This window comes from Micromonospora sp. NPDC023966, assembly GCF_040639095.1.
Taxonomy (GTDB): domain Bacteria; phylum Actinomycetota; class Actinomycetes; order Mycobacteriales; family Micromonosporaceae; genus Micromonospora.
Genome location: NZ_JBEZZJ010000001.1, coordinates 568162 through 623235, shown reverse-complemented (window position 1 = coordinate 623235; position 55074 = coordinate 568162). Strand labels below are relative to the sequence as shown.

At 72.5% G+C, this 55074-nt stretch carries 55 protein-coding genes, 2 pseudogenes and 1 riboswitch (2 of these 58 cut by a window edge); of the genes and pseudogenes, 14 read left to right on the top strand and 43 right to left on the bottom strand.

What is annotated here, in order from left to right:
* The 4 genes from eccE to rarD all read left to right on the top strand — a co-directional run.
* Window positions 1–1549, top strand: partial view of a type VII secretion protein EccE gene (gene eccE, locus AB0F68_RS03035; RefSeq protein WP_357332534.1) — the 3' portion only. The gene continues 263 nt to the left of window position 1, outside the view; only the last 1549 of its 1812 coding nucleotides appear in the window; the start codon falls outside the window, past its left edge; it ends in the stop codon at window positions 1547–1549.
* Between the two features lie 47 nt (window positions 1550–1596).
* Window positions 1597–1983, top strand: coding sequence for a phage holin family protein (locus AB0F68_RS03030; protein ID WP_357332532.1), 387 nt, complete (start codon window positions 1597–1599; stop codon window positions 1981–1983).
* Between the two features lie 94 nt (window positions 1984–2077).
* Window positions 2078–2566, top strand: coding sequence for a GNAT family N-acetyltransferase (locus AB0F68_RS03025; protein ID WP_357332530.1), 489 nt, complete (start codon window positions 2078–2080; stop codon window positions 2564–2566).
* Window positions 2563–3483, top strand: coding sequence for an EamA family transporter RarD (gene rarD / locus AB0F68_RS03020; RefSeq protein ID WP_357332528.1), 921 nt, complete (start codon window positions 2563–2565; stop codon window positions 3481–3483). Before AB0F68_RS03025 ends, rarD begins: the two co-directional genes overlap by 4 nt.
* Window positions 3484–3490: 7 nt before the next feature.
* Here rarD and AB0F68_RS03015 read toward each other — a convergent pair whose 3' ends face one another.
* The 3 genes from AB0F68_RS03015 to AB0F68_RS03005 all read right to left on the bottom strand — a co-directional run bounded on the left by AB0F68_RS03015 (window position 3491) and on the right by AB0F68_RS03005 (window position 5769).
* Window positions 3491–4216: a zf-HC2 domain-containing protein gene (locus AB0F68_RS03015; protein ID WP_357332526.1), complete on the bottom strand. Its 726-nt coding sequence runs from the start codon at window positions 4214–4216 to the stop codon at window positions 3491–3493.
* Window positions 4213–4782, bottom strand: coding sequence for a sigma-70 family RNA polymerase sigma factor (locus AB0F68_RS03010; protein ID WP_357332524.1), 570 nt, complete (start codon window positions 4780–4782; stop codon window positions 4213–4215). Before AB0F68_RS03010 ends, AB0F68_RS03015 begins: the two co-directional genes overlap by 4 nt.
* A gap of 204 nt (window positions 4783–4986) precedes the next feature.
* Entirely contained in the window at window positions 4987–5769 is a 783-nt protein-coding gene (locus AB0F68_RS03005; protein WP_357332522.1) for an IclR family transcriptional regulator C-terminal domain-containing protein, read from the bottom strand.
* A gap of 154 nt (window positions 5770–5923) precedes the next feature.
* Between AB0F68_RS03005 and AB0F68_RS03000 the strand changes: the two genes are divergently transcribed.
* The gene (locus tag AB0F68_RS03000; protein ID WP_357332520.1) at window positions 5924–7135 is read left to right on the top strand and encodes an MFS transporter; all 1212 of its coding nucleotides are present in this window, start codon (window positions 5924–5926) and stop codon (window positions 7133–7135) included.
* Here AB0F68_RS03000 and AB0F68_RS02995 read toward each other — a convergent pair.
* The 20 genes and pseudogenes from AB0F68_RS02995 to mqnC form a co-directional block, all read right to left on the bottom strand.
* Window positions 7111–8190 carry a polyprenyl synthetase family protein gene (locus tag AB0F68_RS02995; RefSeq protein WP_357332518.1) on the bottom strand — a complete coding sequence of 360 codons (1080 nt, stop codon included), beginning with the start codon at window positions 8188–8190 and terminating at the stop codon, window positions 7111–7113. The genes AB0F68_RS03000 and AB0F68_RS02995 overlap by 25 nt on opposite strands.
* 87 nt (window positions 8191–8277) lie before the next feature.
* Window positions 8278–9831: an NADH-quinone oxidoreductase subunit NuoN gene (nuoN, locus tag AB0F68_RS02990; RefSeq protein ID WP_357332516.1), complete on the bottom strand. Its 1554-nt coding sequence runs from the start codon at window positions 9829–9831 to the stop codon at window positions 8278–8280.
* The gene (locus tag AB0F68_RS02985) at window positions 9828–11360 is read right to left on the bottom strand and encodes an NADH-quinone oxidoreductase subunit M (protein ID WP_357332514.1); all 1533 of its coding nucleotides are present in this window, start codon (window positions 11358–11360) and stop codon (window positions 9828–9830) included. Before AB0F68_RS02985 ends, nuoN begins: the two co-directional genes overlap by 4 nt.
* A gap of 64 nt (window positions 11361–11424) precedes the next feature.
* Window positions 11425–13350, bottom strand: a complete 1926-nt coding sequence (nuoL, locus tag AB0F68_RS02980; RefSeq protein WP_357332512.1) for an NADH-quinone oxidoreductase subunit L — start codon at window positions 13348–13350, stop codon at window positions 11425–11427.
* A 10-nt stretch (window positions 13351–13360) separates the two neighbouring features.
* Window positions 13361–13660: an NADH-quinone oxidoreductase subunit NuoK gene (gene nuoK / locus AB0F68_RS02975; RefSeq protein WP_073834091.1), complete on the bottom strand. Its 300-nt coding sequence runs from the start codon at window positions 13658–13660 to the stop codon at window positions 13361–13363.
* A gap of 58 nt (window positions 13661–13718) precedes the next feature.
* Window positions 13719–14489 carry an NADH-quinone oxidoreductase subunit J gene (locus tag AB0F68_RS02970; RefSeq protein ID WP_357332509.1) on the bottom strand — a complete coding sequence of 257 codons (771 nt, stop codon included), beginning with the start codon at window positions 14487–14489 and terminating at the stop codon, window positions 13719–13721.
* A complete protein-coding gene (gene nuoI, locus AB0F68_RS02965; protein ID WP_091261226.1) occupies window positions 14486–15127 on the bottom strand; it encodes an NADH-quinone oxidoreductase subunit NuoI in 642 nt (213 codons plus the stop codon). The genes AB0F68_RS02970 and nuoI overlap by 4 nt, the downstream gene beginning before the upstream one ends.
* 1 nt (window position 15128) lies before the next feature.
* The gene (gene nuoH / locus AB0F68_RS02960) at window positions 15129–16484 is read right to left on the bottom strand and encodes an NADH-quinone oxidoreductase subunit NuoH (RefSeq protein ID WP_357332507.1); all 1356 of its coding nucleotides are present in this window, start codon (window positions 16482–16484) and stop codon (window positions 15129–15131) included.
* Window positions 16481–18961: an NADH-quinone oxidoreductase subunit G gene (locus tag AB0F68_RS02955; protein WP_357332505.1), complete on the bottom strand. Its 2481-nt coding sequence runs from the start codon at window positions 18959–18961 to the stop codon at window positions 16481–16483. The genes nuoH and AB0F68_RS02955 overlap by 4 nt, the downstream gene beginning before the upstream one ends.
* Window positions 18961–20277 carry an NADH-quinone oxidoreductase subunit NuoF gene (gene nuoF, locus AB0F68_RS02950; protein WP_357332503.1) on the bottom strand — a complete coding sequence of 439 codons (1317 nt, stop codon included), beginning with the start codon at window positions 20275–20277 and terminating at the stop codon, window positions 18961–18963. The genes AB0F68_RS02955 and nuoF overlap by 1 nt, the downstream gene beginning before the upstream one ends.
* On the bottom strand, window positions 20274–21431 hold the full coding sequence (gene nuoE, locus AB0F68_RS02945; RefSeq protein ID WP_357332501.1) for an NADH-quinone oxidoreductase subunit NuoE: 1158 nt from the start codon (window positions 21429–21431) through the stop codon (window positions 20274–20276). Before nuoE ends, nuoF begins: the two co-directional genes overlap by 4 nt.
* Complete coding sequence (locus AB0F68_RS02940) at window positions 21428–22753, bottom strand: NADH-quinone oxidoreductase subunit D (protein WP_091261235.1); 1326 nt, start codon at window positions 22751–22753, stop codon at window positions 21428–21430. The genes nuoE and AB0F68_RS02940 overlap by 4 nt, the downstream gene beginning before the upstream one ends.
* Window positions 22750–23487 (bottom strand): NADH-quinone oxidoreductase subunit C, encoded by a 738-nt coding sequence (locus AB0F68_RS02935; RefSeq protein WP_357332499.1) that lies wholly within the window; start codon window positions 23485–23487, stop codon window positions 22750–22752. The genes AB0F68_RS02940 and AB0F68_RS02935 overlap by 4 nt, the downstream gene beginning before the upstream one ends.
* A gap of 55 nt (window positions 23488–23542) precedes the next feature.
* Window positions 23543–24220, bottom strand: coding sequence for an NADH-quinone oxidoreductase subunit B family protein (locus AB0F68_RS02930; RefSeq protein WP_357332497.1), 678 nt, complete (start codon window positions 24218–24220; stop codon window positions 23543–23545).
* A gap of 14 nt (window positions 24221–24234) precedes the next feature.
* Entirely contained in the window at window positions 24235–24600 is a 366-nt protein-coding gene (locus AB0F68_RS02925) for an NADH-quinone oxidoreductase subunit A (protein WP_355638086.1), read from the bottom strand.
* A gap of 132 nt (window positions 24601–24732) precedes the next feature.
* Window positions 24733–26007 carry a geranylgeranyl reductase family protein gene (locus AB0F68_RS02920; RefSeq protein ID WP_357332494.1) on the bottom strand — a complete coding sequence of 425 codons (1275 nt, stop codon included), beginning with the start codon at window positions 26005–26007 and terminating at the stop codon, window positions 24733–24735.
* Window positions 26008–26132: 125 nt separating this feature from the next.
* The gene (locus AB0F68_RS02915) at window positions 26133–26351 is read right to left on the bottom strand and encodes a hypothetical protein (protein WP_357332492.1); all 219 of its coding nucleotides are present in this window, start codon (window positions 26349–26351) and stop codon (window positions 26133–26135) included.
* 73 nt (window positions 26352–26424) lie between these two features.
* A complete protein-coding gene (locus AB0F68_RS02910; protein WP_357332490.1) occupies window positions 26425–27135 on the bottom strand; it encodes a demethylmenaquinone methyltransferase in 711 nt (236 codons plus the stop codon).
* A gap of 95 nt (window positions 27136–27230) precedes the next feature.
* Window positions 27231–27380, bottom strand: a pseudogene (locus AB0F68_RS02905) (cell wall anchor protein); the annotation flags it as partial.
* A gap of 265 nt (window positions 27381–27645) precedes the next feature.
* The gene (gene mqnC / locus AB0F68_RS02900) at window positions 27646–28836 is read right to left on the bottom strand and encodes a cyclic dehypoxanthinyl futalosine synthase (protein ID WP_357332488.1); all 1191 of its coding nucleotides are present in this window, start codon (window positions 28834–28836) and stop codon (window positions 27646–27648) included.
* A gap of 192 nt (window positions 28837–29028) precedes the next feature.
* On the opposite strand from mqnC, the gene AB0F68_RS02895 reads away from it, so the two are divergent.
* Complete coding sequence (locus AB0F68_RS02895; protein ID WP_357332486.1) at window positions 29029–29706, top strand: hypothetical protein; 678 nt, start codon at window positions 29029–29031, stop codon at window positions 29704–29706.
* A 63-nt stretch (window positions 29707–29769) separates the two neighbouring features.
* Here AB0F68_RS02895 and paaE read toward each other — a convergent pair whose 3' ends face one another.
* The 5 genes from paaE to paaA are packed head-to-tail and all read right to left on the bottom strand — an operon-like array spanning window position 29770 to window position 33416.
* A complete protein-coding gene (gene paaE, locus AB0F68_RS02890; protein ID WP_357332484.1) occupies window positions 29770–30879 on the bottom strand; it encodes a 1,2-phenylacetyl-CoA epoxidase subunit PaaE in 1110 nt (369 codons plus the stop codon).
* Entirely contained in the window at window positions 30876–31349 is a 474-nt protein-coding gene (gene paaD / locus AB0F68_RS02885) for a 1,2-phenylacetyl-CoA epoxidase subunit PaaD (protein WP_357332482.1), read from the bottom strand. The genes paaE and paaD overlap by 4 nt, the downstream gene beginning before the upstream one ends.
* Window positions 31349–32074 (bottom strand): 1,2-phenylacetyl-CoA epoxidase subunit PaaC, encoded by a 726-nt coding sequence (paaC, locus tag AB0F68_RS02880; RefSeq protein WP_357332480.1) that lies wholly within the window; start codon window positions 32072–32074, stop codon window positions 31349–31351. Before paaC ends, paaD begins: the two co-directional genes overlap by 1 nt.
* Window positions 32071–32355 carry a 1,2-phenylacetyl-CoA epoxidase subunit PaaB gene (gene paaB / locus AB0F68_RS02875; RefSeq protein ID WP_357332478.1) on the bottom strand — a complete coding sequence of 95 codons (285 nt, stop codon included), beginning with the start codon at window positions 32353–32355 and terminating at the stop codon, window positions 32071–32073. The genes paaC and paaB overlap by 4 nt, the downstream gene beginning before the upstream one ends.
* A complete protein-coding gene (gene paaA, locus AB0F68_RS02870; protein ID WP_357332476.1) occupies window positions 32352–33416 on the bottom strand; it encodes a 1,2-phenylacetyl-CoA epoxidase subunit PaaA in 1065 nt (354 codons plus the stop codon). The genes paaB and paaA overlap by 4 nt, the downstream gene beginning before the upstream one ends.
* A gap of 372 nt (window positions 33417–33788) precedes the next feature.
* On the opposite strand from paaA, the gene AB0F68_RS02865 reads away from it, so the two are divergent.
* Both AB0F68_RS02865 and AB0F68_RS02860 read left to right on the top strand, forming a co-directional pair.
* Window positions 33789–34754, top strand: coding sequence for a hypothetical protein (locus tag AB0F68_RS02865; RefSeq protein ID WP_357332474.1), 966 nt, complete (start codon window positions 33789–33791; stop codon window positions 34752–34754).
* On the top strand, window positions 34754–35689 hold the full coding sequence (locus tag AB0F68_RS02860) for a hypothetical protein (protein WP_357332472.1): 936 nt from the start codon (window positions 34754–34756) through the stop codon (window positions 35687–35689). The genes AB0F68_RS02865 and AB0F68_RS02860 overlap by 1 nt, the downstream gene beginning before the upstream one ends.
* Window positions 35690–35760: 71 nt before the next feature.
* On the opposite strand, the gene AB0F68_RS02855 is transcribed toward AB0F68_RS02860, so the two are convergent.
* Genes AB0F68_RS02855 through AB0F68_RS02845 form a run of 3 tightly spaced genes read right to left on the bottom strand, consistent with a single transcriptional unit; the run spans window position 35761 to window position 38549 of the window.
* Window positions 35761–36612 carry a menaquinone biosynthesis protein gene (locus tag AB0F68_RS02855; protein WP_357332470.1) on the bottom strand — a complete coding sequence of 284 codons (852 nt, stop codon included), beginning with the start codon at window positions 36610–36612 and terminating at the stop codon, window positions 35761–35763.
* A 33-nt stretch (window positions 36613–36645) separates the two neighbouring features.
* Window positions 36646–37923, bottom strand: coding sequence for an MFS transporter (locus AB0F68_RS02850; protein WP_357332468.1), 1278 nt, complete (start codon window positions 37921–37923; stop codon window positions 36646–36648).
* Window positions 37924–37967: 44 nt separating this feature from the next.
* Window positions 37968–38549, bottom strand: a complete 582-nt coding sequence (locus tag AB0F68_RS02845) for a winged helix-turn-helix domain-containing protein (RefSeq protein WP_357332466.1) — start codon at window positions 38547–38549, stop codon at window positions 37968–37970.
* Window positions 38550–38774: 225 nt separating this feature from the next.
* On the opposite strand from AB0F68_RS02845, the gene AB0F68_RS02840 reads away from it, so the two are divergent.
* Window positions 38775–40814, top strand: coding sequence for an AAA family ATPase (locus AB0F68_RS02840; protein WP_357332464.1), 2040 nt, complete (start codon window positions 38775–38777; stop codon window positions 40812–40814).
* A 1-nt stretch (window position 40815) separates the two neighbouring features.
* On the opposite strand, the gene AB0F68_RS02835 is transcribed toward AB0F68_RS02840, so the two are convergent.
* From AB0F68_RS02835 to AB0F68_RS02820, 4 genes are read right to left on the bottom strand one after another with little or no spacing between them, the layout of a single operon-like run.
* On the bottom strand, window positions 40816–41418 hold the full coding sequence (locus tag AB0F68_RS02835) for a hypothetical protein (RefSeq protein ID WP_357332462.1): 603 nt from the start codon (window positions 41416–41418) through the stop codon (window positions 40816–40818).
* 4 nt (window positions 41419–41422) lie between these two features.
* Window positions 41423–41776 carry a YbaB/EbfC family nucleoid-associated protein gene (locus AB0F68_RS02830; protein WP_357332460.1) on the bottom strand — a complete coding sequence of 118 codons (354 nt, stop codon included), beginning with the start codon at window positions 41774–41776 and terminating at the stop codon, window positions 41423–41425.
* 9 nt (window positions 41777–41785) lie between these two features.
* Window positions 41786–42712: a WXG100 family type VII secretion target gene (locus AB0F68_RS02825; protein WP_357332458.1), complete on the bottom strand. Its 927-nt coding sequence runs from the start codon at window positions 42710–42712 to the stop codon at window positions 41786–41788.
* Window positions 42713–42722: 10 nt separating this feature from the next.
* A complete protein-coding gene (locus AB0F68_RS02820) occupies window positions 42723–43043 on the bottom strand; it encodes a type VII secretion target (protein ID WP_357332456.1) in 321 nt (106 codons plus the stop codon).
* Between the two features lie 170 nt (window positions 43044–43213).
* Between AB0F68_RS02820 and AB0F68_RS02815 the strand changes: the two genes are divergently transcribed.
* The 3 genes from AB0F68_RS02815 (at window position 43214) to AB0F68_RS02805 (ending at window position 45701) form a co-directional block, all read left to right on the top strand.
* Window positions 43214–44101: an ABC transporter ATP-binding protein gene (locus AB0F68_RS02815; protein ID WP_357332454.1), complete on the top strand. Its 888-nt coding sequence runs from the start codon at window positions 43214–43216 to the stop codon at window positions 44099–44101.
* A 9-nt stretch (window positions 44102–44110) separates the two neighbouring features.
* Complete coding sequence (locus AB0F68_RS02810) at window positions 44111–44848, top strand: ABC transporter permease (RefSeq protein WP_357332452.1); 738 nt, start codon at window positions 44111–44113, stop codon at window positions 44846–44848.
* Between the two features lie 94 nt (window positions 44849–44942).
* Window positions 44943–45701 carry a VOC family protein gene (locus tag AB0F68_RS02805; RefSeq protein ID WP_357332450.1) on the top strand — a complete coding sequence of 253 codons (759 nt, stop codon included), beginning with the start codon at window positions 44943–44945 and terminating at the stop codon, window positions 45699–45701.
* 126 nt (window positions 45702–45827) lie between these two features.
* Here the strand turns inward: AB0F68_RS02805 and AB0F68_RS02800 are convergent, their stop codons facing one another.
* From AB0F68_RS02800 to AB0F68_RS02785, 4 genes and pseudogenes are all read right to left on the bottom strand, one after another.
* A complete protein-coding gene (locus AB0F68_RS02800) occupies window positions 45828–46607 on the bottom strand; it encodes an ABC transporter ATP-binding protein (protein WP_357332448.1) in 780 nt (259 codons plus the stop codon).
* The gene (locus AB0F68_RS02795; protein ID WP_357332879.1) at window positions 46604–47689 is read right to left on the bottom strand and encodes an iron ABC transporter permease; all 1086 of its coding nucleotides are present in this window, start codon (window positions 47687–47689) and stop codon (window positions 46604–46606) included. Before AB0F68_RS02795 ends, AB0F68_RS02800 begins: the two co-directional genes overlap by 4 nt.
* Before the next feature lie 95 nt (window positions 47690–47784).
* Window positions 47785–48723: an ABC transporter substrate-binding protein gene (locus AB0F68_RS02790; protein WP_357332446.1), complete on the bottom strand. Its 939-nt coding sequence runs from the start codon at window positions 48721–48723 to the stop codon at window positions 47785–47787.
* A 112-nt stretch (window positions 48724–48835) separates the two neighbouring features.
* Window positions 48836–48927: riboswitch (cobalamin riboswitch) on the bottom strand.
* 119 nt (window positions 48928–49046) lie between these two features.
* A pseudogene (locus AB0F68_RS02785) lies at window positions 49047–50339 on the bottom strand (M14 family metallopeptidase); the annotation flags it as partial.
* Between the two features lie 206 nt (window positions 50340–50545).
* Between AB0F68_RS02785 and AB0F68_RS02780 the strand changes: the two are divergent.
* Both AB0F68_RS02780 and AB0F68_RS02775 read left to right on the top strand, forming a co-directional pair.
* Window positions 50546–51865 carry a C39 family peptidase gene (locus AB0F68_RS02780; RefSeq protein WP_357332444.1) on the top strand — a complete coding sequence of 440 codons (1320 nt, stop codon included), beginning with the start codon at window positions 50546–50548 and terminating at the stop codon, window positions 51863–51865.
* A 29-nt stretch (window positions 51866–51894) separates the two neighbouring features.
* On the top strand, window positions 51895–53235 hold the full coding sequence (locus AB0F68_RS02775) for a C39 family peptidase (RefSeq protein WP_357332442.1): 1341 nt from the start codon (window positions 51895–51897) through the stop codon (window positions 53233–53235).
* A gap of 71 nt (window positions 53236–53306) precedes the next feature.
* Here the strand turns inward: AB0F68_RS02775 and AB0F68_RS02770 are convergent, their stop codons facing one another.
* The 4 genes in view from AB0F68_RS02770 to mqnE are tightly spaced (at most 53 nt apart) and all read right to left on the bottom strand, a layout consistent with a single transcriptional unit that may run on beyond the window.
* On the bottom strand, window positions 53307–53792 hold the full coding sequence (locus AB0F68_RS02770) for a hypothetical protein (protein ID WP_357332440.1): 486 nt from the start codon (window positions 53790–53792) through the stop codon (window positions 53307–53309).
* A 53-nt stretch (window positions 53793–53845) separates the two neighbouring features.
* A complete protein-coding gene (locus AB0F68_RS02765) occupies window positions 53846–54124 on the bottom strand; it encodes a DUF4229 domain-containing protein (protein ID WP_357332438.1) in 279 nt (92 codons plus the stop codon).
* A gap of 24 nt (window positions 54125–54148) precedes the next feature.
* Window positions 54149–54577 carry a hypothetical protein gene (locus tag AB0F68_RS02760; protein WP_357332436.1) on the bottom strand — a complete coding sequence of 143 codons (429 nt, stop codon included), beginning with the start codon at window positions 54575–54577 and terminating at the stop codon, window positions 54149–54151.
* Window positions 54578–54587: 10 nt separating this feature from the next.
* Window positions 54588–55074, bottom strand: partial view of an aminofutalosine synthase MqnE gene (gene mqnE, locus AB0F68_RS02755; RefSeq protein ID WP_357332434.1) — the 3' end only. Its footprint extends 683 nt past the window's final position; only the last 487 of its 1170 coding nucleotides appear in the window; its start codon lies off the right edge, out of view — the gene reads right to left on this strand; the stop codon is at window positions 54588–54590.

The window sequence follows — 55074 nt, the reverse complement described above, 5'->3', positions numbered from 1 at the left end:
GCGCCACCGTGCCCTCCCGGCGGCCGCCGGGCCGGCGGCCCTGTTGGAGCTGGCCTGCCCCGGGGCGGCGGTGCGCGCCGCCGAGCTGGCCGGCGGCCCGGCGGCGGTGCTGGAGGACGCCGCCGGGATGACCGCGCTGCTGGAGATCGGCGACCCGGACGACCTGCTCGGCGACGGCCCGCGGGAGCTGCCGCAACCGATCGCCCTGCTGCCCCCGGCGGGACCCGATAGCCCACCGGTCCGGATCCAGCTGCTGTTCTCCGCGTCGCCCGCGCCGTCGCCCGCAGCCGGGGCGGGCACGGCCGGCACGTCGTACCGCCAGCTCACCGACGGGCGGCTGGCGGCCCGCGCCCGGGCGGTGCTGGCCGTCCGGGCGCTCCGGGCCGACGGTTGGTCGGACGAGGAACTGCGCCGGGCGCTGTCCGGCACGGTCCGGCGGATCGTTCGCCGGCTCGGCCCGCTCACCGGCCGCCCGCTCGGCGGTCCCGCGGCGCTGCGCATGGTGGCCGAACTGGCCCACCACGACGCCGGGGCTCCGGTCCGGGAGAGCTGGGCGGCGGTGACCCTGGGCGGGCTGCCGCAGACCACCTGGCGGCTGCGCCGTTGGCCCGATCCGCGCACCGACGCCGCGCGGCGGCTGGTGCCCCGGCTGCTGGCGCTGCCGGCCACCGCCACCACCGTGTCGCTCTGCGTCGGTCCGCGCGCCGGCGCGGACTCCGCTCCCCTGCCGGCCGAGCTGACCGTACGCCTGGCCGCCCGCACCGCGGCGGAGCTGTCGGTGGCCGAGCGGGCGCTGCACCGCCTCGCCGGGGATCTCGGCGCGGAGCTGCGCCGACTGGACGGCGAGCACCTGGCCGGGCTGGCCGCCACCCTGCCGCTGGCGGTCGCCCGGGCGGCCGCGCCCCCGGCGGGGCCCGAGCTGACCGCCCTGGAGTTCGCCCTCGGCGAGTCCGGCTTGATGGTGGGCGCCAACCGGCACGGCGGCGCGCTGACCGTACGCCTGTTCCGCCCCACGACGACCCGCCTGCTGCTGGTCGGCGGGGTACGCGCCGCCCAGCTGCTGACCCTGCGGGCACTGGCGCTCGGCGCGCGGGTGGCGGTGCAGACCACCCGGCCCCGGGTCTGGGAGCCGTTCGTCCGCGGGGTCGGCGCGCCGGGCGGCGCGGTGCCGCTGGTGCCGCCGGGGCGACCGGTCGGCGGTGCGCCCGGGTCCCCGCTGCACCCCCTGCTGCTGGTGGTCGACGCCGGCCCGGTGCCGCCCGAGGTCGGCCCGGCGGCGGCCTGGCAGTCCGTCCTGGTGGTCCGCGACGAGCTGACCCCGGCCGACACGGCCGCGCTGGCCCGCGCCGACCTGGCGATCCTGCAACCGCTCGACCCCGGCGAGGCGGCGCTGGCCGACGCCGCGCTCGGCCTCGGCGGCTCGGCGGACTGGCTGACCCGGATCCGGGACGACATGGTGGCCGTGGTGAACCGGCGGGCGCTGCGCTGGGCGCTGCTCTCGCCGACGCCGATCGAGTCGCAACTGGTCGGTCGCCCGGCCCGCCACTGAGCCGGCACGGGTTCCGCGAGTCGACGCGGCATGGCACGATCCCGGCCATGGATTTTCTGAAGGGTCTTCTGATCCGGCTGGGCTCGACGGCCGTGGCCTTCTGGTTGGCCACGCTGCTCATCCCGGGCATCACCCTGGACTCGGATTCGGCCACCGAGACGGTGACCACGCTGGTGCTCGTCGCGGTGATCTTCGGAGTGGTCAACGCGGTGCTCCAGCCGATCATCAAGACCGTCGGCTGTGGCTTCTACCTGTTGACCCTCGGCCTGATCGCCCTGGTGGTCAATGGCCTGCTCTTCCTGCTCACCAGCTGGATCGCCGGTGAGGCGGGGCTGCCGTTCCACGTGGACGGCTTCTGGCCGGCCGGTGTGCTGGGCGCGCTCTTCGTCGGCATCGTCACCTGGATCCTCGGCGCCGTCCTCGACCGCGACTGAGCCGCACCACCCGCCGATTCCCGCCCGCCGGTCCAGGCCAGTGGGCGGGAATTGGCTGGCGAGGCGGGGTCGGGCCGAAACTAGGGTCGGAGGGGTGTTCACCCTGACCCGCACCGACGGCTACCTGCTCAGCACCGATCCGGACCGCCTCGACCTGGACCGGGTGCACCACTGGCTCTCCACGGACGCGTACTGGGCGCTCGGGCGGGACCGGGACACGGTGGGGCGGGCCTTCGCCGGGTCGATCGGCTTCGGCGTCTACCGGCCCGGGGACGGGCGGCAGGTCGCGGTGGCCCGCGTGGTCACCGACCGGGCCACCTTCGCCTGGCTCTGCGACGTCTACGTCGACCCGGCCGAGCGGGGCCGGGGGCTGGGCACGTGGCTGGCCGGCGCGGCCCGGGACCACCTGGCCGAGTGGGGTGTACGCCGGCTGCTGCTGGCCACGGCCGACGCGCACGGGGTCTACGCGAAGCTCGGCTTCACGCCGGTCGAGCCGGGCCGCTGGATGGAGTACGACCAGCGGGTGACCCAGCTCACCGGAAAGGAGCAAAGCGCCGGATCACCACTTACGGTGGAGGCGTGAACCAGACCCGTCTCGGCTATCTCTACGGCTTCGGCGCCTACCTGCTCTGGGGCTTCTTTCCGATCTACCTGAAGCTGCTCCGCCCGGCCGGGCCGGTGGAGATCCTCGCGCACCGGATCGTCTGGTCGGTGCTCTTCGTGGCGCTGCTGCTGGCCGCCATGCGCAACATCGGCTTCCTGCGGGCGCTGGCCCGGCGGCCCCGGGCGCTGGCCGCCATCACGGCCGCCGCCGCGCTCATCGCGGTCAACTGGGGCACCTACATCTACGGGGTGAACTCCGACCGGGTGGTGGAGACCGCCCTCGGCTACTTCATCAACCCGCTGGTCGTGGTGCTGATCGGGGTCTTCGTGCTGCGCGAGCGGCTGCGCCCGGCGCAGTGGGCGGCGCTCGGCGTGGGTGGTCTCGCGGTGGTGGTGCTGACCGTCGACTACGGCCGGCTGCCCTGGCTGGCCCTCGTGCTGGCCTTCAGCTTCGCCGGCTACGGGCTGGTCAAGAAGCGGCTCGGGCTGCCAGCCGCGGAGGGCCTCTTCGTCGAGTCGGCCGTGCTGGCCCTGCCCGCGCTGGCCTACCTCGGCTGGCTGGGCCGGCAGGGTGACGCGACCTTCGGGCACGGCTCCGGGCACACCGTGCTGCTGGTGCTGGCCGGCGCGGCCACCGCGATCCCGCTGCTGCTCTTCGCCGGGGCCGCCAACCGCCTGCCGCTGACCGGGTTGGGCATGCTGCAGTACCTCGCGCCGATCCTCCAGCTCGGCTGCGGTGTGCTGGTCTTCCACGAGCCGATGCCGCCGGCCCGGCTGGCCGGGTTCGCCCTGGTCTGGCTCGCCCTCGTGGTGTTCACCGTGGACGCCCTCCGGCACACCCGCCGGACCCGCGCCCAGGCGCGGGCCGCCACCCCGGTGCCCGCCGGGGCCCGCTGACCGCGCCTCAGCGGGCGTCGTAGGCGAGGACCGGGGTGCCGTCGGCGCGAACCAGTTCGAGGCGTACCAGCTCTCCGTGGGTGAAGTGGGTGGCGCCGACCACGCGGACGTTGTCGCCGGGGGCGGCCAGCCAGGTGCCGACCTGTTCCGTCGCACCGTCCGGGCCGTGCGCCACCAGCCGGAAGGTGTACGCCTCACGGTGACCGGCGCGCTGGTCGTACCCGCAGCGCATGGTGACCTCGGTGCCCCACCTCTTGTCGGTCAGGGCGACCTCGGCGTGCAGCGGCACCGGGCCGGCGACCGGCCGCATGGCCGTCATGTCCACCTGCGCCGTCGCGGTCGGCGTCGCCGTCGCGGTCGTCGCCGTCGGTGGCGGGGCGGCCGGCGGGCGGACCAGGGACACCCCGACGCCGGCCAGCACGGCGAGCACGGCCGCGGCGAGCGCGGTCAGCGCGTACCGTCGCCGGGACCGGGATCGCTCGCGGCGCCGGCGGTCCCCCGCGGCGTCGAGCAGCGCGGGCACCCGGGAGGTCTCCGTGGCGGACGGCAGGAACTGCTCCAGCCCGGCCGGGTCGAGCCGGCCCAGCAGGCCGGGCAGCACGGCGATCTCGGCCACCGCCTCCCGGCAGGACGCGCAGCCGGCCAGGTGCCGCTCGTAGGCGGCCCGCTCGGCGGGGGCGAGGGCGCCCAGCACGTACGCGCCGTCGTCGTGCGCGAACTCGCAGCGGGTCATCCGGTCACCCCCATTTCGGCCAGCACCAACCGTAGTGAGCGCAGCGCGTAGTGGGTGCGGGACTTCACCGTGCCCGGCGGCACCCCGAGCCGGCTGGCCGCCTCGGCCACCGACCGCCCCTGATAGAAGCACTCGACCAGCACCTCGCGGTGGGTGGGGCTGAGCCGGTTCAGCGCTTCGGCCACGGTCCACGCCTCCACCGCGCGCTCCGTCTCGTCGACCGTCTCGGCAGGCTCGGGCAGCTCGTCGGTGTAGACCTCGCCGACCCGGGTGGACCGCCGGCGCCAGGCGTCGATGGCCAGGTTCCGCGCCGTGGTGAAGAGCCAGGCGCGGACCGAGCCGCGCCGCGGGTCCAGCGACTCGGGGTGCCGCCAGGCCCGGAGCAGCGTCTCCTGCACCAGGTCCTCGGCGCGCGACCGGTCGCCGTTGACCAGCCGGAGGGCGTGCGCGAAGAGCGCGTCGGCATGCTCGTCGTGCAGCGCGCGCAGCAGTTGGGCGTCGTGGTCGCTGATGGCGGTACCTCGCTTCCGGCGGCGGGGAGACCGGCGATGCGTTCGCCCCTTCATACGGGCCGGGACGCCGAACGGTTCAGCCGCAGGTCACGTCGCAGCTGTTCACGTCCGGGCAGGTTCCCGCCGGTGCCCCACCGCGCCCTGGCAGCGTCCGGCCGGTATGCGTACCCGGGTGATCCACCCCGGACCGGTCCGGCGCTGGGCCCGTCCTCGAAGGGCCGCTTCCCCCGCCGGGAAGAGGCCCTTCGACCGCCCCGGTCAGGTCTCCGCGGCGATGCCGTCGGCGACCGCGCGGGCGACGGTGAGCAGCTTGGCCCGGACCACCCGGGCGGAGGTCATCATCTCGCTGGCCGGCAGCGCGCAGGCCAGCACCACCCGGCGCTCGATGTCCTTGTCGGGGGTGACCAGCACCGCCGCGCACGCCACTCCCTGCCGGAACTGCCCCAGCTCCAACTGCATGCCGCGCCGGTCGCCGGCGGCCAGGTCGGCCTCGAACGCCTCGATGCTGGTGAGGGTGGCGCCGGTGAACGGGCGCATGCCGTATTCGCGCAGGTAGCGGAAGCGCTGCTCGGCGGTGAGGGTGGCGAGCAGGCTCTTGCCGAGCGCGGTGGCGTGCGCCCCCTCGTCGAAGCCCGGCACCAGGTCCTCCAGGTAGGGCGAGCGCGGCCCCTCGGCGACCGCCGTGACCGCGACCTGGCCGCCCACGAAGCGGCCCAGGTAGTGGCTCCAGCCGGTGTCCGTCGCGGCCCGCCGCAGCGCCTCCCCGACCGACGGCGGCCCGCGGAACGCGGTGACCAGCTCGCGGTAGCGGTCGGCGACCTCCAGCCCGACGATGTACGTGCCGTCCTCCCGGCGGATCACGTAGCCCTCGTAGGCCAGCGTGCGCACCAGGTGGTAGGTGGTGGCGACGGTCAGCTCGCAGCGGCGGGCGATCTGCTTGACGGTGAGCCCCTTCGGCGCACGGCCGACCGACTCGAGCACTCGTAGCGCGCGGGAGACACTTCGGATCAGGTCCGAAGGTTCCGCCAAGGGGTCACGCACAACCACCTCCGCCGCCGGGGACTTACACCATATGAAAAACAGGCCGAGTGCGAAATGCCTGTTCGGATCGAGGATGCCAGATCACCGGGCACGGACCGTGCACCGACAGACACCCTCAGCTGCCGAAACGTGGTCGGCGTAGGTTGGTCGGGCCATGACTGAAACCGTGCTGCACCCCGCCGCGTCCGCGCCCCGGCGTACCGTCCGGATCAACGCGGGCGCGATCGCCACCACGATCGCCTGCGTCCTGCCCGTCTTCCTGGTCGGCGGCCTCGCCGTGCAGATGGGCGACGACCTCCACTTCACCCCCGCCGGGCTCGGCCTGGCCGTGTCGGTCTACTTCGGCGTCAGCGCCCTCGCCTCGGTGCCCTCCGGCGCCCTGGTCGAGCGGTACGGGCCGGCCGTGGTGGCCCGCGCCGGCATCCTGCTCTCCGCCGGCTCCCTGCTGGCCGTGGCGGGGCTGGCCCGGTCGTACCCGCTGCTGGTGGCGCTGCTCGCGCTCAGCGCCGCCGCGAACGCCCTCGGCCAGCTCGCCAGCAACGCGGCGCTGGCCCGGCACGTGCCGGCCCACCGGCAGGGGCTCTCCTTCGGGGTGAAGCAGGCCGCCATCCCGGTCTCCACCCTGCTCGCCGGCGCGGCGGTGCCGACCGTCGCGCTGACCGCCGGCTGGCGCTGGGCGTTCGTGGTGGCCGCCCTCGCGGCCCTGGCCGCGCTGCCGGCCGTACCCCCGGCGGAGCGGGGCCGGGTCCGGCGCGCCGCCACCGGCCGGGCGGGCCGGGCCACGACGGCGCTGGTGGTGGTCGGCGTGGCGGCGACCCTGGCGGCCGCCGCGGCCAACGCGCTGGGCACCTTCGTGGTCGATTCGGCGGCCGGCCGGGGGCTGTCCCCGGCGCTGGCCGGGCTCACCCTCACCCTGGGCAGCGCGGTCTGCGTGGCGGCCCGGGTGGGCGCCGGCTGGCTGGCGGACCGCCGGGAGACCGGGCACGTCACGTTGATCGCCGGAATGCTGGTGGTCGGCGCGGTGGGGCTGGTGCTGCTGGCGGTGGCCGGCCCGGTGCCGCTGGTCGCCGGCGTGGTGCTCGGCTTCGGTCTCGGCTGGGCCTGGCCCGGGCTGATGAACTTCGCGGTGGTCCGGCTCCACCCGCAGGCCCCGGCCGCCGCCACCTCGATCACCCAGACCGGGGTGTACGCGGGCGGCTGCCTCGGACCGCTCGGCCTGGGCACGATCGCCGACACGGCCGGCTACCCGGCGATGTGGGCCACCGCGGCGGGGGCCATGCTCCTCGCCGCCCTGTTCATGCTCACCGGCAGCCGGCTGCTGGCACGCACCGGGCCAGGAGGTCAGCTGGTGCGGTCGGCGATGTAGTCGCAGAGGGATTCGAGGGCGCGGCGGGCCGGGCCCTCGGGGAGCGGGGCGAGGCGGGACCGGGCGTCCTCGGCGTAACTGCGGACCGTTTCCCGGGCGCGCTTGAGCGCGGGGGACTCGCGGAGCAGGCCGAGGGCCTCGGCGTGCAGCGCGTCGTCGACCAGCGGGCCGGTGGCCAGGATCTCCCGGAGCCGGACGCTGGCCGCGTCGGAGTCGTCGGCGGCGAGCGCGTAGAGCACCGGCAGGGTGGGCACGCCCTCGCGCAGGTCGGTGCCGGGCGTCTTGCCCGACTGCACCGACTCGCTGGCGATGTCCAGCAGGTCGTCGGAGAGCTGGAAGGCCACGCCGATGATCTCGCCGTAGCCGGCCAGGGCTTCGATGTGCTCGGCGGACGCCCCGCCGAACATGCCGCCGAAGCGGGCCGAGGTGGCGATGAGCGAACCGGTCTTCTCGGCGATGACGTGCAGGTAGTGCGCGACCGGATCGGTGCCGCGCGGGCCGACCGTCTCGGCGATCTGCCCGTGCACCAGCCGGGCGAAGGTGCGCGCCTGCAGGCGTACGGCCTCCGGGCCGAGGTCGGCCGCGATGTCCGCGGCCCGGGCGAAGAGGTAGTCGCCGACGAGGATGGCCACCGAGTTGGTCCAGCGGGAGTTGGCGCTCGGGGCGCCCCGGCGCACGGCCGCCTCGTCCATGACGTCGTCGTGGTAGAGCGTCGCCAGGTGGGTCAGCTCCATGACCACGGCGGCGGGCACGACCTGCGCGCCGTCCGGGTCGCCGAACTGGGCGCCGAGCGCCACCAGCAGCGGCCGGAACCGCTTCCCGCCGGCTTCGACCAGGTGCCGGGCCGCCTCGGTGACGAGCGGGTCGGCGCTGGCCACGCTGGCCCGCAGGTCGGTCTCGACCCGCTCCAGGAGGCCCAGCACGGACGCCTCGACGCGCGGATCGGCGAGGTGCAGGCCGAGCGCGCCGAACTGACCCGTGCCCGGGCCCGGACGACCGCCCGGGCCGGTGGCACCTGAACGCTCGCCAGCCGGAATCACCACGCCATCAACCATGCCACACCCGTTCGACCTGCCCGGCGAGGGGGATACGACCGGGGGCCGGCACGCTGCGGCGTACCGGCCCCCGGGGTGGAACGTGGGTCATCGCACGAATTCGGCGGCACCGTTGGCCAGGTCGAGCAGGGGCGCCGGGGCGACCCCCAGAACCAGCGTCGCGAGCACACCGATGACCAGGGCGGCCGAGGTGAGCGCGCCCGGCACGGTGACCGTCGGGGTGGCGTCGCCGGGCTCGGAGAGCCACATCATCACCACGACCCGCAGGTAGGGGAAGGCCAGCACCATGCTGGTCAGCACGCCGGCGATCACCAGCCAGGCCTGGTCCGCGTCCAGCGCCGGGGCGAAGACGGCGAACTTGCTGGTGAACCCGCTGGTGAGCGGGATGCCGGCGAAGGCCAGCAGGATGAACGTGAAGATCGCCGCGAAGAACGGCGACCGGCGGCCCAGCCCGGCCCAGCGGGACAGGTGGGTGGCCTCCCCGTCGGCGTCCCGGACCAGGGTCACCACGGCGAACGCGGCGAGCACCGAGAAGCCGTACGCGACCAGGTAGAACATCGTGCCGGAGAGCCCCTCCTTGCTGGGCGCCAGCACGCCCACCAGCAGGTAGCCCGCGTTCGCGATCGACGAGTACGCCAGCAGCCGCTTGATGTCCGTCTGGGTCACCGCCAGCACCGCGCCGACCAGCATGGTCAGCACCGCCACCGCGCCGAGCACCGGGGTGAAGTCCCAGGAGGCACCGGCGAAGGCGACGTGGAAGACCCGCAGCAGGGCGCCGAACGCGGCGACCTTGGTGCAGGCGGCCATGAAGCCGGTCACCGGGGTCGGCGCGCCCTGGTAGACGTCCGGGGTCCAGACGTGGAACGGGGCGGCGGCGGCCTTGAAGAGCAGGCCGATGGCGAGCAGCGCCATGCCGGCGAAGAGCAGCACCGGGCTGGACGAGGAATCGGCCACCGCGGCGTGCACCGTGGCGAAGTCGACGCCCGCGCCCCGGCCCGGGATCCCGGAGGTGAAGCCGTAGATCAGGGCCACGCCGAAGAGGAAGAACGCCGAGGCGTACGCGCCGAGCATGAAGTACTTCAGCGCGGCCTCCTGGCTCAGCAGCCGCCGGCGGCGAGCCAGCGCGCAGAGCAGGTAGAGCGGCAGCGAGAAGACCTCGAGGGCGATGAACATGGTCAGCAGGTCGTTCGCCGCCACGAAGATCAGCATGCCGCCGATGGCGAAGGTGACCAGCGGGTAGACCTCGGTGGTGCCGCCCATCCCGTCCGCCTGCCGACGGTCGTCGGCCGACTCGGCGGTGACCGCGGCGTGGGCCACGAAGGTCCCGCCCCGCTCCACCGTGCGCTCGCCGATCAGCAGCAGCGCCATGGCGGCCAGGATCAGGATGGCGCCCTGGAGGAAGAGCGTCGGCCCGTCCACCGCGATGGCCTGGCCGGCGGTGATCAGCCGGTCGTCGGCATTGAAGATGACCATGGCCAGCGCGGCGCACACCGCCAGCAGGCCCAGCCCGAGCTGCACCGCGTTGCGCAGGCGGCGCGGCACGAACGCCTCGACCAGGACGCCGACCAGGGCGGCGCCCAGCATGATCAGGATGGGAGCGAGCGCCGCGTAGTCGATCGACGGCAACTTGAGCTCGGTCACTTCGCGGCCTCCTGGACGCTGCCGACCTCAGGGGCGGGATCGGTCTTGCCGACGTCCTGCATGGTCGCCCGGACGGCGGGGTTGATGACATCGGTGACCGGCTTGGGATAGAAGCCGAGCAGCACGATCAGCGCGATCAGCGGGGCGACCACGATCTTCTCGCGCAGGCTGAGGTCGCGGCGCATGCCGTCGACCTCGGTCAGGGCCGGGTTGAGGGTGCCCTGGGTGGTGCGCTGCACCATCCACAGCACGTAGGCCGCGGCCAGGATGATGCCGAGCGTGGCGATCACCGCGACCGGCTTGTTCGTGGTGAACGTGCCGATCAGCACCAGGAACTCGGAGACGAACGGCGCGGTGCCGGGCAGCGCCAGCGAGGCGAGACCAGCGAAGAAGAGCACCCCGGCGAGCACCGGCACGAGCTTGCCCGCGCCGCCGAAGTCGCTGATCAGCGCCGAGCCCCGGCGGGCGATCAGCATGCCCACCACCAGGAAGAGCAGGCCGGTGGCCAGGCCGTGGTTGAGCATGTAGAGCACCGCGCCCGTGCCGGCCTGGGTGGTGAAGGCGAAGATGCCGACCCCGATGAACCCGAAGTGCGCGATCGAGGTGTACGACACCAGCCGCTTGAGGTCGTTCTGCCCGACCGCCAGCAGCGCGGCGTAGATGATGCCGATCACGCCGAGCGCCAGCGCCCACGGGGCGAACCACCTCGACGCCTCGGGGAAGAGCGGCAGGCAGTACCGCAGGATCCCGAAGGTGCCGACCTTGTCCAGCACGCCGACCAGCAGCGCCGCCGCGCCGGCCGGGGCCGCGCCACCGGCGTCCGGCAGCCAGGTGTGGAACGGGAAGAACGGCGCCTTGATCGCGAACGCGAGGAAGAAGCCGAGGAAGAGCCAGCGGGCCGTGTCGGTGGCGAACTCGGCCTGGCTGAGCGCCTGCCAGTCGAAGGTCTTCCCGCCGACCACCCAGAGGCCGATCACCGCGGCGAGCATGAACAGGCCGCCGACCAGGGAGTAGAGGAAGAACTTCACCGCGGCGTACTGCCGCTGGTGGCCGCCGTAGCTGCCGATGAGGAAGTACATCGGCACCAGCATGACCTCGAAGAACACGTAGAACAGGAAGACGTCGGCGGCGGCGAAGACGCCGATCATCGTGCACTCGAGGACGAGCAGCAGCGCGAAGTAGACCGGCACCGAGCGCTTGGACGACTCGGCGTCGTGCCACGACGCCAGGATCACCAGCGGCACCAGGATCGCGATCAGCATCAGCATGACCAGCGCGATGCCGTCCACCTCGAAGGTGAAGTTGACGCCCCAGTTCGGGATCCACGCGTACGACTCGCGGAACTGGAACCGGTCACCGTCGGCCTGGAAGGTGATCCACATGGCCACCGAGAGCACCAGCACCAGCAGCGACCAGCCGAACGCCACCAGCTTGGCCAGGTCCGGGTTGCGCCGCGGCAGCAGCGCCACGACCAGGGCGCCGACCAGCGGCGCCACGGTCAGCACCGAGAGGAACGGGAAGTGGGACATTATTCGGCCTTACCTCCGTCGTGACTGCGTGGCCCGCCGGCGGGGGCGGCCCCGTTGAGGTCGATCACGCCAGCCACCCCGCCTGCACCGCCAGGAACGCCGCCACCACGAGCAGCGCGCCGGTCAGGATCGAGGTCGCGTACGACCGCACGAAACCGGTCTGCAGCCGCCGGAGCCGGCCCGAGCCCCCGCCCACCGCGGCGGCGAGGCCGTTGACCAGCCCGTCGACGCCCCGGTTGTCGAGGAAGACCAGCGCCCGGGTGAGGAAGATGCCCGGCTTCTCGAAGACCGCCTCGTTGACGGCGTCCGTGTAGAGGTTCCGGCGGGCGGCGGTGACCAGCACGCCGGCCGGCTGCGGCTCGGTGGCCGTGCCGTTGCGGAACAGGAACCAGGCCAGTCCGGCGCCGAGCACGGTCACCAGCAGCGAGAGCGTGGTGATCAGCCAGTGGGCGAGGACGGCCTCGTGGCCCTCCTCCTGGCCGCCCAGCCCGGCGGTCGCCTCCAGCCAGTCGGGCACCGACGTGGCGAGCAGGAAGCCCGCCGCGACCGAGCCGATCGCCAGCAGGATCAGCGGGATGGTCATCAGCTTCGGCGACTCGTGCGGGTGCTCGATGTCCTCGGTCCAGCGGGCCGGGCCGTGGAAGGTGAGCACGAAGAGCCGGGTCATGTAGAACGCGGTGAGCCCGGCGCCGAGCAGCGCGGCCATGCCGAAGAGCCAGGCCGTCCAGCCCTCCCGCTCGAACGCGGCCACGATGATCGGCTCCTTGGAGAAGAAGCCGGAGAACGGGAACATGCCGATGATGGCCAGCCAGCCCATCATGAAGGTGAGCCAGGTGACCTTCATGTACTTCGACAGGTTGCCGAAGCGGCGGATGTCCACCTGGTCGTTCATGCCGTGCATGACCGAACCGGCGCCGAGGAACATGTTGGCCTTGAAGAACCCGTGCGCCAGCAGGTGCACGATGGCCAGCGCGTACGCCGCGCCGCCCAGGCCGACGCCGAGGAACATGTAGCCGATCTGGCTCACCGTCGACCAGGCCAGCACCCGCTTGATGTCGTCCTTGGCGGCGCCGATGAGGCAGCCCATCAGCAGGGTGACCGCGCCGACGCTGACCACCACGAGCTGGAGGGTGTGGTCGGCCGAGAAGATCGGGTTGGAGCGGGCGATCAGGTAGACGCCCGCGGTGACCATGGTCGCCGCGTGGATGAGCGCGGAGACCGGGGTCGGGCCCTCCATCGCGTCCGGCAGCCACGCCTGGAGCGGGAACTGGCCGGACTTGCCGGTGGCGCCGAGCAGCAGCAGCAGGCCGAGCACCAGCACGGTGGTGCCGCTCAGCGCGCCGACGCCGTTGAAGACCTCGTCGTACTGGGTGGTGCCGAGCATGGCGAACATGACGAAGATGCCGATGGCCAGGCCGGCGTCGCCGACCCGGTTCATCAGGAACGCCTTCTTGCCGGCGGTGGCCGCGCTCGGCCGGCCGTACCAGAAGGAGATCAGCAGGTACGACGCCAGGCCGACGCCCTCCCAGCCGAAGTAGAGCATCACGTAGTTGTTGCCGAGCACCAGCAGCAGCATCGCGGCGACGAACAGGTTGAAGTACCCGAAGAACCGCCGCCGGCCCTCGTCGTGCGCCATGTACTCGACCGCGTAGAGGTGGATCAGGAAACCCACCCCGGTGATCAGCAGCACGAAGACCGCGGCCAGCGGGTCGAAGAGCAGACCGAAGTCCACCTTCAGGTCGCCGACCGTGATGAACTGCCAGAGGCTCTGCTCGACCTGCTTGTTCTCCAGGCCACGGAGCTGGAAGAAGTAGGTCAGGCCGAGCACGAAGGCGGCGCCGATGGCCGCCACGCCCAGCCAGTGACCCCAGCGGTCCGCCCGCTTGCCGAGCAGCAGCAGGATCGCCGCGCTCACCAGCGGGATGGCCACCAGCAGCCAGACACTGCCCAACAGCCCGCTGGCCTGGGCGAATTCCACAGTTTCTTCCACCGGAGGCCCCTCAGTACTTCAGCAGGTTGGCGTCGTCGACGCTCGCCGAGCGTCGGGTCCGGAAGATCGACATGATGATCGCGAGCCCGACCACGACCTCGGCCGCAGCCACCACCATCACGAAGAACGCCATGATCTGACCGTTCAGGTCACCGTTGATGCGGCTGAACGTGACCAGCGTCAGGTTGGCCGCGTTGAGCATCAGCTCGACGCACATGAACAGCACGATGGCGTTGCGCCGGATCAGCACGCCGACGGCGCCGATGGTGAACAGCACCGCCGCGAGGATCAGGTAGTAGTCCGGGGTCATCGCTGAGCCAGCCTTTCGTTCGCGACTGCGGGGCTCCGCTCCGCTGCACTCCTCGCGCTCACCGCTCTGTCCCCTTCAGCGTGTTCTCCTCGGCGGTCAGCTCGCGGACCGGCAGGATCTCCGGGATGCTGCGGTCGGTCAGCCGGCCGTCGGGCAGGCGGGCCGGGGTGGCCACCGAGGACGACGTGGCGAAGACGCCCGGTCCGGGCTTCGGGCCGGGGTAGTTGCCGGGGCGGAACCGGGCCTTCATGGTGGCGACCTGGTCCATCCGGTCCTCCTTGCGCCGCTCCACGTGCGCCAGCACCATCGCGCCCACCGCGGCCGTGATGAGCAGCGCGGAGGTCAGCTCGAAGGCGAAGACGTACTTGGTGAAGAGCAGCCGGGCGATGCCCTGCACGTTGCCCTCGGCGTTCGGCCGGTCCAGGCCGACCGCCTGCACGCCCTCCAGCGCCCGGTAGAGCCCGGAGCCGATCAGGCCGGCGAAGCCGAGCCCGAGCACCACCGCGGCGACCCGCTGGCCGCGCAGCGTCTCGATCAGCGAGTCGGAGGCGTCCCGGCCGACCAGCATCAGCACGAACAGGAAGAGCATCATGATCGCGCCGGTGTAGACGATGATCTGCACCATGCCGATGAACGGCCCGGCCTGGAGCACGTAGAACACGCCCAGGCAGAGCATGGTCAGCACCAGCCAGAGCGCCGAGTGGACCGCGTTGCGCGCCCACACCATGCCGATGGCCCCGATCAGGGCCAGCGGGGCGAGGATCCAGAAGGTGACCTCCTCACCCCCGGACACCTGGCCCGCCGCGGCGAGCACCGTCTGCGTGGTCATGCTCCTGCTCCCTTGCCCGCCTCGGCCCGCTGCGCGGCCTGCTCGGCGCCGGGGAAGGTCACGCCGGGGTGCTCCTCCACCTGGTACCGGCCCGGGCCCATCGGCGAGTGCTCGGCACCGGCCGAGGTGCCCGGATTGGTCAGCCCGCCGACGTAGTAGTCCTTCTCGCTGTCGCCCAGCCGCATCGGGTGCGGCGGCTGCTCCATGCCCGGCAGCAGCGGCGCGAGCAGCTGCTCCTTCGTGAAGATCAGGTCCTGCCGGTTGTCCCGGGCCAGCTCGTACTCGTTGCTCATGGTGAGCGACCGGGTCGGGCAGGCCTCGATGCAGAGCCCGCAGAAGATGCACCGGGCGTAGTTGATCTGGTAGACGCTGGCGTACCGCTCACCCGGGGAGAAGCGCTGCTCCTCGGTGTTGTCGCCACCCTCCACGTAGATCGCGTCCGCCGGGCAGGCCCAGGCGCACAGCTCGCAGCCGATGCACTTCTCCAGCCCGTCCGGGTGCCGGTTGAGGATGTGCCGCCCGTGGTAGCGCGGCGCCGAGACCGGCGGCTTGAACGGGTAGTCGGTGGTGACGACCTTCTTGAACATGTGCGAGAAGGTGACCCCGAAGCCCTTGAACGTTCCGGTGATCGCGCCCACGTCACACCTCCCCTGACTCGGAGCCGGCGACGACGTTGGCCGGCTCCCGCTCGGCGACCACGCGCTTGGTGCGCGGGCTCGGCGGAACCTGAAGATCCATCGGCGGCAGCGGGAAGCTGCCGTGCGGACGGCTGTTCACCTGCTCCTGGAGCGGTGCCCTCGGTGCCTTCTTCCGGGTCGGCCAGAAGAGCGTGGCCAGCAGCAGGAGGCCCGCGGCGATGCCGGTGGCGAGCAGCCGGTCCTTGGTCTGCCAGTCCTCGATCGAGCGGAGCCCGCTCAGCACCAGGATCCAGACCAGGTTGATCGGCAGCAGGACCTTCCAGCCGAAGCGCATGAACTGGTCGTAGCGGAGCCGAGGCAGGGTGCCCCGCAGCCAGACGAAGACGAAGACCAGGAGGATGACCTTGCCGAAGAACCAGAGCATCGGCCACCAACCCGAGTTGGCGCCCGACCAGAGGGTGATCGGCCAGGGGGCCCGCCAGCCGCCGAGGAAGAGCGTGGTGGTGACCGCGGACATGGTCACCATCGAGACGTACTCGGAGAGCATGAAGAGCGCGAACTTGAGCGAGCTGTACTCGGTCATGAAGCCCGCGACCAGCTCCGACTCCGCCTCGGGCAGGTCGAACGGCGCCCGGTTGGTCTCACCGACCGTGGCGATGAAGAAGATGACGAAGCTGGGCAGCAGCAGGATCGCGTACCAGCCGGGGGCCGGGATCTGCTGGCCGGCGATGGTGAGCTGGGTGGCGTCGCCCTGTGCGGCGACGATCCCGCTGGTCGACATCGTGCCGGCGGTCATGAACACCGCCACGATGCTCAGCCCCATGGCGACCTCGTAGGAGATCATCTGAGCGCTGGACCGGAGACCGCCGAGCAGCGGGTACGTCGATCCGGAGGCCCAGCCGCCGAGCACGATGCCGTAGATGCCCATCGAGGAGCAGGCGAGGATCACCAGCACCGCCACCGACACGTCGGTGACCTGCAGCGGCGTCCAGTGGCCGAAGATGCTCACCTTCGGGCCGAACGGCACCACCGACAGCGCGGTGACCGCGGAGATCACTGAGATGGTCGGCGCGAAGAAGAAGACCACCTTGTCGGCGGTGCGCGGGAGGATGTCCTCCTTGAACGCCATCTTCAGGCCGTCCGCGAGGGTCTGCAGCAGGCCGAACGGGCCGACCTGGTTCGGGCCGGGCCGCACCGCCATGCGGCCGACCACCCGGCGCTCGAACCAGACGCCGAGCAGCGTGGCCAGCAGGCCGAAGACGAACGCGAAGACGATCTTCCCGAGGACCAGCCACCACGGGTCCTTGCCGAAGTCGGCGAGTGTGGGGTCCTGCGCCGCGAGGATGACGGTGTTCACTGGGCACTCCCGGTGTTGAGGAGCGGACCCGGACGGCCGGCCGCGTCCGCGGCGACCGCCGCGGCCGAGACCTGCACGACCTCGCCGGACGTCGCGCCGAGGCTGCGCCGGACGGTCGAGCCGGGTGAGTTGGTCGGCAGCCAGACGACGCCGTCCGGCATCTCGGTGATCGCCGCCGGCAGGGTGACCGCGCCGCGGTCGGTGCCGACGGTCACCGGGTCGCCGTCCGCGACACCGAGCGCCTCGGCGGTGCCCTTGCCCAGCCGGACCACCGGCGGGCGGGCGGTGCCGGCGAGGTGCTCGTCGCCGTCGGTGAGGCTGCCCAGGTCGATGAGCTGGTGCCAGGTCGCCAGCACGGCCTCCCCGGCGCCGGGCTGCGGCACGGTGGCCGGCTCGACCGACGGGGCGGACGGCCGGTCCACCCGGGTCGGCGGCAGCGCGCCCAGCTCCCGGCGGACGCTCTGCACGTCGCCGGTGCCCAGCCGCACGTCGAGCTGCGCGGCGATCGCGTCGAGCGCCCGGCCGTCGGTCATCGCCGCGGTCTCCAGCACCTTCTCGAAGGTGCGCAGCCGGCCCTCCCAGTCCAGGAAGCTGCCGGCCTTCTCGACCACCGGGGCGACCGGGAGGACCACGTCGGCCCGGCGGGCCACCGCGCTCATCCGCAGCTCCAGGCTGACCAGGAACGGCACCGCGTCCAGGGCCTGCTCGGCCAGGCGCGGGTCGGCCAGGTCGGCCGGGTCGACGCCGGCCACCACGAGGGCGCCGACCTGACCGTTCGCCGCGGCGGTTAGGATCCCGTCGGTGTCCCGGCCGGCCTGGCTCGGGATCACCCCGGCCGGGATGTCCCACGCCTCGCCCAGCTCGGCGCGGGCGGCCGGCTCGGTGACCACGCGGCCACCGGGGAGCAGGTTGGGCAGGCAGCCCGCGTCGACCGCGCCGCGGTCACCCGCGCGCCGCGGCACCCAGGCCAGCTTGGCCCCGGTACGCCGGGCCACGTCCGCCGCGGCGGAGAGGCCGCCGGGCACCGCGCCCAGCCGCTCGCCGACGATCAGGATGGCGCCCGGCTGGCTCAGCGCCTCGGCCACCGTGGTGTGCTCGGCCAGCACGCTGGCCTCCTCGCCCGGCACCACCCGGGCCAGCTTGGCCCCGAGCTTCTCCAGGCCACTGGTCGCGAACGGCGCGAGCGCGTAAACGGTGAGCTTCTTCTTCAGGTACGCCTTGCGCAGCCGCAGGAAGAGGATGGGGCACTCCTCCTCCGGCTCCAGGCCGACCAGCACCACGGCGGGCGCGTTCTCCACGTCCGCGTAGGTCACGTCGGTGACCCCGGCGACGCTGCTGGCCAGGAAGTCGGCCTCCTCGCGGGAGACCGGGCGGGCCCGGAAGTCGATGTCGTTGGTGTGCAGCGCGACCCGGGCGAACTTCGCGTACGCGTAGGCGTCCTCGACGGTGAGCCGGCCGCCGGTCAGCACCGCCGTGCCGTGCCCGCCGTCCCGGGCGGCGCGCAGCCCTTCGGCGGCCCGGGTCAGCGCCTCGCTCCACGACGCCTCGCGCAGCTCACCGGTCTTGCCGTCCCGCACGAGCGGGGTGGTGAGCCGGTCGAACGCGCGGGTGTACTGGAAGCCCCAGCGACCCTTGTCGCAGTTCCACTCCTCGTTCACCGCCGGGTCGTCGCCGGCCAGCCGGCGCAGCACCTTGCCGCGGCGCCAGTCGGTGCGCTGGGCGCAGCCGGCCGCGCAGTGCTCGCAGGCGCTCGGGGTGGAGACCAGGTCGAACGGGCGGGCCCGGAACCGGTACTGCGCGCCGGTCAGCGCGCCCACCGGGCAGATCTGCACGGTGTTCCCGGAGAAGTAGGAGTTGAACGGGACGTCCCCGGCGTCGCCCTCCTCGCCGTACGCGTCGTCCCGGTAGATGTTGATCTCCTCGGCGGACGACCGGCCCATCAGGTCGATGAACTTGTCGCCGGCGATCTCCTCGGAGAACCGGGTGCAGCGCTGGCAGAGCACGCAGCGCTCGCGGTCGAGCAGCACCTGGGTGCTGATCGGCAGCGGCTTGGGGTACTCCCGCTTGTGCTCGTGGAACCGGGAGTCCGTACGGCCGGTGGACATGGCCTGGTTCTGCAGCGGGCACTCGCCGCCCTTGTCGCACATCGGGCAGTCCAGGGGGTGGTTGAGGAGCAGCAGCTCCATCACCCCCTCCTGGGCCTTCTTGGCGACCGGGGAGGTGAGCTGGGTCCGCACCACCATGCCGTCGGCCACCGTCTGGGTGCAGGAGGCGACCGGCTTGCGCTGGCCCTCCACCTCCACCAGGCACTGCCGGCAGGCGCCGGCCGGGGCCAGCAGCGGGTGGTCGCAGAACCGCGGGATCTCGGTGCCCAACTGCTCGGCGACCCGGATCAGCAGCGCCCCCTTGGGGGCGGTGACCTGGACGCCGTCGATGGTCAGGGTGACGGTCTCGGTCTGCTTTGCTACGTCGGTCATCAGTGGGCTCCCACCAGCTGCTTCTCGGAGAGCTTCGGCGCGGTACGTCCCTCGATGTAGTCGAGGTAGTCCTGCTTGAAGTACTTCAGCGACGAGGTCACCGGGCTGGTCGCACCGTCACCCAGGCCGCAGAACGAGCGGCCGAGGATGTTGTCGCAGGTGTCGAGCAGGGTGTCCAGGTCCTCGTGGGTGCCCTGACCGGAGAGGATCCGCCGGTAGACCCGGACCATCCAGTAGTTGCCCTCGCGGCACGGGGTGCACTTGCCGCACGACTCGTGGTGGTAGAACTCCAGCCACCGGTAGGTCGCGTACACCGGGCAGTCCTGGTCGGAGAAGATCTGCGTGGCCGTGGTGCCCAGGATCGAGCCGGCCGCCGCCACCCCCTCGAAGTCCAGCGGCACGTCCAGGTGCTCGGCGGTGAGCAGCGGCGTCGACGAGCCGCCCGGGGTCCAGAACTTCAGGTTGTGCCCGGGCTGCATGCCGCCGGCCAGCTCGATCAGCTCGCGCAGCGTGATCCCCATCGAGCACTCGAACTGGCCCGGGTTGGCGATCCGCCCGGAGAGCGAGTAGATCATCGGGCCGGACGACTTCTCCGTCCCCATGGTCTTCCACCAGTCGGCGCCGCCCAGCACGATGTACGGCACGCTGGCGATGGTGCCGACGTTGTTCACTACGGTCGGGCTGGCGTACAGGCCGTGGGTCGCCGGGAACGGCGGGCGCAGCCGGGGCTGGCCCCGGAAGCCCTCCAGCGAGTCCAGCAGCGCGGTCTCCTCACCGCAGATGTACGCCCCGGCGCCGGAGTGCACCACCAGGTCCAGGTCGAAGCCGGTGCCCTGGATGTTCCGGCCGAGGTAGCCCTTGGCGTACGCCTCCCGCACGGCGTTGCGCAGCCGGCGGGCGGCATGCACGGCCTCACCGCGGATGTAGATGTACGCCCGGTTGGCCCGGATCGCGTACGAGGCGATGATGACGCCCTCGACCAGCGAGTGCGGGTCGTGGGTCATCAGCGGCAGGTCCTTGCAGGTGCCCGGCTCGCCCTCGTCCGCGTTCACCACGAGGTAGTGCGGCTTGCCGTCGCCCTGCGGGATGAACCCCCACTTGAGGCCGGTCGGGAAGCCCGCGCCGCCGCGGCCGCGCAGCCCGGAGTCCTTGATCAGCTGGATCAGGTCGTCCGGGTGCGCCTTGAGCGCCTTGCGCAGGGCGGCGTAGCCGTCCAGCTTCTCGTAGGTGCCGATCCGCCAGGCGTCCGGCGACAGCCAGCGCTTGGTGAGCACCGGCGTCAGCTTGGCCAGCGTCTCCGGCCGAGGAGCGGTCACTTCTGGACCCCCGTTCCGCTCGCGTCCGCCGGGGTCGTGCCATTGCGGCCCGACGACGCTTCGTTGAGGTTGCGCTGCTGCGCCCCGGCCTCGTCGCCGGCGGGCTTGCCGTCGCCGGCCGGCGGGTTGGCCGCCGCGCCGGCGGCCTCGGCCGCCTGGGCGTCGCGGGGCGCCGGCGCCGCGGTGTCCGTCGGGACCTTGGTGCCGGGGGCGTCCGGCACGGCGGTGCCCGCGTCCGGCTGCCGGGTCTCGGCGGTACGCACCTGCGGCGACTTGTCGTCCGGCGCCTTGACGTCCGGCGCGGTGCTGCCGGCGGCTGCCTCCGGCTTCGCCGGCTCGGCGACGCCGGCCGCCCTGGTCGGGGCGGACGCTCCGTCGCCACCCTTGACCGGAGCGGCGGCGGCCTCGGCCGGGGCCGGCTTGGCGGCCTCCGCCTTCGCCTTCGCCTCGGCGGCGGCCTTGTCGGCCTCGGCCTTGCTGCGGATCGGGGTGTTCGGGTCGAAGCCCGGCACCGAGATGCCGTGCTGCTCGGCCAGGCGCAGGCCGCGCAGGGTCGGCTCGCCGGGCCCGCCGTCGGCCACCGCGCCGTCCCGCTCGTCGGCGAAGCCGGCGAGCTGGACGGCCATCTCCTTGAGGGTGCAGAGGCGGGCGCCCCGGGTCGGCATCGGCCGGCCGCCGGCCCGCAGCTCCTCCACCACGCCGAGCGCGCCCTGCGGGTCGACGTTGTCGAAGAAGTCGTAGTTGACCGTCATGACCGGGCCGTAGTCGCACGCCGCCAGGCACTCGGCGTGCTCCAGGGTGATCTTCCCGTCCACGGTGGTCTCGTCGTGCCCGACGCCCAGGTGCTCGGCGAGGGTGTCGTAGACCTCCTGCCCGCCGAGCACGTTGCACATCGTGTTGGTGCAGACGCTGACCAGGTAGTCGCCGGTCGGCTTGCGCTTGTACATGGTGTAGAAGGTGGCGACCGCGCCGACCTGGGCCTTGTTCAGGCCGAGCACCTCGGCGCAGAACTCGACCCCGGCCGGGGAGACGTACCCCTCCTCGGACTGGACCAGGTGAAGCAGCGGCAGCAGCGCCGAGCGGGACCGGTCCGCCGGGTACCGGGCGATGATCTCCCGCGCCCGCTCCCGGGTCTCTTCAGTGAAAACGGTCATCGGTCACAACCACCCATCACGGGGTCCAGCGAGGCGCCACCGGCGATCACGTCGGCGATCAGGCCACCCTCGGCCATCGCCGGGAGGGCCTGGAGGTTGACGAAGCTCGGCTCCCGGTAGTGCACCCGGTAGGGCCGGGTGCCGCCGTCGGAGACCGCGTGCACGCCCAGTTCGCCGCGGGGCGACTCGACGGCGACGTACACCTGGCCCGGCGGGACCCGGAAGCCCTCGGTGACGAGCTTGAAGTGGTGGATCAGCGACTCCATCGACTGACCCATGATCTTGGCGACGTGCTCCAGCGAGTTGCCCATGCCGTCGACGCCGATGGCGAGCTGCGCCGGCCAGGCGATCTTGCGGTCGGCCACCATCACCGGGCCCGGCTTGAGCCGGTCGAGGGCCTGCTCGACCAGCTTCAGCGACTCCCGGATTTCGGCCAGCCGGACCAGGTAGCGGCCCCAGACATCGCCGTCGGTGTGCGTCGGCACGTCGAACTCGTACGTCTCGTAGCCGCAGTACGGCATGGTCTTGCGCAGGTCCCAGGCGAGGCCGGCGGAGCGCAGCACCGGACCGGTCACGCCGAGCGCGAGGCAGGCGGTCACGTCGAGGACCGCCACGTTCTTCGTCCGCTCGATCCAGATCGGCTGGCCGGAGAGGAGGTCCTCGTACTCCTTGAGCTTCTTCGGCATCAGCTTGAGGAAGTCGCGGATCTTGACGATCGCGTCGTCCGGCACGTCCTGCGCGACGCCGCCCGGCCGCACGTACGCGTGGTTCATGCGCAGGCCGGTGATGGTCTCGAAGATGTCGAGGATGTACTCCCGCTCGCGGAAGCCGTACAACATCATGTTGATCGCGCCCAGCTCCATGCCGGTGGTGGCCAGCCAGACCAGGTGCGACGAGATCCGGTTGAGCTCCATCATCAGCACCCGGATGGTGGTGGCCCGCTCGGTCACCTCGTCGGTGATGCCGAGCAGCTTCTCCACCGCGAGCGCGTACGCCGTCTCGTTGAACAGCGGGGAGAGGTAGTCCATCCGGGTCACGAAGGTCGAGCCCTGGACCCAGTTGCGGTATTCGAGGTTCTTCTCGATGCCGGTGTGCAGGTAGCCGATGACCGAGCGGGCCTCGCGGACCGTCTCGCCCTCCAGCTCCAGGATCAGCCGGAGCACGCCGTGCGTGGACGGGTGCTGCGGACCCATGTTGACGACGATCCGCTCGTCGTTGATCGGGTCCGTGCCGGAGACGACCTGGTCCCAGTCCCCACCGGTGACGGTGAAGACCTTGCCCTCGGTCGTCTCGCGCTCGGTCGCGTAGTTCGACGTGGTCACTGGTAGGACCTCCTACGGTCCGGCGGCGGGATTTCCGCACCCTTGTACTCGACGGGGATGCCGCCGAGCGGGTAGTCCTTGCGCTGCGGGTGCCCCTCCCAGTCGTCCGGCATGAGGATCCGGGTCAGGTTGGGGTGGCCGTCGAAGACGATGCCGAACATGTCGTACGTCTCCCGCTCCTGCCAGTCGGCGGTCGGGTAGACGGCGGTGACGCTCGGCAGGTGCGGGTCCTCGGCGGAGACCGCGGCCTCCAGCCGGACCCGGCGCCGGTAGGTCATCGAGGTGAGCTGGTAGACCACGTGCAGCCGGCGACCCTCCGCGCCCAGGTAGTCCACCCCGGACACCGACGAGCAGAGCTCGAAGCGGAGCGCCAGGTCGTCGCGCATCACCTGGCAGACCTCGGCGATCCGCTCCGGGCGGACGTGCAGGGTCAGCTCGCCCCGGTCGACCACGACCTTCTCGATCGCGTCGCCGAACTGGGGGTACGCCTCCTCCAGCGCGTCGCGGACCTCGTCGAAGTAGCCCCCGTACGGCCGGGCGGCCTCCTCGATCGGCTTGCGCTGGCGGACCAGGCCGCCGTAGCCGGAGACGTCGCCGGTGCCCTGGTTGCCGAACATGCCGCGCCCGGCCGGGCTGGCCGGCGGGTACTCCGCCGGGGCGGTGCTGCTGGCGCCGGCCGGGGTGGTCGGGACCGGCACGCCGCCGTCGTTGTTCTTGTCGTTCGGTGCCGTCACTGCGCCTGCCCTCCGTTCGCGACTGCGGGGCTCCGCTCCGCTGCACTCCTCGCGCTCACTTAGGGCCCCCCTGCGACTGGAGGTGGTTCTGCGCCTTCATCCAGTTCTCGATCCGCAGCTGCTCCTCGCGCCCCTCGCGGACCGCCTTCGTCCACTCGGCGCGCCGGGCCTTGTCGTTGCGGTAGGACGACGGCATCGAGCCGTAGGGCACGACGGGCACGTCACCGCGTTCCTTGCGGGCCTCCAGCATCTTGCGGCCGTTCGGGCCCAGCGGCTCGTACATGATCTTCTCGCGGAGCTTGAGCACCGCGTCGATGAGCATCTCGGGCCGGGGCGGGCAGCCCGGGAGGTACATGTCGACCGGCACGATGTGGTCGACGCCCTGCACGATGGCGTAGTTGTTGAACATGCCGCCGCTGCTGGCGCAGACGCCCATCGAGATGACCCAGCGGGGCTCGGCCATCTGGTCGTAGATCTGGCGCAGCACCGGGGCCATCTTCTGGCTCACCCGGCCGGCCACGATCATCAGGTCCGCCTGCCGCGGCGAGGCCCGGAAGACCTCCATGCCCCAGCGGCCCATGTCGTAGTGCGGACCACCGGCGGCCATCATCTCGATGGCACAGCAGGCCAGGCCGAAGGTGGCGCCCCAGACGGACGACTTCCGCGACCAGTTGACCAGCTTCTCCACGGAGGTGAGCAGGACGCCGGCCGGGAGCTTCTCCTCGATGCCCATCTGACGTACCTCCCTCAGTCCCAGTCCAGGCCGCCGCGCCGCCAGACGTAGGCGTAGGCGACGAAGACCGCGACGATGAACAGGACCATCTCCACGAAGCCGAAGATCGGCAGGGCGTCGAAGGAGACCGCCCAGGGGTAGAGGAAGATGATCTCGATGTCGAAGACGATGAAGAGCATCGCCGTCAGGTAGAACTTGACCGGGAACCGGCCGCCGCCGACCGGCTGCGGGCTCGGTTCGATGCCGCACTCGTACGCCTCGAGCTTGGCCTTGTTAAGACGCCGGGGGCCGGCGAATCGGGCGGCGGCCACGGAGAACAGCGCGAACCCCGCGGCGAGGGCGAACAGCCCGATGATCGGTGCGTAAGGAGAGAGCGTCATCGTTGTCTCCTGCTCGTCCTTCCCTGACCTCGGTGGTTAGCGAAAATCACACTATTCACGTCCCTCACGACCTCGTCGGCGGGGGTCGATCCTTGTCGGCCCCGGGGCGATGGCGCCCCGGTGGACGGTGGTCTACACGGCGGGTGCCACCCTCGTCATCGCGTTGATGACCCGGTCCATGGCGTCCCCGCCCCGGGGGTCGGTGAGGTTGGCCAGCAGCTTGAGCACGAAGCGCATCAGCATCGGGTGCGGCATGCCGTGCTTGGTGGCCATCCGCATCACCTCGGGCCGTCCGATGAGCTTCACGAAGATCCCGCCGAGCCGGTAGTAGCCCCCGAAACGGGCCTTCAGCTCCTGCGGGTACGCCAGCAGCGCCCGCTCCCGCTCCGCGCCGGCCGGCCGGGCGAGCGCCTGCACCGCCACCTCGGCGGCCAGCTCGCCGGACTCCATCGCGTACGCGATGCCCTCGCCGTTGAACGGGTTGACCATGCCACCGGAGTCGCCCACCAGCAGGACCCCGCGGGTGTAGTGCGGGACCCGGTTGAAGCCCATCGGCAGCGCGGCGCCGAGGATCGGCCCCTCCGCGTTGGCCTCGTCGGTCATCCCCCAGTCCTCGGGGGTGTTGGCCAGCCAGTCGGTGAGCAGCCGCCGGTAGTTCGTCTTGCCGAACGCCGAGGAGGAGTTGAGCACGCCCAGGCCGACGTTCACCCGGCCGTCGCCGAGACCGAAGATCCAGCCGTAGCCGGGCAGCAGCGCGTCGTTGCCCTTGGCCCGCAGCTCCAGCCAGGACTCCAGGTAGTCGTCGTCGTGCTTGGCGGGCGAGCGGTAGTAGCGGCGGACGGCCACGCCGATCGGCCGGTCCTCGCGCTTGGCCAGCCCGAGGGCGAGCGGGAAGCGGCCGGAGACGCCGTCCGCGGCGACCACCAGCGGCGCGTGGAAGCTGGCCGGCTCCTTGTCCGGGCCCACCTCGGCCTGCACGCCGATCACCCGGTCGTCGGCGTCGAGCACCGGACCCAGCACGTTGACGCTGGTCCGCAGCTTCGCGCCGGCGGCCACGGCCCGCTGGGCGAGCAGGTCGTCGAAGTCGAGCCGGGTGCGGACCAGGCCGTAGTTGGGGAAGCTGGCCAGGTCGGGCCAGTCCAGTTCCAGGCGTACCCCGCCGCCGATCACCCGGAGGCCCTTGTTGTGCAGCCAGCCGGCCTCGGGCGAGGTGTCCACGCCCATCCGGATCAGCTGCCGCACGGCCCGGGGGGTGAGCCCGTCGCCGCAGACCTTCTCCCGGGGAAACTCGGTCTTCTCCAGCAGCAGCACGCGCACGCCGTGCCGCGCCAGGTGGTACGCAGTCGCCGATCCGCCGGGACCGGCGCCCACGACGATGACGTCGGCGTCGTTCTCCACCGCGGTCATCCGCGCCTCCTCCCGCATGCTCGTGAAATGCTTCACAAGCCGATCCGGTTGGAGTCTATGACCGGCGTTACACCTGTATGCGCTGAGGGGGGCCTAACTCGCGCAAGCGGGCCGGTGAGAGTCGGTCAGGAGCGCGCCGGGGTGGCCGGTCCCAGGCCGGCGTCGAGCCGGATCGCCTCGGGCAGGTGCTCGCGCAGCGCCCCGCCGGCCGCGCGGTCGAGCGCGGCCAGCACCTCGGCGACCACCTGACGGACATCCGCGGGATCCGCGCCGGCCAGTTCCCGGAGCTGCGCGATGAGCTCGGCGGCGTCGTCGTCGGTGGCCGTCTGGTCTCGTGCCGTCATGGGGGCGAGCCTACGGGACAAAGTAGACCTGAAACGGATATTCACGAAAAGGCCGGTTTATACCGGCTCGGCCTCAGTTCCGGATCGCGCGGTGCAGCGCCACGACCCCGCCGGTCAGGTTGCGCCAGCCCACCCGGCCCCAGCCGGCCGCGCCGACCCGCGCGGCCAGCGCCGCCTGGTCCGGCCAGGCCCGGATCGACTCCGCCAGGTAGACGTAGGCGTCGGGGTTGCTCGACACCGCGCGGGCCACCGCCGGCAGGGACCGCATCAGGTACGACAGGTAGACCGTGCGGAACGCCGGGTTGACCGGGGTGCTGAACTCGCAGACCACCAGCCGGCCGCCCGGCCGGGTGACCCGGGCCAGCTCGCGCAGCGCCGCGTCGGTGTCGTTGACGTTGCGCAGCGCGAAGGAGATGGTCACCGCGTCGAAGCTGGCGTCGGCGAACGGCAGCCGCAGCGCGTCACCGGCCAGCAGCGGCACCCCCGGCCGGGTGCGCTTGCCGGCGTGCAGCATGCCGAGCGACAGGTCGGCGCCCACCGCGTACGCCCCGGAGTGGGCCAGTTCCTCGGTCGAGACGCCGGTGCCGGCGCCCACGTCCAGAACCCGCTCGCCGGGGCGCAGCCCGAGCGCCTCCCGGGTGGCCCGCCGCCAGAACCGGTCCTGCCCGAAGGAGAGCACGGTGTTGGTCAGGTCGTAGCGGGCGGCCACGCCGTCGAACATCGCGGCGACCTCGTGCGGCTGCTTGTCCAGGCTGGCGCGCTGGCCCTGCGGGGTACGGCTCACCCCTCCACTCTGCCAGCCGACCCGCGCCCGACTCCTTCCGGGTACGCGAAGGGCGGGGTAGGTCACCCACCCCGCCCCGGCACTGTCCAGGTCGGTCAGTCCTCGGTCCGCTCGTCGGTCGGCGTGACGAGAACCACCTTCCGGCGGCGGGAGAGCACCAGCAGCGCCCCGCCGGCCAGCAGGATGGCCGCGCCGTCCCCGGCGATCAGCCCGACCTGCACACCGGTCACCGGCAGTCCGCCGCCGGAGCGACGTCGGGACGCGCCAGAACCTCGTCGATGAATTCCTCTGTCCGCAAGGGAACGCAGACAGCAGGGGCGGGATGGTGGACCCATCCCGCCCCTGCTGCTGTGCGTTATGTGAACGGCCCTCGCGGGCCGGTGGAGGACGACCGCCAGGCGGACGTCGACAGACTAGCCGCCGGCGTGGCCGCGCGGGTCAAGGTCGCGCTGGTCGCCGCCGTCCTGTTATCTCACCGGCCGGTGGACCCCTCGATCGGGGGAAACGGGGTCAGTTGACCTCGACCAGCGGGAGCGGCTTCCCGGCCCCGCCGCCCGGCAGGGCGATCGAGGAGAAGTGCGAGACCACCCGGTCGTCGCTCGGGTCGTCGGCCGGGGTCCGGTGCACCGCGAGCCGGTTGTAGAGCGTGTCCCGCTGGGCCGGGATCCGGTCGGCGGTGCGGATCATCGAGATCAGCTCGTGCAGGTTCGAGCGGTGCCGGGCGCCGGCCGAGGAGATGACGTTCTCCTCCAGCATGATCGAGCCGAGGTCGTCCACCCCCATGTGCAGGGCGAGCTGACCGACGTCCTTGCCGGTGGTCAGCCAGGACGCCTGCAGGTGCGGCACCGTCTCGAAGAAGAGCCGGGCCACCGCGATCAGCCGCAGGTATTCCAGCGCGGTCGCCTGGGTGCGGCCCTTCAGGTGGTTGTTCTCCGGCTGGTACGTCCACGGGATGAACGCGCGGAAGCCGCCGGTGCGGTCCTGCACGTCGCGGATCATCCGCAGGTGCTCGATCCGCTCGGCGTGGGTCTCGCCGGTGCCCATCATCATCGTCGCGGTCGACTCCAGGCCCTGCCGGTGCGCCAGCTCCATGACCTCCAGCCAGCGCGCGCCCGACTCCTTGAGCGGCGCGATCGCCTGGCGGGGCCGGTCCGGCAGCATCTCGGCGCCGGCGCCGGCGATCGAGTCCAGCCCGGCGGCCTTGATCCGGGCGATCGCCTCGTCCAGGCTCACCCCGGAGACCTTGGCCATGTGCAGGATCTCGCTCGGGCCGATCGAGTGGATGGCGAGCTGCGGATACGCCTGCTTGACCGCGGAGAACAGCTCCTCGTAGTACTCCACGCCGTAGTCCGGGTGGTGGCCGCCCTGGAGCATGACCTGGGTGGCGCCCAGCTCGACCGCCTCGCCGCAGCGGCGCAGGATCTCCTCGGTCGGGTGGGTCCAGCCCTCCTTGTGCTTGGGGGCGCGGTAGAAGGCGCAGAACTTGCACGCCGTCACGCAGACGTTCGTGTAGTTGATGTTGCGGTCGATCAGGTACGTGACGATGTTGTCCGGGTAGCGCCGCCGGCGCACCGCGTCCGCCGCCTCGCCCAGCGCGTGGAAGGGCGCCTCGGTGTAGAGCAGCAGGGCCTCCTCGGGCGTGATCCGCCCGCCGTCCGCGCCGCGCTGCAGGATGTCGTCGATCTCCCGGCTCACCGTCACGTCCCCGAGGGTACGCCGGTGTGACGCCGAGGCCGTGAGGGGTGCTCCGCGATGTGATGCCTCGGCTCGGTTCATCCCCGGGCCGGCCGGCGCTCCGGCGCGGTCGTTGAGCGGGCGATCAGTGGGACAGCGAAATGCGCTGATGCTGGCCTATCGTGCGGTGTTCTTCCAGACTTCGATCAAGGACAAGTCGTGACCGCACCCTTCGCACACCCACCGCAGGTCCCGCCCGCGCCGCAGCCGGCGGCCTGGCCCGGCACCGTCCTCACCTGCCGCTGCTGCGGCTCGATCCCCGCGATCAAGGCGACGCTGCACGGGCATCAGGGCTTCCTCATCTTCATGCGGCTCCTCACCCAGCACGGTCCGTACTGCAGGTCGTGCGGCATCGCCGTCTGCCGGGAGATGAGCGCCAGGACCCTCTGGCAGGGCTGGTGGGGCTTCCTCTCCATGATCATCACCCCGGCGGTCCTGATCGGGAACCTCGTCACCCGCGTGCGGCTCAGCCGTCTCGCCGAGCCGGTGCCGGGCGCTCCCGGCACCCCCGCGACGCCGGGCAAGCCGGTGTTCCGGCGGGCGGCGGCGTTCGGTCTCCTCATCCCCGTGGCGATCGCCTCCGTGATCGGCTGGTCGATCTCCAGTGACCCGTCCTACGCCGACGTCGGCGCCTGCGTCAGCGCCACCGGCACGGACTCGGACCCGGACGTCAACGTCGTGGACTGCGGCGACCCGGCGGCCACCTACGTCATCGTCGGCAAGGTCGAGGACACCACCGACGACGCGCAGTGCGGTCGGTTCTCCGGCGCGGTCGCGGCCTACACGGAACAGCGGGACTCGCAGAAGCTCCTGCTCTGCCTCGGCGCGAATCGCTGACGGCCACCCGGTCCACTGCGTGCCGGTCGCGCTCCAGGCAGCGAGCGGCACGCAGCGGGCCGGTCAGGCGTCGTAGTCGACCGTGAGCTTGTCGCTGACCGGGCTGGACTGGCAGGTGAGCACGTAGCCGGCGGCCACCTCGTCCGGCTCCAGGGCGTAGTTGCGGGCCATGGTCACCTCGCCGGAGACCACCTTGGCCCGGCAGGTCGAGCAGACCCCGCCCTTGCAGGCGTACGGCAGCTCGCCGCGGACCTTGAGCGCGGCGTCCAGCACCCGCTCGTCGCGGCCCATCGTGAAGCTCGACGAGCGCCCGTCCAGCACGATCGTCACCTCGGCCCCGGCGCCGGGCTGGTCGGTCGGGCGGCGGACCGGCTCCGGCGGGGCGTCGACGTGGAACAGCTCGGTGTGCACAGCCGGCTCGGGCACGCTCCGGCCGGCCAGCACCGCCTTGGCGTCCACCACCATCCCGTACGGGCCGCAGAGGAACCACTCCTCGATCGCCTCGCCGGGGACGACGGTGTCGAGCAGCCGGGCCAGCCGGTCGGCGTCGATCCGCCCGGAGAGCAGCGCCGACTCGCCCATCTCCCGGGAGAGCACGTGCACCAGGTGCAGCCGGGTCGGCCACCGGTCCTTCAGGTCGGCCAGCTCCTCGGCGAACATCACGGTGTTCGCGGTGCGATTGCCGTACACCAGGGTGAAGGTGCTGGCCGGCTCGACGGCCAGCGCGGTCGCGACCAGCGAGAGCACCGGGGTGATGCCGGAGCCGGCGACCACCGCGCCGTAGCGGCGGACCCGGTCGGGGGCGAAGGCGGAGGTGAAGTGTCCGAGCGGGGGCAGCACCTCGACGGTGTCGCCGCCGCGCAGCGCCCCGCAGGCGTACGCGGAGAAGGCGCCGCCGGGGACCTCCCGCACGCCGACCCGCAGCCGGCCGTGCCGGGCCAGCTCGTCGGGGGTGGAGCAGATCGAGTACGACCGTCGCACCTCCGCGCCGTCCGTCCCGACCCGCCGGACCGTGAGGTGCTGCCCGGCGGAGAACGCGAACGTCTCCCGCAGCTCCTCCGGTACGGCGAAGGTGATCGCCACGGCGTCGTCGGTGAGCCGGTCGACGGCGGCGACATTCAGCGGGTGGAAGATCGGCCGGCGACGGACCGGTCGGGTGATCGTGACAGTCACAGCGCCTTCAGGTGGTCGAAGGGTTCGGAGCAGGCGCGGCAGCGCCACAGGGCCTTGCACGCGGTGGAGCCGAACCGGCTGACCTGCTCGGTCTCCGGGGAGCCGCAGCGCGGGCAGCGGACGGCCAGGGTCAGCGGGACGACGCCGCCCCGCGCGGCGGGCGCGGGTGGGGCGATGCCGGCGGCGGCCAGCTTGGCCCGGCCGCGCTCCGAGATCCAGTCGGTGCTCCACGCCGGCGCGTACACCGTGTGGACCTCGGCGTCCGGGTGGCCGGCGGCGGCGAGCGCGCGGCGGATGTCCGCCCGGATCACGTCCATCGCCGGGCAGCCGGTGTAGGTGGGGGTGATGGTGACGACGACCCGGCCGGTGGCCGGGTCCTCGTCGACGGCCCGCAGGATGCCCAGCTCGTCGATGGTGACCACCCGGATCTCCGGGTCCACCACCGCCGCCACGGCCGCCCTGGGGTCCATTACCACTTCGCTCCGGGATGGGCGCGGTGCAACACCTGCATCTCGGCCAGCAGGTAGGAGAGGTGCTCGGTGTGGACGCCGGCCCGGCCACCGCCCGGGGCCCAGCCGTCGGCCGGCCGGGTCAGCGTCGCCTCGTCGAGCACCGCCGACACGACGGCGTCGAAGTCGGCCCGCAGGGCGGCCGGGTCGACCGGCGCCGCCGGGTCCGCGGTGAACAGCTCATGGGTGTACGGCCACACCTGGTCGACCGCGTCCTGCATGCGCCGGTGCGACTCGTCCGTGCCGTCGCCGAGCCGCTTCACCCAGAGCGAGGCGTGGTCCAGGTGGTACGCGGACTCCTTGCGCGCCTTCGCCCCGATCGCGGCCAGCCGCTCGTCGGCGCACCCGCTCAGCGCGGTGTAGAGCGGGAGCTGGTAGGCGGCCAGCAGGAACAGCTTCGCCATGGTCACGCCGAAGTCGCCGTTGGGCAGCTCGACCAGGAGGCAGTTGCGGAACTCCCGGTCGCCGCGCAGGTAGGCCAGCGCGTCCTCGTCCCGGCCGGCGCCCTCCAGCTCGCCCGCGTACGTGAGCAGCAGGCGGGCCGCGCCGAGCTGGTCGAGGGCGATGTTGGCCAGCGCGACGTCCTCCTCCATCTCCGGCGCACGGGAGGTCCACTCGCCGAGCCGCTGCGCGGCGATCAGCGCGTCGTCGCCGAGGGCGAGGGTGAAGTCGAACAGGCCGGTCACAGGTGGGCCACCCCGTCCGGCACCTCGTAGAAGGTGGGGTGGCGGTAGACCTTGTCGGCGGCCGGGTCGAAGAAGGCGTCCTTCTCGTCCGGGCTGGACGCGGTGATCGCGCTCGCCGGCACCACCCAGATCGACACGCCCTCCTGGCGCCGGGTGTAGAGGTCCCGGGCGTTGCGCAGGGCCAGCTCGGCGTCGGGGGCGTGCAGGCTGCCGACGTGGGTGTGCGACAAACCGCGCCGCGCCCGCACGAAGACCTCCCAGAGCGGGGACTGCTCGCTCACGCTGCCACCTTCTCCCTGCTGTTCCGCTTCGCCGCGTACGCCGCGGCGGCCTCCCGCACCCAGGCGCCCTCGGCGTGCGCCCGGCGCCGGTGCTCCATCCGCTGCCGGTTGCACGGCCCTTCGCCCTTGATCACCCGCATCAGCTCGTCGTAGTCGGGCTGGGTGTAGTCGTAGGCCTGCCGCTGCTCGTTCCAGCGCAGGTCCGGGTCGGGGATGGTGAGACCGAGGATCTCCGCCTGCTGCACGCACATGTCGACGAAGCGCTGGCGCAGCTCGTCGTTGGAGAAGCGCTTGATCTTCCAGGCCATCGACTGCGCGCTGTGCGTCGAGTCTCCGTCCGGCGGCCCGAACATGGCCAGTGACGGGTACCACCAGCGGTCCACGGCGTCCTGGGCCATGGCCTTCTGCTCCGGGGTGCCGTGGGCCAGCGTGTGCAGGATCTCGTACCCCTGGCGCTGGTGGAAGGACTCCTCCTTGCAGACCCGGATCATGGCGCGGGCGTACGGACCGTAGGAGCAGCGGCAGAGCGGCACCTGGTTGACGATCGCCGCGCCGTCCACCAGCCAGCCGATCGCGCCCACGTCCGCCCAGGTCAGGGTCGGGTAGTTGAAGATCGAGCTGTACTTCTGCCGGCCCTCGATCAGCAGCTCGACCAGCTCGTCGCGGCTGACCCCGAGCGTCTCCGCCGCGGCGTAGAGGTAGAGGCCGTGGCCGGCCTCGTCCTGCACCTTGGCCAGCAGGATCGCCTTGCGCTTGAGCGAGGGGGCCCGGCTGATCCAGTTCCCCTCCGGCTGCATGCCGATGATCTCGGAGTGCGCGTGCTGGGCGATCTGCCGGATCAGCGTCTTCCGGTAGGCCTCCGGCATCCAGTCCCGCGGCTCGATCTTCTGGTCGGCGTCGATCACGTCCGCGAAGTACGCCGAGAGGTCCTCGTCGGGCGCCGGTCCGCCGCGCCGGGCGCGTGCCGCCGCCTCGCGCAGGGCCGCCTCCGCCGCCTCCACCTCGCCGAGCAGGCCGCCGCCCGGGCCGTCCTCGGGCGGGGCGAAGTCGTTGCCATACATGAGGCCAGTGTTACAGCTCGCGCCCGATGACACCAGAGGGTGTAACAGGTTTCCGAACCCACCTTCTGTCACCGCGCGACCGCTTCCAGTAACAAGGCCCGGACTGCGCCAACCATGTGACCTCGGCCACCCGACAAAGATGAATCCCCCCAACCTCTGCATATCGGCCTAATATCCCGCCTTCACGGCGAGTTGCCGGGCGTCGGGATCTGGCATATGCCCTGTCCGGAAGTAGACTTCGCCCGGCACACCGATCGGCTGCCGACGATCGCCACCCGCTCCAGGCCATCTCCCCCGGCCTCGGCGATCAGGCCGAAACACATTCGGAAAGCGCCGGTCCCCCCGGCCAGACAATCTGGAGTTCACCCACTCATGCGACCTCGCGTGACCATGGTGCTCGCCATCGTGGCGGTCCTCCTCGGCGGCGGCATGCTGGTCCCCGCCGCGTACGCCAAGCTCTCCGGCGGCGACGGCGCCGGCGGTCTCGGCGGCATCGGCGGCGGTGTGGCGCAGGTCCCCGCGCCCGCACCCACCGCACCCCCCGAGCCCACGCTGGCCGCCGGCCCGGTCACGGTGAACTTCCAGGGCAAGTTCTTCTCCTGGGCGCTCATGGACCGGAAGACCGGGAAGATCAGCGGCGCGCCGAACATGAAGTCGACCAACTCGACCGAGTCGATGATCAAAGCGTGGATCGTCTCCGACTACCTGCGCGAACTCGACGGCAAGCCGCTCAGCGCGGCGCGGAAGAAGCAGGCCGTCACCGCCATCCGGGACAGCAACGACATCTCGGCCGAGGCGCTCTACAACGCCGGCGGACGCAAGGCGGTGCTGGACCGGCTGATCAAGATGTGCAAACTGACCGACACCAGGATTGAACCCACCCGGGCCAAGTGGGCGTACACCCAGATGTCACCCCGCGACGCGGTGCGCATGGGCGACTGCATCGGCGACGGCACCGCCGCCGGGCCGAAGTGGACGAAGTGGGTGCTCAACGAGATGGCCAACGTGCGGGGCAGCGTCAACGACCAGAAGTCCGAGGCCGTCCAGGGCGGCCACTGGGGCATCGTCGACGGGCTGCCCGCCTCGATCAAGTCCCAGGGGCCGGTCAGCATCAAGAACGGCTTCACCATGCTCTGGGCCGACGGCCAGTGGCACGTCAACTGCCTCGCGGTGACCGACGACTGGACGCTGGCCGTGATGATGCGTTATCCCGGCGCCGGTAACACGAAGATCCCCTCGTACGGCGCGAAGGTCTGCGCCAGCGTGGCCACCCAGCTGGTCACCCCGCAGCCGGGCGCCGCCCTGAAGGTGCCGCAGCAGCCGGTCGGGAAGCTCTGATGGCGGGCAACCGCCGCCGGCCGGGCAGCGACCGAAGCCCGCTGCTCTACAGCGCCGTCGCCGTGATCCTGGTCGGCCTGGTGCTCGTCTCACTCCGATTCGTGCCCGGCTCGCCGCTGCGCCCGACGGCCGGCTCGCACCCGGTCGACACCGCCGCCGGCCGCTCCACGGGCACGCCCACCAACCGCGACGCGCGGCCCGAGCCGTCCCCGTCGCCCTCGCTGACGCCGCTGCCGTTCGAGGCGACGGACCTCGACGACCTGAACATCAAGGGCTGGTACGCCTGGAGCGTGCTGGACAAGCGGACCGGCAAGATCATCGGCTCGAAGAACATGGCCGAGACCAGCACCACCGCCTCGATGATCAAGTCCTGGATCGTCGCCGACTACCTGCGCCGCACGGCCGACGCCGGGCAGACGCCGAGCGACTCGAAGCTGGACGACGCCACGCAGATCATCCGGGACAGCGACAACACCCGGGCCGAGCAGTTCTACAACAGCGTCGGCCGATCCGCCTCGATCAAGCGGCTGATCCAGATGTGCGACCTGACCGACAGCAAGGTCGCCAGCGACGGCGGCTGGAGCCGGACCGCGCTGTCCCCCCGGGACACCGCCCGGCTCGGGCTCTGCATCGACGACGGCCGCGCGGCCGGCCCGAAGTGGACCAAGTGGTTGCTGAACGAGATGCGGCTGGTCCGCGGCGCCGGTGACTTCGGCATCCGCAAGGCGTTCCCGGCCAACGTGCAGAAGACCATCGCCATCAAGAACGGCTGGATCGACCGGACCAGGGAGCAGGAGATGCACATCAACTGCCTGGCGATCGGCGACACCTGGACGATGGGTGTGATGGTCCGCTACCCGATCGGCATGGGTTACGACTACGGCATGAAGAACTGCGAAAAGATCACCGAGGCGCTGCTCCGCCCGGCGACCTGACCCAGGACCCAGCTCGCCGATGTGGCGGTGTCCCTACCTCGGGACGCCGCCACATCGCCGTTGTGGACGCCTCAGCCCTGGAAGAAGGCGGGACCGCCCGCGGGCAGCGGCGGGGCCTCGCCGATCGCCGCGGCGCGGCGGGCGAACTCCCGCAGGCCGGCCACCTGCCGCTCACCGAGGGAGAAGTCGAGGGTACGGAAGTAGGTCGCCAGGGTCGCCGCGTCGAACGGTTCCCAGCGGGCCCCGGCCTCGGCCACCTGGTCCAGCTCGGCCAGGCACAGGTCACGCGAGCGCAGGAACGCCTCGTGCACCTCCTTGACCAGGCCGGGGTGAGCGGCGGCGAAGTCGCGGCGCACCGCCCAGACCGCGAAGACCATCGGCAGCCCGGTCCACTCGCGCCAGGCCTGCCCGAGGTCGGTCACGGCCAGACCCTTGCGGGGCGCCTCGTAGAGCGCGCGCAGCGCCACATCGCCGATCACCACCCCGGCGTCGGCCTCCAGCAGCATCTGGGTCAGGTCCGGCGGGCAGCGGAAGTACTCCGGGCGCACCCCGTACCGCTCCGCGAGCAGGAGCTGGGCCAGCAGCACCCCGGTACGCGAGGTGGAGCCGAGCGCCACCCGGGCGCCGTCCAGCTCGTCCAGGGGCCGGGTGGACACCACGTTGACCGAGAGCACCGGGCCGTCGCTGCCGACCGCGAGGTCCGGCAGGAGCAGCAGCTCGTCGGCGTGGCGCAGGTACTCCACCTGGGAGATCGGGCCGATGTCCAGGTCACCGGCGACCAGCGCGGCGTTCAGCCGGTCCGGCGAGTCCTTGTGCAGGTCGACGTCGATCAGCGCGCCGGACCGCATCAGGCCCCAGTAGATCGGCAGGCAGTTGAGGAACTGGATGTGCCCCACGCGGGGGCGGGCGATGCGGTCGGCCATGACTCGACCGTATCGCCGCCGGACCGGGCCGGCTCAGCGGGAGGGGGTCGGAGTGGCGAACTCCGCACGCCGCTCCGGCTCGAACCCGGGGGCGGGCCGGGCGGTGCGCTCGCCGCGGACCGCCCGGCGCACCGGCCAGGCCGCCGCGACGACCACCAGCACGCCGGCCACCCCGCTGCCGGCGACCAGCGGCCGGGGCGCGGCCACCTCCAGCAGCAGGCCGCCGATCAGGTAGCCGGCCATCCCGGCGCCCTGCACCGCCGCGCCGAAGACCGCGTACGCCCGGCCCCGCGCCGCCTCGGGGACGCGCCGGGCCAGCAGCAGGTTGTTGAAGACGTTGTCGCCGCCGTTGCCCACCCCGCCGGCCAGCCAGATCGGCACGAGCAGCCAGGCGGTCGGCACCGCCGCCGAGGCCAGCACCGCCAGGCAGCAGCCGCCGAGCAGGACCAGCCCGGCGCCGAGCAGCGCGCCGTCGTCGGTGAGCCGGCGGGCGAGCCGCGCGAATAGCCAGCCGCCGAGCACGATCCCGAGCGTCCAGGCGCCGGTGATCAGGCCGTAGACCGTGGTGGAGCTGTGCAGGGTCTCCCGGATGAAGAAGACCTCGATGACGTTGATGGCGCCGACTGCGGCGACCACCGCGGCGAGGCTGCCCACCATCACCATCAGCAGCGGGTCGCGGCGCAGCAGCCAGGCGGGCGGCGGGGTGACCGCGCCGGCGGCGGGCGCGGCCGACCGACGGCCACCCCGGCGGGTACGGATGAGCAGCCCGGCCGCGACGAGCGCGAGGTAGCTGACGGCGTCGACGAGCAGTGGCATCCGGGTGCCGAACTGGCCGACGAGCAGCCCGGCCAGCGCCGGCCCGGCGAGCGCGCCCAGGGTGCCGGCGGTCTGGTTCAGCGCGCCCGCCCGGGGCAGGTCGTCGGCCCGCACCATGGCCGGCACCAGCGCCGCGAGCACCGGCTGGGTGACCGCGAGCCCGGCCGCGAGCAGCGCGACCAGCACGATGACCAGGGCCGGGTGCCCGGCGTACGCGAGCGCCAGGCAGATCGCGGCCTGACCGAGCCCGGCGGTCACCAGCAGCACCCGGCTGTCCACCCGGTCGGCGAGCCGGCCGGTCAGCGGGGCGAGCGCGACGAGCGGCAGCGTGGCGGCGAGCAGCAGCCCGGAGACGGCGAGTCCACCGGCCCCGGCCGACTGGAGCGCCAGGGTCAGCGCGCTCGCGGCGAGGAAGTCCCCGCAGCTGGAGACGCCGCGTGCGGCGGTGGCGAGCCAGACGTCGGACCAGCGCGACGAGTCAGATGCGAAGGACATATTTCGAAAATAATCCTTCACACCTGTTCGTTCAACCCCCCGGCTCAATCCAGCGGCAGAGCCCGGTACTGCACGGCGACGGCCCGTGCCCCCTCCGGCGGGTCGGCCCGCAGCCGCCGCCGGTACGGATCGAGCAGCCGCTGGATGGACTGGTTCAGCTCGGTCAACTCCTCCGCGGTGAGCAGCAGCAGGGTATCGCTGAACCAGGCCGCCGCGTACCACTCGGGCGGCTCGTCCGGGGCGCGGCGGATCCAGTCCCGGGCCCGCTGGCTGTCCCGGGCCAGGTGCGCGTCAACCAGGGCCAGCTCGGCGGCGCGGGCCTCGGAGTCCGCGTCCTGCCCGGACTCGATGTAGTAGGACGGGCTGAACGCCCGCCAGACCCGCTCCCGGGCGTCACCCCGGCTCGGGGCCTCCTCGATCAGGCCGAACTTCGCCAGCTCCCGCAGGTGGTAGCTGGTCGCGCTCGGCGAGAGCCCGGCGATCTCGGCGCACTCGGTGGCGGTCGCACCGCCCTCCACCGTGCTGAGATGCTCCATGATCGCCATACGGGCCGGGTGGGCCAGGGCCCGCATCACCTGCGGGTCGCTGATCGTCACCCGGCGCTGCTCCGGCCGCGCCTCCGTCATGCCACCCATGATTCCGACCCGGCCGGGTCCCGCACCAGCACCCCCGGCACTCCGCCGGGCACATCGCGCCGGCCGGAAAACCGGTTGCCCGGCGACGGCGCCGGAGTAGGCTGTTCTGTCCCGCCTGACGGCCGTGGTGAGTAGCACCGCACAGGACGTCCCCGCGCCGACCCGAGGTCGGAAACGCGAGCGGCAGCGTTGTTCCCCGTGACGAGGAGTACGTGGATGACCCTGCACGCCCAAGAACAGACCCTGGACGCCGAACTCGTCGCCGAGCGCGCCCACCTGGACACCTCCCGGGCGGCGCTGCGCCGGATGCGGGAGCGCGCCGAGTCCCTCTTCGCCACCGGCGGCACGGTGGCCGGCGACGCGTACACCGCCGAGCAGCTCGGCCGGCACATGGCCCGGCGGGTCAAGGAGCTGGCCGACGACCCGACCACCCCGCTCTTCTTCGGCCGGCTGGATTTCGGGCCCGGCGACCCCGAGCATGCCGGGCGCGACTACCACGTCGGGCGCCGGCACGTCACCGACGAGCTGGGCGAGCCGCTCGTGCTCGACTGGCGGGCCCCGGTCTCCCGGTCGTTCTACCGGGCCAGCGCCCGCGAACCGCAGGGCGTCGCGGTCCGACGCCGGTTCGGGTTCAGCACCGGGGTGCTGACCAGCTTCGAGGACGAACGGCTGGACCGGGGCGAGGAGCTGGGCACGGCCAGCCGCATCCTCACCGCCGAGATCGAACGCCCCCGCGTCGGCCCGATGCGGGACATTGTCGCCACCATCCAGCCCGAGCAGGACGAGCTGGTCCGGGCCGACCTGGCCGACTCGATCTGCGTCCAGGGCGCGCCGGGCACCGGTAAGACGGCGGTCGGGCTGCACCGCGCCGCGTACCTGCTCTACCTGCACCGCGAGCGGTTGCGCCGGTCGGGCGTGCTGATCGTCGGGCCGAACCGGGCGTTCCTGTCGTACATCGCGGCGGTGCTGCCGGCGCTCGGCGAGGTCGAGGTCGCGCAGGCCACGGTGGAGGACCTGGTCGCCGAGGTGCCGGTCCGCGCGGTCGACGACCCCGCCGTGGCCGTCCTCAAGCACGACATCCGGCTGGCCGAGGTGCTGCGCCGCGCGGTCGACGCGCACATCGGCACGCCCACCGAGCCGATCATGGTCTCGGACGGCTCGTTCCGCTGGCGGATCGGCCTCGACCCGCTGCACCGGCTGGTCGAGGAGACCCGCCGCGAGGGCCTGCCGTACGCGACCGGCCGGGACCGGGTCCGGGCCCGCGTGGTGGGGCTGCTGCAACGCCAGGCGGAGGCACGCCGGGCCGAGTCGCCCGGCGACGCCTGGCTGCGCCGGATGGCCAAGGCGAAGCCGGTCACCGAGTTCCTCGACGCGGTCTGGCCGGCGCTCACCCCCGACGGGCTGCTGCACCGGCTGCTGACCGACCCCGCGGCGCTCGCCGCCGCCGCCGACGGCCTGCTCACCGCCGAGGAGCAGGAGCTGTTCCGGTCCGGCAAGGTCGGGCGTACCCCGAAGGCGACCCGGTGGACCGCCGCGGACGCGGTGCTGATCGACGAGGCCGCCGGGCTGCTGGAACGGCCCGCCGGCTTCGGGCACGTGGTGGTCGACGAGGCGCAGGACCTGTCCCCGATGCAGTGCCGGGCCATCGCCCGGCGCAGCGAGCACGGCTCGATCACCCTCCTCGGCGACCTGGCCCAGGGCACCGCGCCCTGGGCGGCCACCGACTGGCGGGAGTCCCTGGCCCACCTGGGCAAGCCGGGCGCGGTGGTGGTGCCGCTGAGCGTCGGCTTCCGGGTGCCGGCCGCGGTGGTCGCGTTCGCCAACCGGCTGCTACCGGCGCTCGCCGTCGACGTGCCCCCGGCGCAGTCGCTGCGCCGCGACGGGGCGCTCGACGTGCGTACCGTCGAGGACCTGACGGCGGCGGCGGTGGTCGAGGTGCGGGCGGCGCTGGCGCACGACGGTTCGGTCGGCGTGATCGCCGCGGACGACGCGGTGGAGGGGCTCCGCGCGGCGCTCGCCGATGCGGGTGTCCAGACCGCGACCGCCGACGACGTGGAGACCGCGGCGCGGGTCACCGTGGTCCCGGCGACGCTGGTCAAGGGCCTGGAGTACGACCACGTGGTGGTCGTCGAGCCGGCCGCGATCGTGGCCGCCGAGCCGCGCGGCCTGCACCGCCTCTACGTGGTGCTGACCCGGGCGGTGTCCCGGCTGGCCGTGCTGCACCGGGAGCCGCTGCCCGCGCCGCTCGCCGGCTGACTCAGGCGGCGAGCGCGGCGGCGACGTCCCGCAGCGGCCGGCCCGACTCGGCGATCGGCACGGTGAAGGCGAGCCAGGAGCCGTCGGTGAAGTAGAGCCGCAGCCGCTTCGGGTTGAGCCGGTGCCAGCCCACCCGGGCCGACGCCACCTCCGCCCGCGGCGCCGACCAGGCGATCCCGGTCTCCGCCACGGACCGCTCGTCGTCCTTCCGGCTGGACAGCAGCTTCATCGGCCCGCTCACACAGACCAGCAGCCGCCGGTCGGTGGCCACCAACAGGACGTCCCGTGCCGCCAGGTCCGGCTTGGGCGGGTGCAGCGCGTGGCGCAGCCGGGAGGCGGCGGAGCCCGGGGCGCCGCGCCCGGCGATTCCCCACGCCACCCGGTCGACCAGCCGGTCGCCCCGCTCCCAGCTGATCAGCGGGGAGATCAGGTTGAGCAGCACCGCCCCGGCGCTCACCCCGCCGGCGGCCGCCTCGGGCTTCGCCGCATCGGGCGGCGGAGGTGGCGCCGCCCCCTGGGCCGCATCGGCCTTCGCGTACGCCAGCACCTGCTCGCCCGGCTCGACCAGTTGGCCGATCCGATCGCGGTATCCGGTGGGGTCCATCGGCTCAGTATCGATCGTGGCCGTAGCCGTCGTCGCCGGCCCGCTCCGCCGCCGGCGTGTTGCCCATGACCTCGCCGACGATCTCCCGGACGCGGGCGGCGGCGGCCTCCTGCGCGCGGTTCGCCGCCGCAGTGAACTCCTCGGCCAGCGTGTAGGAGTCGAGCCGCATGGCCCGCGCGTTGATCTCGGTGGAGAGGATCCGGCCGTCGGCGGCCGCCGTGACGGTCACCAGGCCGGAGTCACTCACGCCCTCGGCGCTGCTCTGCTCCAGCTCGGCCATCCGCGCGCCGAGCTCACGCTGCCACCCGTCCAGGTTGCGGGCCAGCGCCTCGATCCGGTCCAGGGCCGGGAAGGTCATGGCTGCCTCTCAGTTCACGATCGAGTCGAAGACGTTCTGCACGCCCTTGGTGTACGGCCCCAGGTCCTCCGAGTAGGTGCCGTCCACCAGGTAGTTGCGGTCCTTGTGGCCGTCGGAGACGTCGTGCAGGCCGACCCCGGTGTCGAGCAGGGCGCCGCCGATGCCGGGGATGTTCACCGGGGAGGCCTGGTTGATGGCGAACTTGCCGGGGAACAGGATGGCGGCGCGTTGGATCTTGAACGCGAACGCCTCCTTGGTGTAGCCGGACTTGTTCCACGCCCGGTACGCCTTCTTGGCCTTGCGCAGCTCCATCACGACCTTGCGGTAGCGGGTGAGCAGCTCGGCGACCTTCTCCAGCTTGGTGACCAGCTTGGTGAGGATCTCCGCGAACCGGGCCACGATCTTGACCATGCGGCCGACCGTGGTGGCCAGCCGGGCCAGCACCCGCACCACCGTGGCGGCCAGGGTCACTCCGGCGCTGAGCACGGCCGCCACCGCCGCGATGATGACCTCGGTCAGGAACCAGAGCAGGAACTCCAGGATCAGCTCGACCAGCAGGTTGAACGCGTCGACCGCCGCGTTCGCCGCGTCGACCAGCACCTCCTTGGTGCCGTCCAGCCCCTTGGCCAGCTCCTCGATCGCCTCCTCGACGGACTCCATCGAGGCGTGGAACTTCTCCGCCGCGTCGCCGTCCCAGGCGCCGCGCAGCCGGGCCCGGTCGGCGACCTGGTCGCCGGCGATCTGCCGGACCGCCTCGCCGGTGTCGAGGGCGAGCTGGGCCGCCCGCATGAGGTCGTCGGGCTCGCCGGCGACCAGCTCCAGCAGCTGCTCGAACGGCCAGAGCACCGCGTTGGAGAGCGGCTTGAACGGGTCGGGCGTGCCCGACACGATCTGCTCGAAGTAGGTCTTGTTGCGCTGCAACGCCTCGGTGCTCATCGGGCCTCCCTCAGGCGCCCGGCGCGAACATGTCGGTGTTCGCCACGTCGGTTCCGGTGTAGGCGTCGGCGGTGTCGCTGATGCCCTCGGCGATGTCGGCCATCACCTCGGCGGCATCCTCCAGCCCCTGCAGGCAGGCCTCGAACTGCTCGGCGTACGCGGCGGCGAGGCTGAACGACGCCGGCATGATGCCGAAGGAGTGCCGGGGCACGTGCCCGTCGTGGAAGACCCGGCGCAGCTCGCGGAAGCGGCCGGCCCGGTCCCGGGAGGCGGCGGCGAAGGCGGTCAGCGCCTCCGGCTGGACGTCCAGGTTCCTGCTCGGACTCGTCACGCGGACCCTCCCCAGTGTCCAGTCGACAGTCACCCGTCGCCGGGCGGGGCCGGACAACGGGATTACCACAGTAGGCGATCGCACCCATTCGCGCGGGGCGGTGAGACTGGCGCCGGCACGGTAGACAGGGGCATGCCCGTCCGGGACCGCGACCCCTGAGGAGCCTGACGATGATCCTGGCCCGCGCCGACCAGGTCAGCCGCCGCTACGGCGAGGTGCTGGCCCTGGACCGGGTCGACCTGACCGTCCGCGCCGGGGAGCTGGTGGGCCTGCTCGGCCCGAACGGCGCCGGCAAGAGCACCCTGCTCAACCTGCTGGTCGGGCTGCGCCGCCCCACCGCCGGCCGGGTCGAGCTGCTCGGCGGCGACCCGCGCGACCCGGTGAGCCGGCGGCAGCTCGGGGTGACCCCGCAGGAGACCGGCCTGCCCGGCACGCTGCGGGTCGGCGAGGTGGTCGACTTCGTCGCCGCGCACTTCCCCGACCCGGTGCCCCGGGGCGAGCTGCTCGACCGGTTCGGCCTCACCGACCAGGTGCGCCGGCAGACCGGCGGCCTCTCCGGCGGGCAGCGCCGCCGGCTGGCGGTGGCGCTCGCCTTCGTCGGCCGGCCCCGCCTCGTGGTCCTCGACGAGCCCACCACCGGGCTGGACGTGGAGGCCCGGCGCACTTTGTGGGAGGCCGTCCGGGGCTTCCACGCCGAGGGTGGCACGGTCCTGCTGAGCAGCCACTACCTGGAGGAGGTGGAGGCGCTGGCCCAGCGGGTGGTGGTGATCGGGCACGGGCGGGTGCTCGCCGACGACTCGGTGACGGCGATCCGCGGCATCGTCGGCGTACGCCGGGTCAGCCTGGTCGCCGACGACCTGCCGCCGCTGCCCGGCGTGGTGGCCACCGAGCACACCGAGGGGCGCACCCACCTGCTCACCACGGACGCCGACCAGCTCGTCCGCGACCTGGTCGGCGCCGGCGTGGCGTTCCGCGACCTGGAGGTCCGGCCCACCTCGCTGGAGGAGGCGTTCCTCGCCCTCACCGCCGACGACCGGCCCGCACCCACCCCCGCCTAGGAGACCGCCGTGCCGCTCGCCCTGGTCCACGCCCGCTACCAGCTCCTGGAGATCGTCCGGATCCCGGTCGCGGTGGTCGGCAGCGCATTCTTCCCCGCCGCCGCCATGCTCTTCTTCGTGGTGCCGTTCGCCGGTGACGACGCCACCGGCGCCACCTACGCCACCGCCGCCATGGTCACCTTCGCGGTGATGAGCGCCAACATCTTCCAGTACGGCGTGGGCGTCGCCGAGGACCGCGACCAGCCCTGGAACCCGTACACCCGGACCCTGCCGGCCGGGCCGGCGCCGCGCCTGGCCGGGCGGATCCTGGCCGGGCTGGTGCTGACCTACCTGTCGATGATCCCGGTGGTGGTGATCGCCGCGGTCGCCACCGCGGCCCGGGTGACCCCGGCGCAGTTCCTGCTCGGCCTCGCCGGCGTCGCGGTGATCTCCGTGCCGTTCACCCTGCTCGGCATGACGATCGGCTACTCGCTGCCGAGCAAGGCGGCCATCGTGGTGGCCCAGGTGGTGTTCTTCCCGCTGGCCTTCGGCGGCGGCCTGCTCTCCGGCCCGGACGACGCGCCCGGCTTCATCCAGGCGATTGCCCCCTACCTGCCCACCCGGGGCGCGGTCGAGCTGATGTGGGCCGCCGTCACCGACTGGCGGCCCGACCCCCGGGCCATGGTGATGCTGGTCGTCTGGGTGGTGGCGCTCGCGGCGGTCGCCGGATGGGCGTACCGGCGGGACGAGGGACGCCGGTTCACCTGACCTTTTGTCCGAATCCGGCCCGGCGGCCGATGCGGCGGTGCCACGATGCCGGCAGGGCGTGCCAGTGGGGCCGCCCCCGGCGAGAGGGGTCAGCGTGGACGGCGTGGAGCCCGGCACGCCCTGCTGGACCGACCTGGCCACCCCCGGTCTGGACGACGCGAAGCGGTTCTACCCGGAGCTGTTCGGCTGGACCGGCCGGGTGTCCGCCGAGCCGACCGCCGGCGGTTACACCACCTTCCTGAAGGACGGCCGGGCCGTGGCCGGGGCCGGCCCGCCGGCCGCCCCGGAGCAGGTGCCGGTCTGGTCGATGTACGTGGCGACCGACGACGCGGAACTGGTCGCCACCCGGGTGCACGCGGCCGGCGGCCAGGTGGTGGTCTCCCCGTTCGACGTCTTCGAGCAGGGCCGGATGGCGGTCCTCTCCGATCCGGCGGGCGCGGTCTTCAGCGTCTGGCAGCCGATGGCGATGCGCGGGGCGGAGTTGTTCAACGCCCCCGGCTCGATGTGCTGGAACGAGCTGGTCACCCCCGACCCCGAGGGGGCGAAGGACTTCTACGCGCTGGTCTTCGGCTGGCACCCCGAGGAGCAGGCGACCGGCCCGGTCCCCTACACGGGGTGGCGATGCGGCGCCCGGATCGTCGCTGGCATGATGCCGCAGCTGGAGCCGCTGCCCGAGGACCTGCCGGCGTACTGGACGGTCTACTTCGCGGTCGAGGACGCCGACGCCACCGCGGCCCGGGCCGCCGAGTTGGGCGGCACCATTCTCGTCCCGCCCCGGGACAATCCGGCCGGCCGCAGCGCCGCGCTCCGCGACCCCCAGGGCGCCCTCTTCTCCATAACCGCCCTCCGCTGACCCCCGCCCGCCCCGCCCCTGCCGCCGCCGATCTTGCAGTTGCGGCCCTCGTGAGGCGGCATACGCCCCTTTCGCCCGGGCAGGAAGTGCAAGATCGCCGCTGTAGAGGGCGGGCGGGATCGGGGGTCAGCGGGGGCGGACGGGGACGACCAGGGGGCCGTGGTCGCCCTCGATCACGCGGACGTGGGCGCGGTAGTGCGTCGCCAGGAGGTCCTCGGTCAGCACCTGCCGGGGTGGGCCGGCGGCGGCGACCCGGCCCTCGGCGAGCAGGACCAGGCGGTCGGCGTACTCGCCGGCGATGGAGAGGTCGTGCATGGTGGCGAGCACGGTGAGGTCGTGTTCGCGGCGGAGCTGGTCGACCAGCTCCAGCACCTCCTGCTGGTGGCCGATGTCCAGGGCGCTGGTCGGCTCGTCGAGCAGCAGCAGGGTGGCACCCTGGGCCAGTGCCCGGGCCAGGAAGACCCGCTGCCGCTCGCCGCCGGAGAGGGTGGCCAGTTCGCGGTGCCCGAAGGCGCCGAGGTCGAGCCGGTCCAGCACCTCGTGCACGGCGGCCAGGTCGGCGGCCGACTCCCGGCCCAGCGCCGGGATGTACGGGGTGCGCCCCAGCAGGACGTAGTCGAAGACCGACATGCCGGCCGGCACCACCGGGGACTGCGCCACGGTGGCCACGACCCGGGCCCGGTCGCGGCGGCGGAGGGAGCTGATCGGCGTACCGAAGAGGGAGACCGCGCCCGGCGCGGGCAGCAGGCCGCCGACGGCGCGCAACAGGGTCGACTTGCCGGCGCCGTTCGGGCCGATCACGGTGACCCACTCGCCCACCGCGACCGCCAGGTCCACGCCGGCCAGGATCGGCGTGCCGCCGAGCTCGACCCGGAGGCCGCGCAGCTCCACGGCGGGCGGGCTCATGTCAGCACCCGGCGGGCAGTGCGCAAGACCAGCACGAAGAACGGGCCGCCGAGCAGCGCGGTGACCACGCCGATCGGGATCTCGGCGGGAGCGGCGGCGGTCCGGGCGACCACGTCGGTGAGCGCCAGGAACGCCCCGCCGAAGAGCATCGACAGCGGCAGGATCACCCGGTAGCTCGACCCGGCGAGCAGCCGTACGGTGTGCGGCACGATGATGCCGACGAAGCCGATCAGGCCGGAGGCGGAGACCGCGGCGGCGGTGCCCAGCGAGGCGGCGGCGATCAGCAGGTAGCGGGAGCGCTGCGGGTGCAGGCCGAGGCTGGTGGCCTCGTCGTCGCCGACGGAGAGCACGTCCAGCTCGCGCCGGTGCAGCAGCACCACCACGGCGGTGAGCGCGAAGTAGGGCAGGACCAGCCGGACGTCGTGCCAGCCGGCGGTGGCCAGCCGCCCGAGCAGCCAGGAGTAGACCTGCTGGATGCTGTCGGAGTTGCGTTGCAGCAGGTAGGTCTGCCCGGCGGCGAGGAAGGCCGAGACCGCCACCCCGGCCAGGATCAGGGTGGCCGGTGACCGGTCCCGCCCGCCGGCCGCGCCGAGCAGGTACGTCATGACGACCGCGCCGAGCGAGCCGACGAACGCGGCGAGGGGGATGGTGAGCGGCATCCCGCTCAGCGCCCCGCCGGCCCCGGCGCCGAGCGCGATCACCGCGGTCACCGCCAGCCCGGCCCCGGCCGCCACCCCCAGCAGGTACGGGTCGGCCAGCGGGTTGCGGAAGACGCCCTGGTAGCAGCCACCGGCCAGGGCGAGCAGGGCGCCGACGAGCAGGCCGAGCACGACCCGGGGCAGCCGCAGCTCGGTGACGATGGCGACCTCCCGCTCGGTGAGCCCGCTGTCGAGGTGCACCCCGGGCAGCAGGTTGAGCAGCTCGGCGGCGACGCTGCCCGGGGGCAGGCTGACCGGGCCGAGCGAGACGCCGGCCACCAGCGCCACGAGCACCGCGCCGATACCGGCGAGCAACCAGCGGGTACGCAGCCCGGCCGGCCGGACCGTCGCACCCGGTCCGGCCGGCGACCGCTTCTCGACCATCCTGGGCCGGGGCGCCCGGGGCACGCCGACCGGCCGGGACGCGTCGGGCGTCCCGGCCGGCCGGTGAGCGTTGTCCACTGGTCCCACGGTCAGGGTCAGGCCGGGACCTTGGCGGTGGCGTCCACGATCGCCTTGAGCAGGTCGACCACGCGCGGGCCCCAGCGCGAGGCGATGTCGTCGTCCAGGGCGACGATCTGGTTGTTCTTCACGGCGGTGACGCCGGCCCAGCCGCTGCGCGCCTTGACGGTCTCCGCGGTCTGCTTGCAGCACTTGGTGTCGGCCAGGAAGACGAAGTCGGGGTTCGCCTTGATGATGACCTCCTGGGAGAGCTGCGGGTAGCCGCCGTTCTTCCCGTCGGCGTCCGCCGGGTCGGCGATGTTCTCCAGGCCGGCGAGCGCGTAGATCGAGCCGATGAAGGTCTTGCTGGTCGCGCTGTACAGCTCCGGGCCGAGCTCGTGGTAGTAGGTGAGCTTCTTCGCCCGCTGCGGCAGGTCCTTGGTGAGCGCCGCGATGTCGTCCTTCATCTTCCTGGTGACGGTGTCCGCCTCGGCCGGGTGGCCGGTGAGCCTGCCGAGGTCGGTGATCTGCTGGTACGTGTCGTCGAGGGTGGTCGCCGCGGGGGTGAGCAGCACCGGGATCTTCAGCGTGGTGAGCTGGTCGACGATCTTGTTGGTGTCGTTGGAGAGCACCACCAGGTCGGGGCTCTTGCCGGCGATCGCCTCGGCGTTCGGCTGGAAGCCGGAGAGGTCGCTCTTCGGCGCCTCCGGCGGGTAGTTCGAGTTGTCGTCGACGGCGGTGACCTGCTTACCGGCGCCGATGGCGAAGAGCATCTCGGTCGCCGACGGCGACAGCGAGACGATCTTCTCGGGGCGCTTGTCCAGGGTCAGCTTGCCGACGGTGACCGGGAAGGCGGCGGCCGCCGAGCTGCCACCGGCCGCGGGGGTGTCGTTCGAGGTCTTCTCGGCGCAGCCGCCGAGGAGCAGCGCGCCGACCGCGAGGGCGGTGGCGAAGAGCCGGGGGGTATGTCTGGACATCGGTCCTCCTGTCGGTCGAGGCGTGGTGCTTCGCCGACAGGGACCGCCTGGGCGGACCGTCCGCGAGGCGCCCTTCCTCGAGAGCGCTGAATCGCGACCGTGCCGCAGGCGACCTGGCTCGTCCCCACAGTTGTCGCGCCGGCCGAGGGCCGACGCCGCGTGCGGGGCATCACAGTTGCGGGACAGCGCCGGTTTCGCACCGGCTTCGCTGCGGGGTGGTCGGTGCCACCGTAGCGCATGACCAGCGGAGATCGTCCGGACGGGAGGGGCGGGTGGAGGCCCGGACCGGGCCCCCACCGCGCGTCAGGTCAGCAGTAGGTGCTCTGCTTGCCGATCGCCCGGTACGGGCAGTCGGCGTACTCGGAGAGCAGCAGCACGGCCTCCCGGTTGCGGGAGGTCTGCGTGGGGATGACCTCGTCGGGCGGGTAGAACCCGCCGCCGGAGGCGGAGCCGGGGTACATCTCGAAGGTGTACGCCCAGATCTTGTGGGCGCCCCACATCCAGTCGATGCTCGTTCCGTCCGCGATGTAGAGGTCGCTGGACTGCTCCGGGGTGTAGCCGTTGCTGGACGCCATCTGCCGGCCGATGGTGGCGAAGGTGTTGTACTGGTCAGCGTTCATCCCGGTGGCGGTGTTGCTGTACGTGTAGCCGTACGGCCAGAGCACCAGCTGCGAGTAGGTGTGGAAGTCGATGTTCGCTTTGATCTGCTGCACTCCGCCGACCACCCGGCCGTTGACGAAGTTGCGCAGCGCCGCGGTCTCCGGGGCGGAGAAGGCGGACGGGCCACGGTAGGTCTCCGACGAGGTCGAGCCGGACGAGCCGCCGCAGCAGCCCCACTGGTACGCCCAGTTCCGGTTCAGGTCGGTGCCGACGTACGAGGAGCCGCTGTTCGGCTGCCGGTTCTTCCGCCAGGAGCGGTAGGAGCCGGTGGCGATGTCGTACTCGCTGCCGTCCGGGTTGACGGTGGGGACGATCCAGATCTCCCGGGAGTTGACGATGCTGGTGATCCGCGAGTCGCTGCCGTAGTTGTCGGTGAAGAGGTTGAGCAGGTAGATCGCCATCTCCACGGTCAGGTGCTCGCGGGCGTGCTGCTGGGCGTTGAAGAGGATCTCCGGCTCGTTCTCGTCCGTGCCGACGTTGTCGGAGATCTTCACGGCCATCAGGTCCCGGCCCTGGTAGGAGCGGCCGATGCTGAGCTTGCGCGCGATGGCCGGGTGGTCGGCCACCACCGTGTTCACCACCGCGGTCAGCTCGGCGTAGTCGTGGTAGTTCGAGTCGGCGGGCGGGAAGGCGTATGCGACGGCGCCCGCGGCCGGGGCCGGGGCGACGTCCTTCTCCAGCCGGAAGCCGAGCCGGGTGATGGCGGCGGCCTCGGCGGTGGTCGCCGTGACGTGCAGCACGCCGTGTTCGGAGTGGTCGATAGCCGCGCCGGTGCGGGCGACGGCGCTGCGGTCGGCGAGCGTGCGCGGGCCGAGCACCCGGTAGGCGACGGCGGCGGGCGCACCGTCCGGGGCGGGCCGGGCGGCGGCCGGGCCGGTGAGCGCGGCGGCGAGGGTCAGGCCGACGACGGCGGCGAGGGCCAGCCGGCGGCGGAGCGCGGACGTGCGGAAGGCCATGGACAACCTCCTCGGGGTACGGGACGTCCCGTTGTCCGCACACTTCACCAGGAGTCACATGGTCATATCAACATTCATAACTATAGGCTTCCATCCCGACCTGATCCTCACGCCGGCAATCATTTTCCATGCGTGAACCTCTGGCGAAACTTCCCTCCAGGAGCGACAGTGAACGGCAACGATGCCGTTCTCCTGGAGGAGCTGCCATGGACCGGACATCCCTGCGGTCGGTCGCCGTCGCCGGCGCCACCGCGCTCGCCCTCCTCGGCACCACCGCGCCGGTCGGCGCGACCACCACCGTCACGCACGACGAGCAGATCACCTGGCAGGGCTGGTCCGGCACGGCCTGGTCGGCCGGCACCGCCGCCGGCACCACCGGCACCGCGGCCGGCCTGACCCTGACCACCCCGGTCGGCACCATCCTCTACAAGGACCCGCACAGCAGCACCCGGCGCACCTGGGCCTACGGGACCTGGACCTCGCCGCTCACCCAGGTCGGCTTCGACGCCAGCGAGCTGGTCACCTCGTGGAACGCCGACACTCCGGCCGGCACCTGGCTCCAGGTCGAACTCCAGGGCACCTACACCACCGGCACCCGTACCCCCTGGTACGTCATGGGCCGCTGGGCCTCCGGCGACGGCGACATCCGGCGGACCAGCGTCGACCGGCAGGGCGACAAGACCTCCAGCGTCTTCACCGACACGTTCGCCATCACCAACACGGCCTCCGGCGTGCTGCTGCGGGCGTACCAGCTCCGGGTCACCCTCTACCGGGACCCGGCGTCGACCGCCACGCCGGTGCTCCGGTCCGTCGGCGCGATGAGCTCGAACGTGCCGGACCGGTTCACCGTCACCGCGAGCGCCGGGCACATCGCCTGGGGCACCGAGCTGGCCGTGCCGCGCTACTCCCAGAACATCCACGCCGGCCAGTACCCGGAGTACGGCGGCGGCGGTGAGGCGTGGTGCTCGCCCACCTCCACCGAGATGGTGGTCGAGTACTGGGGCCGGAAGCCCTCGCCGGCCGACACGTCCTGGGTGGACCCGGGCTACGCCGATCCGACGGTCGACCACGCCGCCCGGATGGCCTACGACTGGCAGTACGGCGGCACCGGCAACTGGCCGTTCAACACCGCGTACGCGGCGAGCTTCCCCGGCCTGGAGGCCAAGGTGACCCGGCTGCACTCGCTGGACGAGCTGGAGCAGTTCATCGCCGCCGGCATCCCCGTGGTGACCAGCCAGTCGTTCCTCGCCAGCGAGCTGGACGGGGCGGGCTACGGCACGGCCGGGCACCTCATGGTGGTGGTCGGCTTCACCGCCACCGGCGACGTGATCGCCAACGACCCGGCCTCGCCCAGCGACGCCGCGGTCCGGCACGTCTACCGGCGCGACCAGTTCGAGCAGATCTGGCTGCGTACCCGGCGGACCACCGCGAGCGGTGGCACCGGCAGCGGCTCCGGCGGCGTCGTCTACCTGATCAAGCCGACCGAGGTGGCCTGGCCCTCCGTGGCCGGTTCCACCAACTGGTGATCCATCCCTTCCCACCCAACGGAGTGCACATGGTAAGACCAGCCCTGCGCGCGGTCGCCCTCGTCGGCGCCGCCGCGCTCGCCCTCGTCGGTGTGACGGCGCCCGCCCACGCCGACAACAACCTGCCGGTCGTCGCGCACGACGAGCAGATCACCTTCCAGGATTGGTCCAACTACCCCGACTGGGCCGGCGGCACCCACGAGGGCACGTACGCCATCCCGGGGTACCGCACCGGGATCACCATCGGCCAGCCGGTCGGCACCACCGAGTTCACCGACGAGCACACCGGCGCCACCCGGACCTGGGAGTACGCCACCTGGACCTCGCCGGAGCGGACGGTCGGCTTCGACGCCAGCGAACTGGTCGCCTCCTGGAACGCGGCGACCCCGGCCGGCACCTGGATCCAGGTCGAGCTGCACGGCACCTACAACACCGGGAAGCAGACCCCCTGGTACGTGATGGGCCGCTGGGCCTCCGGCGACCAGGACATCAAGCGGTCCACGCTGGACGGCCAGGGTGACCCCTGGTCGACCATCTGGACCGACACCTTCTCGATCGACGACGCCAAGGCCGGCGTGCTGCTGCGGTCGTACCAGCTCCGGCTGACCCTCTACCGCGCGCCGGGGCAGACCGCCTCGCCGCGGGTCTGGATGCTCGGCGCGATGAGCTCGAACGTGCCGGACCGGTTCACCGTCGCCCCGAGCAAGGGCGGCATCGCCTGGGGCACCGAACTGGCGGTCCCGCGCTACTCGCAGAACATCCACGTCGGGGAGTACCCGGAGTACGACGGCGGCGGGGAAGCCTGGTGCTCCCCCACCTCCACCGAGATGGTGGTCGAGTACTGGGGCCGCAAGCCCTCGGCCGAGGACACCGCCTGGGTCGACCCGAGCTACGCCGACCCGACCGTCGACCACGCCGCCCGGATGACCTACGACCACGAGTACGAGGGCGCCGGCAACTGGCCGTTCAACACCGCGTACGCGGCCAGCTTCCCCGGCCTGGACGCCCGGGTCACCCGGATGCACTCGCTGGACGAGGTGGAGCGCTTCATCAAGGCCGGCATCCCGGTGGTCACGTCGCAGTCCTTCCTGGCCAGCGAGCTGGACGGGGCGAACTACGGCACCTCCGGGCACCTGTTCGTGATCGTCGGCTTCACCGCCGAGGGTGACGTGATCGTGAACGACCCCGCCTCGTCGTCCGACGACGTGGTGCGCAACGTCTACAAGCGGGAGCAGTTCGAGCAGATCTGGCTGCGCACCAAGCGCTACCGGGCGAACGGCACGGTGGCCTCCGGCTCGGGCGGCATCGCGTACCTGATCAAGCCGACCAACGTGGCCTGGCCGGTCGTGCCGGGTTCCACCAACTGGTGACGGGACGGGCCCGGCACCGTCCCCCTCGGGACGGTGCCGGGCCCGTCGTTACGGTTGTGGACCGGCCCGGGTCAGGCCGACGGGGCGAACGAGGCGGGCGGGGCCGTGGGCTCGGCCGGCCGGCTGCGCCTACGGATCGCCCGCACGATGATCACCACCCAGGCGACCAGGGCGGCCACACCGGCCAGGGCGAGCCCGGTGACCAGCAGGTAGGTGGAGCCGCCGGCGGTCGAGAAGACGCCCTTCCGGGCACCGGTGTCGAGCGCCGGGGCGGTGGCGCCCGCGGCCAACCCGTCCGGCGCGTCGTAGAGGATCACGTCGGCGCGCTGGGCGCCGCCCTCGGTGGCGACGAAGGTGCCGTGCCACTCGCAGTTACGCCGGCCGCATTCCTCGTTCACCGCGGTGAACGTGCCCGGCGTGCCGCCACCGTTCTTCGCCTCCCAGGCCGGGGCGAGGTCGGTGACACTCAGCATCAGTCCGATGGCGGCGATGACCGGCAGGCCGATCCAGACGAAGACCTTCGTCCGCCACCCGTTGATCGTGTTCAGGAAACTCACGGCGGCAGACCCTAGCGGTCCGGGTCCGATCCCGCTGCCCCGTGTCCGGCGGATCAGCCCTCGCGACGCTCGTCGGTGCGCTCGGCCTGGTCGTCCCCGGCCAGCGCGGAGCGCAGCCGGTCCTTCTCGGCGCGGCGCCGCTCGGCCGCCTCGGACATCTCGCCGGCCATCTCGTCGCGCCAGCCGCGGAGCAGGAAGAACGACAGCGCGGCGGAGAAGACCAGCGCCAGCATCAGCCGCAGGAACATGTTCATGTCGACGAACCAGAGGGCCGCCAGCACGCCGACGAACAGCCCGATCCGGCCCAGCGTGTACTTGACCGCCGCGCTCACGCCAGCTCTCCCTCTCTCAACGTCTCAGCCCGTTCGCCGGGCCAGCCAGTGCACGCCATGAAACCAGACCACCGCGTAGACCACGGTGAACACCGCCGCGGCCAGCGCGCCGCTGGCCAGCGGCGGCAGCCCGGCCGCGAGGCCGGCCGCCAGCAGCCCGGCGAAGACGCCGAACGCGATCCCGGCCAGCGCCGCGAGCACCCGGGCCGCGCCGAACTCCCAGGCCCGGAAGTCGTCCCAGAACAGCCACAGCGGAAGGATCACCGCCAGCCAGCCGTTGGTCCGCCCGAACCGGCCCGCGCCCATGGTGGCGAAGGCCCACTCGAAGAGCACCAGCGCCAGCACCCCGATCACCAGCCCGGCGAGGCTCACCCCGAGCAGGTCGCCCAGGGTGAGGATGCGCCCCTCGGCGTCCCGCCGGGGGAAGGTGCGCTGCTGCTCCTCGGTGCTCATCGGCGTGCGGTCAGGCCCAGACCTGCTGCGGCTCGGCGCGGCGCTCGGCCATCGACGGGGCCGCGTCGTACTCGCGGACGATCTCGTAGCGGGTGTTCCGCTCGACCGGGCGGAAGCCCGCGTCCCAGATCAGGTTCAGCAGGTCCTCGCGGTGCATGGTGTTCGGCGTCCCGTACGAGTCGGCGTCGTGCGTGATCTTGTATTCCACGACGGAGCCGTCCAGGTCGTCGACACCGAAGTTCAGCGACAGCTGCGCCACCGAGAGGCCGTGCATCACCCAGAAGTTCTTCACGTGCGGCACGTTGTCGAAGAGCAGCCGGGAGACGGCGAACGTCTTCAGCGACTCGGCCGGCGAGGCCATCGTGGTGCGTGCCTGGATCTTGTTACGGATCTTGCCGTCCGCCGAGTCCACGAAGTCGTGCTGGTAGCGCAGCGGGATGAAGACCGCGAAGCCGCCGGTCTCGTCCTGCAACTCGCGCAGCCGCAGCACGTGGTCG

Coding starts and splice junctions, on each gene's coding strand:
- nuoE (WP_357332501.1), bottom strand. CDS start 21,431: ATGACCGTTTTCACTGAAGAGACCCGGGAGCGGGCGCGGGAGATCATC.
- AB0F68_RS02865 (WP_357332474.1), top strand. CDS start 33,789: ATGCGACCTCGCGTGACCATGGTGCTCGCCATCGTGGCGGTCCTCCTC.
- AB0F68_RS02815 (WP_357332454.1), top strand. CDS start 43,214: ATGATCCTGGCCCGCGCCGACCAGGTCAGCCGCCGCTACGGCGAGGTG.
- AB0F68_RS02790 (WP_357332446.1), bottom strand. CDS start 48,723: ATGTCCAGACATACCCCCCGGCTCTTCGCCACCGCCCTCGCGGTCGGC.
- AB0F68_RS02930 (WP_357332497.1), bottom strand. CDS start 24,220: ATGGGCATCGAGGAGAAGCTCCCGGCCGGCGTCCTGCTCACCTCCGTG.
- paaD (WP_357332482.1), bottom strand. CDS start 31,349: ATGGACCCCAGGGCGGCCGTGGCGGCGGTGGTGGACCCGGAGATCCGG.
- AB0F68_RS02970 (WP_357332509.1), bottom strand. CDS start 14,489: ATGACCACGCAGACGGTGCTCGCCGCGGCGGGCCAGGTGTCCGGGGGT.
- AB0F68_RS03030 (WP_357332532.1), top strand. CDS start 1,597: ATGGATTTTCTGAAGGGTCTTCTGATCCGGCTGGGCTCGACGGCCGTG.
- AB0F68_RS02850 (WP_357332468.1), bottom strand. CDS start 37,923: ATGTCCTTCGCATCTGACTCGTCGCGCTGGTCCGACGTCTGGCTCGCC.
- AB0F68_RS02830 (WP_357332460.1), bottom strand. CDS start 41,776: ATGACCTTCCCGGCCCTGGACCGGATCGAGGCGCTGGCCCGCAACCTG.
- AB0F68_RS02795 (WP_357332879.1), bottom strand. CDS start 47,689: ATGGTCGAGAAGCGGTCGCCGGCCGGACCGGGTGCGACGGTCCGGCCG.
- AB0F68_RS02800 (WP_357332448.1), bottom strand. CDS start 46,607: ATGAGCCCGCCCGCCGTGGAGCTGCGCGGCCTCCGGGTCGAGCTCGGC.
- AB0F68_RS02955 (WP_357332505.1), bottom strand. CDS start 18,961: ATGACCGACGTAGCAAAGCAGACCGAGACCGTCACCCTGACCATCGAC.
- AB0F68_RS02860 (WP_357332472.1), top strand. CDS start 34,754: ATGGCGGGCAACCGCCGCCGGCCGGGCAGCGACCGAAGCCCGCTGCTC.
- AB0F68_RS02840 (WP_357332464.1), top strand. CDS start 38,775: ATGACCCTGCACGCCCAAGAACAGACCCTGGACGCCGAACTCGTCGCC.
- AB0F68_RS02915 (WP_357332492.1), bottom strand. CDS start 26,351: ATGACGGCACGAGACCAGACGGCCACCGACGACGACGCCGCCGAGCTC.
- AB0F68_RS02760 (WP_357332436.1), bottom strand. CDS start 54,577: ATGAGCACCGAGGAGCAGCAGCGCACCTTCCCCCGGCGGGACGCCGAG.
- AB0F68_RS02995 (WP_357332518.1), bottom strand. CDS start 8,190: ATGGTTGATGGCGTGGTGATTCCGGCTGGCGAGCGTTCAGGTGCCACC.
- AB0F68_RS02845 (WP_357332466.1), bottom strand. CDS start 38,549: ATGACGGAGGCGCGGCCGGAGCAGCGCCGGGTGACGATCAGCGACCCG.
- AB0F68_RS03015 (WP_357332526.1), bottom strand. CDS start 4,216: ATGACCCGCTGCGAGTTCGCGCACGACGACGGCGCGTACGTGCTGGGC.
- AB0F68_RS02775 (WP_357332442.1), top strand. CDS start 51,895: ATGGTAAGACCAGCCCTGCGCGCGGTCGCCCTCGTCGGCGCCGCCGCG.
- AB0F68_RS03010 (WP_357332524.1), bottom strand. CDS start 4,782: ATGAAGGGGCGAACGCATCGCCGGTCTCCCCGCCGCCGGAAGCGAGGT.
- AB0F68_RS02985 (WP_357332514.1), bottom strand. CDS start 11,360: ATGTCCCACTTCCCGTTCCTCTCGGTGCTGACCGTGGCGCCGCTGGTC.
- AB0F68_RS03000 (WP_357332520.1), top strand. CDS start 5,924: ATGACTGAAACCGTGCTGCACCCCGCCGCGTCCGCGCCCCGGCGTACC.
- AB0F68_RS02825 (WP_357332458.1), bottom strand. CDS start 42,712: ATGAGCACCGAGGCGTTGCAGCGCAACAAGACCTACTTCGAGCAGATC.
- AB0F68_RS02835 (WP_357332462.1), bottom strand. CDS start 41,418: ATGGACCCCACCGGATACCGCGATCGGATCGGCCAACTGGTCGAGCCG.
- AB0F68_RS02925 (WP_355638086.1), bottom strand. CDS start 24,600: ATGACGCTCTCTCCTTACGCACCGATCATCGGGCTGTTCGCCCTCGCC.
- AB0F68_RS02780 (WP_357332444.1), top strand. CDS start 50,546: ATGGACCGGACATCCCTGCGGTCGGTCGCCGTCGCCGGCGCCACCGCG.
- paaA (WP_357332476.1), bottom strand. CDS start 33,416: ATGTATGGCAACGACTTCGCCCCGCCCGAGGACGGCCCGGGCGGCGGC.
- AB0F68_RS02920 (WP_357332494.1), bottom strand. CDS start 26,007: ATGACCGCGGTGGAGAACGACGCCGACGTCATCGTCGTGGGCGCCGGT.
- AB0F68_RS02855 (WP_357332470.1), bottom strand. CDS start 36,612: ATGGCCGACCGCATCGCCCGCCCCCGCGTGGGGCACATCCAGTTCCTC.
- nuoK (WP_073834091.1), bottom strand. CDS start 13,660: ATGACCCCGGACTACTACCTGATCCTCGCGGCGGTGCTGTTCACCATC.